The following is a 56,417-nucleotide window of genomic DNA, read 5'->3' on the forward strand; positions in this document are numbered from 1 at the left end:
CGTCAACCTGCTCGACATCTACGCCGAGCGACCGCTACCCGGATATTCGGTGTACTGCATGGCCAAGGCTGCCCAGGCCACGATGACGCGCGCGCTTGCACATGAACTCGGGCCCGAGGTTCGCGTCAACGGCATTGCACCGGGTGCGGTCATGTGGCCCGAACAGGGCAAGACCTACGCCAGCAAGGACGAGATCATCGCGCGCACGCCGCTCAAGCGCGCGGGCAGCGCCGAAGACGTCGCCACAGCCGTGCTGTGGCTGCTGCGCGACGCGCAATTCGTGACCGGGGAAATCATCCATGTCGATGGCGGGCGCTCGCTCGCGATCTGAGCGCAGAGAGCATCGCCCCCTGAAGGGCCTGCGAAGCAGAAGCAAAGCGGAATTGCCAGGCAGCGCACGAAAACCGCGCCAGATTTGGCCCTTCCGCTATGCGCTTTTCCTATTCCCCGCTCCCCATTCCCTAATCCGCCTCAGGCCTTGACCTTGAACGCGTCGGCAACGAGTTCCCTGTTGAAGCCTTCGCCTGCGTCGCCTTCGGTGGCATAGCGGTACAAGGCAGCCGCGTAGACCCCCTGCAGTGCGGCCTGGATCAGAATCAGCAGCAGGAAGACAATCACGACCGCAACGATAGTAGTGATCGTGATGGCGAGGATGCCGCTGGAAATGGCCAAGACGATCAGGCCGCCGCCGATCAGAGCGAAGCCGAAAATCGCAAGTCCGAACACAATGCCGATACCGCCCGTACCGATCAGGTTCTGGCCCCAGGTCTTCTTGAGCAGCTCGGCACTGCGCTTGACCGCATCGATCGGGCCGATGTCCTGGCTGACCAGCACCGGCACGACAAGGAACGAAGCCACGGTCCAGGCCAGACCGATCATGCCGACCACCATCTGTCCGATGAAGCCGACACGCTCCTGCAAGGCCCGCAGCAACACACCCACGGTGGCCGCGATCACCGCATAGCCGAGGATGGCCGGCAGCTTCGAGCGCGCGATGCGGAATCCGTCCGCAACGGTCGGGTCACCGCCATCGAGGCGGATCATCGCCGCGCCGATCAGGGCCGAGTTGAAGAAGATGATGACGAAATACTGGACCACGTAGAACACGAACATCAGCACGTAGAGCAAGGGATTCGCGCCCTCTTCATCCATGCCGGCGAACAGGCCGCCCAGCGCGGCCGGGACGAAGAAGCTGGCCGCAACGATGATGCAGCAGATCGCCGACAACAGCGGAAAGATCAGCAATTCCTTGTCGGATCGCAACACGGATGCACTGGACTTCACGAGTTCCCAGCTATGCGAAAACTTCTCGAACATTTCGACTCCCTGTTTGCGATGGGCAATGGCTGTTGCGATGGGCTTGAGTATAGCGGCGGTTGATGGGCGGGTTAAACGACGCCGCTCTCAGGAGCACCACCAGGCACCCGTGTTCTCGCGATCCCGAGACTAGCCGCTCATCGCGGCAAGCACTCCTCCGGGAACTGACGGAGCGAATTGCCAAGGCGCGGAAATCTTGTCCATGGGCGAACGGACCCGGTCATCCGGTGTTCCCTTGTTCGAGCAGCACGCACTCCATCGGAGCCCCATACTCGGGATGCGCTCGCCAGAGTTCAGCCATCGTGATTCCGGTCACCGGATGCACCGCATCGCCGGCGATCTCGGCCAACGGCGCCAGCACGAACGCGTGCTTCAGTTCGTCGCGTGGAACCTGCAGGTGCCCCGGACCATCGACCACCTGATCTCCGAACAGGACAATATCCGCATCCAGGGTCCGGCTCGAATAACGCGGCACATCCCGACGGCGCCCGTGGCGATCCTCGAGCGCGTGCAGCCAGCTATCCAGTGCTTCGGGACTCTCGTTGGTATCGAGCCCAACGGCCAGATTGAGAAAGGCAGGTCCGTCGAAGCCGACCGCTTCGGTTCTGCAGGCCCCTGAAACATCGATCGTGCCGAAACGTGCGCGCAACTCGGCGAGCGCGGCACGCAGATGCGTTTCCGGCTCGATATTCGATCCCAGACTGAGATAGACACGCGTCACCCGGCACTCTCCGGTTCCGCCTCCAGCTTGCGTGCCCGCTCGCCAAGGGCGTCACGCAGGTCGCCACCGGCGGGCTTCTGGAACAGGCGCAATCCGAACTCGGGCAGTATCGCAATCAGGTGATCGAAGATGTCCGAAAGAATGCCTTCGTACTCGCTCCAGGCCGTGGTTCGGGTAAAGCAGTACAACTCCAGCGGGATGCCTTCTCCCCTGGCGTCGAGCTGGCGCACGATCAGGGTCATGTCCTGGCGGATGCCGGGATGTGCCTTCAGATAGGCCACGGCATAGGCGCGAAACGTGCCGAGATTGGTCAGGCGTTGCAGGTTCAACGGATAGCGACCGGCTTCGCCGAGCTTGACGTTGAACGAGGAGACTTCACTGGCCTTGCCTTTCAGGTAATCGCGCAGCACCAGCGATTCGGTCATCCGGGTGATGTCCTCGTCATTGATGAAGTGCACGCTGCCAGCGTCGATCAGCAAGGAGCGCTTGATGCGGCGTCCGCCCGCTTCGGACATGCCGCGCCAGTTCCTGAATGGATCGGTGATCAGCTTCCAGGTCGGAATCGTGGTGATCGTCTTGTCGAAATTCTGCACCTTGACCGTGTGCAGGGCGATGTCGATGACGTCGCCGTCCGCACCTGCGGCCGGCACTTCGATCCAGTCACCCACGTGCAACATGTCGTTGGTGGTCAGCTGAACTCCGGCAACAAAACCGAGGATGGTGTCCTTGAAGACCAGCAGCAGGATGGCCGACAGCGCACCGAGTCCCGACAGCAGGATCAGCGGCGAGCGATCAATCAGGGTGGCCACGATCACGACCGCACCGACGATGTAGATGGCGATCTTGATGAACTGGACGTAGGACTTGATCGATCGCCTGCCTTCGGACCTGCGGCTGTAGATGTCTTCCAGCGCATTCAGGACCGCGCCCATTGCCAGCATCAGAAACAGGATCGTGCAGGACATGGCGACATTGCGCACCAGTAGGTCGACCTTGTCCGGCACGCCCGGCACGAAGCCAATACCGAACTGGGCGATCAGGGTCGGTGCAATACGGGTGATCTGGCGCAGGACTCCATGCTCGACCAGGACGTCGTCCCAGGTCCAGGCAGTGCGTGCGGCAAAGGCCCGAAAGGCTCGCACCAGCGCTCTTCGTGCCACGGTCGCCACCAGCCAGGCCAGCAGAACCAGCGCCAACAGCCCGCCCAGCGTATGCGCAAGCGGGTTTGCCAGCCATTCAGTCAGTTTTTCCATCCCGGCCTCTCGTCATGTACGTCACGAAATTTGATAAGGCGAAGCAGGTCTACCCTATCGCGATTGCGCCACACGATCAGCCTTGCCCTACAATGGCGAACCTGTTCGGCCGCCATTTCAACCATGACTTATTGTGTGGGTATCCACGTCGACCGCGGCCTCGTGCTCGCGGCCGACACGCGCACCAGCGCTTCGTTCGACGATGTTCGCACGCACGGCAAGATGCATGTCTTCGAGAAACCGGGCGAATGCGTATTCGTGTTGATGTCGGCGGGCAACCTGGCCACGACCCAGGCGGTAATGTCGGCGCTGCGGCGTGACATCGAGAATCCGGACTCCGAATTCAGCCTGTTCAAGGCCAAGCGTCTTTATGAAGTCGCCGACTACATCGGACGCGTGCTGGTAGCCAATCAGGCCCAGATCGGAGAAAACGCGCAGCAAAATGGGGTCAGTGTGGAGGCTACCCTGATTCTCGGTGGCCAGATTGCCGGTGGCGAGGCGGCCTTGCGCCTGATCTATCCGCTCGGCAACTGGATCAATGCCTCGCCCGAAACACCGTACCTGCAGATCGGCGAATCCAAGTACGGCAAGCCGATCCTCGATCGCATCATCGATCGTGGCACTTCGCTGGAGGACGCGGCGCGCTGCGCACTCGTGTCGCTCGATTCGACGATTCGCTCAAACGTTTCGGTGGGTCTGCCGATCGATCTGGCCATCATCAAGGATGGCGAGCTGCGCATCGACCAGAAGATCCGCATCGACGAGCGCACGCCCTTCTTTGCCCAGATTCGAACCAGCTGGGCGCAAAAGTTGACCGATGCGGTTCACAGCCTGCCGCCATTCCCCTGGGAAACCCCGAACGCTGATACCTGATTTCTCCAGTTCCGTAGCGCGCGTGCCATGACATCAAGCGCGGCGCTACCTAGCTCCGTTCACGCTCGATCTGCACGCCCACCGACTTCGAGCCGCGCACGGCGCCCGGCTTGGCCAGCCGCAGTCGCACATGTTCGACATCGAATTCCTCGAGAATGATTTCCGCGCAGCGTTCGGCCAAAGTCTCGACGAGCTGGAATTCGGACGCTTCGACGAAGGCGATCAGGCGCTTTGACACCGACTTGTAGTTAAGTGTGTCTTCGATGTTGTCCGTCGCCGCCGGGCGCCGGTTGTCGAAACGCATCTCGATATCGAGCGCGACGGTCTGGCGAATGCGCCGCTCCCAGTCATAGATGCCGATCACGGTATCGATGCGCAGGTCTTCGATGAAAACGATGTCCATGGGCTCTGTTCGAGTGGGAATGGTCAAGGATACGAGCGGATCGTCGATCAGCCCAGCGCCGAAAGGGATTCCAGGTCCCAGCGCGGAAAGACCTTGATCTGCGGATCATTGTGCTGGCCGGCATGCAGGCGGATGGCGCCAGCCAGGGCGATCATGGCGCCATTGTCGGTGCAGAATTCGAGACGCGGGAAATAGGATTTGAAGCCGTCTTCGCCGGCGACCCGGGCCAGTTGGTTGCGCAGGCGCTTGTTGGCGCCCACGCCGCCAGCAATGACCAGACGCTTCGCGCCGGTCGCGGTCATCGCGCGACGGCACTTGATGACCAGGGTCTCGACGATGGCTTCCTCGAAATCGCGCGCGATGGCAGCGCGGGTCGTATCCGCCTGGTCGCTGCGCTGCCAGGCCAGCAGAACCTGGGTCTTGAGGCCGGAGAAGCTGAAATCGAGGCCGGGCCGGTCGGTCATCGGTCGAGTGAAACGGAACTGACCCGGTTGGGCCGTTTCCGCCAGTTTCGCCAGGGTCGGTCCCCCCGGATAGGGCAATCCCATCAGTTTGGCGGTCTTGTCGAAGGCTTCGCCGGCAGCGTCATCCAGGGTGTCGCCGAGCAGGCGGTAGCGACCAATCGCCTCGACCTCGATCAGCATCGAGTGTCCGCCCGATACCAGCAAGGCCACGAAGGGCGGCTCGGGCGAGTCGACTTCAAGCATCGGTGCGAGCAGATGCCCCTCCATGTGGTGCACGCCAATTGCGGGAATATCCAGCGCCCAGGCCAATGAGCGGCCTGCCGCCGCCCCGACCAGCAGGGCCCCGACCAGGCCCGGCCCGGCCGTATAGGCAACGCCGCCCAGATCGCCGACGACCATGCCGGATTCGGCCAGGGTCTGCCGGATCAGAGGCATCAGCTTGCGGACATGGTCGCGGGATGCCAGCTCCGGCACCACCCCGCCATATTCGGCGTGCAGGTCAATCTGGCTGTACAAGGCGTGGGCCAGCAGGCCGCGTGAGCGGTCGTAGACGGCCACCCCGGTTTCGTCGCAGGAGGTCTCGATGCCAAGCACCGGACCAGGTTTTGCATTGCTCGTTGCCATGAAATAGAATGCGCGGCTCGCCCGAGAGCCCGGGTGTCGAGTTTAACAGCGGAGAGACTATGCCAAGCGTCAAAGTTCGCGAGAACGAACCATTTGAATTTGCCCTGCGCCGCTTCAAGCGCACCTGTGAAAAGGCCGGCGTGCTGGCTGAAGTGCGCAAGCGCGAGTTTTACGAGAAGCCGACCCAGGAACGCAAGCGCAAGCGCGCGGCTGCGGTCAAGCGTCACCTGCGCCGCGTTTCGCGCGACGTCACCAAGCGTCAACGCATGTATTGATCGATGGGTTGCGCATTCGCTCTGGCGAATCGCGAAACCGATTGATCGCTGTTCCGGTTCCGTGCCGGGCCAGCAACATCCGGGCTGATACTTTCGGCCGGCTCTGCCCACGCAGCGCCGGCCGTTTGTGTTTCCGGCGTCCGAAGCCGACCCCGACAGACCACGCCTGACGGGCCCGAAACCGGACACTCCGCATTCCGAGCCCCGGCAACATGACTGCCACAGAGAGACTCTGCCAGACCTACGAGGTGCACGATGTCAATGAAGGCCCGCATCACCGATGACATGAAAACCGCCATGCGCGCCGGCGAGAAAGATCGCCTCGGCGTGATCCGCCTGATCCTGGCCGCGCTCAAGCAACGCGAAGTCGACGAGCGCATCGAACTGGATGATGCCCAGGTCCTCGCCATCCTCGAGAAGATGCTCAAGCAGCGCCGTGATTCGATCGACCAGTACACCGCCGCCAACCGTGAGGATCTCGCCGCGGTCGAACGCGCTGAAGTCGAAGTCATCCAGACCTACATGCCGGCCCAGTTGTCGGCCGAAGAACTCGAAGCGATCGTGACCACGGCCATCACCGACTCCGGCGCCACCAGCGCGCGCGAGATGGGCAAGGTCATCGGCCTGGTCAAGCCACAAGTCAGCGGCCGCGCCGACATGGGCCAGGTGTCGGAGATGATCAAGGCCAGGCTCGCGTAGCGAGCCGGGCCACGGGATTCGGGAATCGGGAATGGGTCAGGGGCAGCGCCAGGGCAAGGCCTAGCGGCTTTCGGCTTCGCGCTTTTTCTATTCCCTATTCCCCATTCCCCATTCCCCGCCCTTTAGACTTGGCCCAATGGCCGGCCGCATTCCCGAACGCTTCATTGACGATCTCCTGACCCGCATCGATATCGTCGATGTGATCCAGGAGCGGATCACCTTGAAGAAAGCCGGGCGGGACTGGTCGGCGCGTTGCCCGTTCCACGACGAGCGCTCTCCTTCCTTCACGGTCAGTCCGGCCAAGCAGTTCTATCACTGCTTCGGTTGCGGCGCGCACGGCAGCGCGATCCGCTTCCTGATGGACTACGACCGCCTCGAATTCCCGGACGCAATCGAGGAACTGGCCGCGCGCGCCGGCCTCAAGGTCGAATACGAAGGCGGCCGGCCGGACAAGCCGCGCGAGGACGTTTCCGATCTGTATGTCTTGCTCGATGCAGCCGCCACCTTCTACCGTGAGCAGCTCGCCGGCAACGCGGCGGCGCGTGAATACTTCAGGAACCGCGGGCTCGACCAGGCCACACTGGATCGATTCAATCTCGGCTTCGCGCCGAACCAGTGGGACGCGCTGAAGAACGCACTCGGCACCTCGCCGAAACGGCTCGCCCTGCTCGACAAGGCCGGCATGCTGTCGAGCGGCGAACGCGGCGGCAAGTACGACCGCTTCCGTGATCGGGTCATGTTCCCGATCCTCGACCGGCGCGGGCGCACGATCGCCTTCGGCGGAAGGGTGATGGGCAAGGACGATGGCCCGAAATACCTCAATTCCCCCGAGACACCCCTGTTCCACAAGGGCCGGGAACTGTTTGGCCTGTGGCAGGTGCGCGATGCCAACCAGAAGATCGCGCGCCTGCTGGTGGTCGAGGGCTACATGGACGTGATCGCCCTGCACCAGTACGGTGTCACCCAGGCGGTGGCCACGCTCGGAACGGCAACCACCAGCGACCACGCGGAAATCCTGTTCCGCAATGCGGCGGACGTTTTTTTCTGCTTCGATGGCGATCGCGCCGGACGTCAGGCGGCGTGGCGAGCCGTGGAATCGGTATTGCCACGCATGCGCGACGGGCGCCAGGCCTGGTTCCTGTTCGTGCCCGATGGCGAAGATCCGGATTCCCTGATCCGCAAGGAGGGCCTCGACGGTTTTGAGGCGCGCCTCAAGCAGGCCACGCCCCTGAGCGAGTTCTTTTTTGCGGAAACCGGCAAGGACGTCAACCTGTCCAGCATCGATGGCAAGGCACGCCTGGCCGAACGCGCGCGGCCGCTGATCGGACAGATTCCCGATGGCGCCTTTCGTGACCTGATGTATGCGGAACTGGAACGGCTCAGCGGCGCGAGGACCGTGGCACCAGGCGGGCATGCCCAAGCGGGATCGCGGACCGGCGGTCGCGGCGGCGGCGCCCGACCTGCGCAACGATCGCTGGTCCGCACTGCCGTTGCCCTGCTCGTCCAGTATCCCGCACTGGCCGGCGAGATCGAACCGCCATGGACCTTTTCAGAATTGCGTCAGCCCGGCATACCGCTACTGCTGGAGCTGATCCGGCTCTGCCGCGATCGCCCCGCACTGACCACCGGCGCTCTGCTCGAACACTACGCAGGACGCGAGGAAGCCGGTCCATTGAACAAGCTCGCATCGATGGATCTTATCGTCGATGCCGACCAGGGACGCGCCGACTTCCTTGGTGCGATTGCCCAATTGGACGTCCAGACGTCCCAACAGCGACTGGACGATCTGATCGCACGCCAGCTCGAAGGCCGCCTTTCCGACGCGGAACGCGACGAATTGCGCAACCTTATGGCGAACAAGCCCGCGCACCGCAGGAAATAAGCCGCGCGTCGACTTGACAACGACGCATCGTTTCGGATCAACTTGCTGCATGTGCACAATTATTACGACTACGACGATGACGACGCCCTCCCGGGTGCGGTCAGTCGTGCGCAGTTAGTTTCCAACGCAACGACCCCGCAGCTCGACGAAGCTGCGGGATGCACACTCCCCAGCGCGACGAACCGCGGGGCCACCAACCGGAGGCTCGATGAGTCCGTTTGCCACATTGTCGGCGACCCTCGCTGCCACGCGTCACAACATTTCCGTCAGACCGCGTGGCGACGACGATCTCGCGACCGCGCACAAGTTTGGTGGTTCTTCGCTGGCTGATGCGGCCTGTTTTCGCCGAGTCGCCACCATCCTTCTCGAGCGCGATGACCCGGTGCAGGTCAGCGTGGTTTCGGCCATGCAGGGTGTCACCAATGCGCTGATTGCACTGGCCCAGGCCGCTGCAAGCAGGGATCCGGCCTGGCAATCGCAATGGAGCGCATTGCGCGAGCGACATGTCGAGACCGCGCGTGATCTGCTCGGCGATCAGTCGGGTGCGTTGCGGGTCTGGCTGGAGGCACGATTCGCCGACCTTTCCGATACCTCGAAGGCGCTGGCCGTACTCGGCATTCCGGCCCGCGAGGCGCTAGACGCGATCCAGGGCCTTGGCGAAATCTGGTCGGCGCACATGCTGCGCGCCCATGTCGAATCACTCGGGCAGGAATGCGCCCTGCTTGATGCGCGCGAGATCCTGGTCGTGAGTCAGGGCGAGCTGGGCGTCGCCGTCGACTGGCCAGCCAGCGCATCGCGACTGGCGGAGTGGCGCACGCGCCATCCGCAACGTCGCGTGATCATCACCGGGTTCGTGGCCCGCGATGCCGAAGGTCGTCCGACCACGCTCGGGCGCAATGGCAGCGACTATTCCGGAGCGATATTTGCCGCACTGTTCGAGGCGCGCGAGCTGCACATCTGGACGGATGTGGATGGCGTGCTCTCGGCCGATCCGCGCCTGGTGCCCGAGGCAGTCTCTCTCAACGCGCTGTCCTACGAGGAAGCTTGCGAGCTGGCCTACTTCGGCGCCAAGGTCATTCACCCGCAAACCATGTTGCCGGCCATGGCGCTGGGTTTGCCGATCCATATTCGCAATACCTTCAAGCCCTCACACCCCGGCACCTGCATAGCGACATCGGGCGATTCGGCCGAAGGCCCGGTGCGCGGGCTATCCCTGGCCGACGAGCTGGCGATCGTCAATGTCGAAGGCGCCGGAATGATCGGCGTTCCCGGCACCGCGGAACGCGTCTTCGCGGCGTTGCGCGATGCGAAGGTCTCGGTCGTGATGATCTCGCAGGGCTCATCCGAACATTCGATCTGCCTGGTCGTGCGCGGCGCCGACTCCGCCCGGGCCGAGGTCGCCCTTGATGCGGTGTTCGGGCGCGAACTGGCCTCGGGTCAGATCCAGGCCATCACGGTGACTCGCGATATCAGCGTGCTCGCCGCGGTCGGCGACGGCATGGCCGGAACCCCGGGTGTCGCCGCGCGCCTGTTTGCAACGCTGGGCCGCGCCCAGGTCAATATCCGCGCCATCGCCCAGGGCGCCTCGGAACGCAATATCTCGGTGGCCCTGGCCAGTGCCGATGCGTCGCGCGCCTTGCGTGCAGCCCATGCCGGCTTCTGGTTGTCGCCGCAAACGCTGTCCGTGGGCGTGATCGGTCCGGGCAATGTCGGCCGTGCCCTGCTTGATCAATTGCGCGAAGCGATTCCGCGCCTGCGCCGCGAGGCGAATCTCGACCTGCGCGTGCGGTCCATCGCATCCAGCCGCAAGCTGCTGATCAGCGAACGGGGCGACCTCGCCGCCGACTGGTCCGCGCAACTCGCGTCCAGCCGTCTTGAAGCCGACATGGCGGCATTCACCCGCCACGTGCACGCCGCCCATCTTCCGCATGCCGTGATCATCGATTGCAGCGCCAGCAACGAAGTGGCCGATCATTATCCTGGCTGGCTGGCAGCCGGCATCCATGTCATCACGCCGAACAAGCAGGCCGGGTCGGGTGACCTTGGCCGGTGGCAGACAATCGGCGAATCGCGCAGGAGCGGCGGTGGACGCTGGCGCTACGAGGCAACCGTGGGTGCGGGCCTGCCGGTGATCTCCACGCTGCGCGACCTGATCGACACCGGTGACGAGTTGATCGCGATAGAAGGCATTCTGTCCGGCACCCTGGCCTGGCTGTTCAATCGTTATGACGGCAGCCAGCCGTTTTCTGCCCTCGTCCGTGAAGCGCTCGCGCTCGGCTACACCGAGCCGGATCCGCGCGATGACCTCTCGGGTCTCGATGTCGCTCGCAAACTGGTCATCCTCGCGCGTGAAGCCGGCCAGTCGCTCGAGCTGGATGATGTCGATGTACGCGGACTGGTTCCGCCGGCCTTGCTCGAACTCGACAGGGATGAAGCGATCAGCGCGCTCGAGTCGCTTGATGCGGAAATGGCCGGGCAACTCCAAACCGCGCGCTCCAATGGCTGCGTGTTGCGTTACGTCGCGCGCCTCGACCATGGCGGTCGGGCCAGCGTCGGGCTTGTCGAACTCCCTGCCACGCACGCATTCGCCAATCTGCGCCTGACCGACAACAGCGTGCAATTCACGACGCGGCGCTACGCGGACAATCCCCTGATCGTGCAAGGACCCGGTGCCGGTCGCGAAGTGACCGCAGCCGGTGTCTTCGCCGATCTGCTCAGACTCGGATCCGCACTCGGAGCGCGCCTGTGAGCAGCGCAAGTGCGTTTGCGCCGGCCAGCATCGGCAATGTCGCCGTGGGGTTCGACATCCTCGGCCAAAGCATCGAGGGGATCGGCGACCGCGCCACGGTACGGCGCATCGACGAGCCCCTGGTACGCATCGACGCGATTCGCGGATGCGTGCGCGATCTGCCCACGGAGGCCTCACTGAATACCGCCGGTCGCGCCCTGATGGCACTGCGCGAAGCGCTTCAGCTGCGCTCTGGATTCAGCATCGAACTCGACAAGGGCATTGCCCTCGGGTCGGGCATGGGCGGATCCGCTGCCTCCTGCGTTGCCGCACTGATTGCAGCCAACACCCTGCTCGATCGGCCGCTCGCGGTCGAGGCGCTCTACCCGTTCGCACTCGAAGGTGAAGCCGTATCGAGTGGCAGCCGACATGGGGACAACGTCGGACCGATGCTGCTCGGCGGACTCGTGCTTGCAGCGCGTGGTCGCCTGCTGCGCATCCAGGTACCGGGGGCATGGCATTGCGTCGTGGTCCACCCGGATGCCGTACTCGAAACCCGACGTGCCCGCGAAGTGCTGCAGGCGCCCTACCCTCTTGCCGAGTTTGTCGAACAAAGTGCGTGCCTTGCGCTGGTCCTGAGCGGCTGCCATCGCGGCGAAGCCGGGCTGGTTCGCGCGGGCCTCGCCGACGTCCTTGTCGAACCTCGACGCGCCCCACTCATCAAGGGCTTTCATGCAGTCAAGCAGGCGGCGCTCGACCACGATGCCATGGGTGCCTCGATTTCCGGCGCAGGCCCGAGCGTGTTCGCCTGGTTCGAGGATCGCCTTGGCGCCGAAGCTGCAGCGCCGGCCATGCGCGCGGCATTCGAACGTGCCGGTCTTGCCAGCCAATCCCATATCACGCCAGTGAATGGTCCGGCCGCATCGGTGATCGCATGAAATTCACGAGTACCCGGGACAGCGATGTCTCCATTGACCTGAGCAGTGCATTGATCGCCGGCCTGGCGCCAGATGGCGGCCTCTACGTTCCGAGAACCTTGCCGGAATTGTCGGTGGCGGACTTCGACGGACTCGAAACGGTCGCGGAAACCGGCGCGCGCCTGCTGCGTCCCTTTTTCGCGGATGATCCGCTGGCCAACGAGTTGGATGCGATCTGCGCTGAGGCCTTCGATTTTCCGGCGCCACTCAGATCATTGAAGCCGGAACACACGCATGTGCTGGAACTCTTCCATGGTCCGACGGCAGCCTTCAAGGATTTCGGCGCGCGCTTCCTGGCGGCCTGCATGAAGCGCCTGCGCAAACCCGACCGCTTGCCGCTGACGATCCTCGTCGCGACGTCCGGCGACACCGGCGCCGCGGTTGCAGCGGCCTTCCATGGGCTGGCCAATCTGCGCGTGGTCGTGCTCTATCCCGACGGCAGGGTATCCCCGCGCCAGGCACATCAGCTTGGATGCTTCCCGGGCAATGTCACCGCCCTGCGCGTGGCCGGCAGCTTCGACGATTGTCAGCGTCTGGTGAAACAGGCCCTGTCGGACCGCGAACTCCAGCAGGTCGTCCCGCTCAGCTCGGCCAACAGCATCAGCCTCGGTCGATTGCTGCCGCAGATGGCCTACTACGCGCACGCCGCGATCAGACACTGGCGCAGGACCGGCGAGCCGCTGAATTTCGTCGTGCCGACGGGAAACCTCGGCAACGGCCTGGCCGCGATCATGGCGCGCGCCTGCGGACTGCCGATTGGCGAGATCGCCCTGGCCACCAATGCCAACCGCGTACTGCCCGATTTCTTTGCGGGTGCCGTCTATTCAGGACGGGCCAGCATCGCCACCCTGGCCAATGCCATGGATGTCGGCGCACCGAGCAATTTCGAGCGACTTGCCTGGCTATACCCCGACAACGCGACGTTGCGTTCTGCATTCACGGCAGTGAGCGTTGACGACGAAGCGATTCGCGCGACGATTGGGGCCGGCCCGTCCACCCATGGCGAAGTGTTCTGCCCGCACACGGCGTGTGCCGCGCATGCGCTCGAGAGACTGCGCGCCGAGCGGCCAGAACAGGACTGGGCGATTGTCGCCACGGCCCATCCAGCCAAGTTCGAGCAGATTGTCGAAGCCTTGATCGGTCACCCGATCGCACCCCCGGAGGCATTGGCGAAGCTGCTCTCGCGGCCAAGCCACGCCGAGCCGATGGCAGCGGAATACACCTCGCTTGGGACGGTCCTGAAGCGCCGGATCCGGGCGGAATGAGCGTCGAAAGGCCTCGAATCGGCGCGTTCTGACGGGCTGGATGCGGCCGATGGATGTGCGCGGGGTGCTGCCCGACCCACAGGCGCGATGTCCGCTCGACCGCCCGGGCAACTGCCATCTAATTGAAATACAAGAATATTTCCGGCCTGTTTCGCCGTGTTTCGCACAGATGACAGCCCATTGCAAGCGGATCACCCCAAAATTCTCATCTTTCCTGTCGCTTTGTTTAACATTCCTCTGTACAGTGTGCGAACTGTGTTTGCCAGGGTCACTGTAAATCGTGGCCCGATGTGGTCGAAAATCACGATTCCATCGTTCCGATTGCGCGCTCCTTAGCAACCTCAGTCTCGACCCACGGGGAGTCCCAGGTCGTGAATTCCATTTTCTTTTGAGTTGTTAGGAGTTAGATATGTCCAATCGTCAGAACGGTACCGTCAAGTGGTTCAATGATGCCAAAGGCTTTGGCTTCATCACCCCGGAAAGCGGCCCCGACCTGTTCGTGCATTTCCGTTCGATCCAGGGCAGCGGCTTCAAGTCCCTGCAGGAAGGCCAGCGCGTGACGTTCGTCGCCGTGCAGGGCCAGAAGGGCATGCAGGCCGACGAAGTTCAGGTTGCCTGATCTTCGCGCCATTGCGAAACAAGAAACCCCGGGTGGAAACACCCGGGGTTTTTTCTTGCCTGCGAATCCTGACTGCACCTGGGCGGCATCAATCCCGGGTTGATTGCGCGGGCATCCCGATCGATTGTCTCGATCGGAGGAATGCGGTTGCCGGGAGCTTCACGCGCCTGCGGCAACCCTGGCATTCGCAGCCGTGTGAGCCCCATCAGTTCGGCGGGTCGAATCCATCGACGAAAAGGCTGTCGATGCCCGACATGCACATGCCCGGCACCTGGGTATGGGTGACACGGATATCGTCCAGCCACCAGCCCGGCCCGGTGACGCCGCCATCGGTGGAGAAGCTCCAGCGCAACTTGACCGCCTGGCCTGCATAGCTGGACAGATCAAACTGGGCTTCTGTCCAGTTCAGATCCGTGCCGGAAAAAACGCCCGTCCCGAGCGGAAAACCGCAGGCGTTTCCGGTTTGCGAAATCGTTGAAGGATAGCCACCTTGCGGAGTGAGGTTCTGCCAGCTCTGGCCATCATTCGTCGAGATCTGGACCAGGCCACCGTCGTAGTCGGCTTCGACGCCGTACCGGGTCCAGAATTCAAGCATCGAAACGGCACCGCCAGTCAGCTCAAGCACATCGGTGCCGATGTTCAGACATTCCGAATTGTTGTAGCCGGAGTAGTAGCTTCGTGACCCGCTGTGCGCTTCGTCATCGACGACTTCCCAGGCTACATGGGTCGGGGCGGAGATGCCCTGCGTGACAGCCAGATCGCCAATGGCCGACAGGATCGGCGAACCCAGTTCGGCGCCGCTGAAGAAATCGCCGTCGCTGAGCGGGCCGGCGGCACGCGCTGTCAGTCGCACGCTGTTGCTGTCGACACTGCCGTTGCCGACATCGGCGGCGCGAACGACATAGGTATAGGGCGTAGCCTCGGCAACCATCGAATCGGACCAGGTCAGTCCCGCGATGGACGACGCAACCCGCTCGGCAGGCGAAGGTACAAAGGTCGAATCCTCCGAGCGGAAGACTTCGTACTCGATGCCCGATCCGCAGTACGACTGCGCCGACTGCCAGGCCAGGTCGATCACGCAACTCGCCGAGCCAGCAGACACGGCACTGGCGATTCCCGCGAATGCCGGCGGTGCGGTACAGATGCCCGTCGTCGATGCTTCAACGCAGCTTGTCGGTGCGGCAGCGCATTCGCCGGACTCGGCCACGGCGCGTACGCGATATCCGTAGGTCACATTGCCCGAAGCGGTGATGTCGCTGAATCCCGGAACCAGCAGTCCGGTGGCGATGGTTTCGCTGGCACCGCCGCCACACCCGCCGAGGATACGATCGACCGCATAGCTTGCGCCGACAGTCGCACTGGCGCTCCAGTCCAGGTCAATGCGATTGTCGCCATTGCCCTGGGCTGTCACTGCACCGGCCGCATCCGGCGCCACGCACAGGTTGGGCTCAACGATGAACAAGCCGCGGTTCATGTCGCTGATGCCGACCAGGCCGCTTGCGTAGTACGGGTAGTTGCTCCAGGTCCCACCATAGTTGGCATCGTCCGAAGCGGGATAGGTATCGAAAAAGGCAGCCTCGGTGAGCACATCGTTGTCGATCTCGGACAAATCGAGAATGCGCAGGCCGCTGCGATAATTCGACTCGTAGGCGTAACCCTCGTGAATGTAGAGGTTGTGGTCGATGGCAGCGACCGGGCCCGTATAGGCAAAGGCAAGCACCGGCGCGTCAAGATCCTGCACATCCCAGACATAGGTACGCGTGTTGTGGCCGAAATCCTGCTCGTCGAGTTCATCGTTGACCAGCAGGTAGCGACGGTCGTCGGTCAGCCAGCCCTGGTGGGTATAGCTCGAACCCGCGTAGCCCGTGCGTGAAAGCATGACCGGACTGGACTTGTTCTCCACGTCGACGATGGTCACCGTGTCTTCGTTGGCGGCAAAGCAGATCTCGCGACCGACATGGTCTGCATCTGGCCCGTCGTAGGTGATGCATTGTGCATCGTGGGTATAGCCGTCCGCACCGAAGCATCCAGCGAATGTCGGCACCAGCGGGTTCTGGATGTTGATCATGTGCAGGCCGGCGGAGCAGGTCTGGCTACCCTGACGGGATCCCACCGCATAGGCGAAGCCCGATGCCTCGTTGATGACGATGTCGTGGGCCCGCCCGAAATTCCCGTACCAGGCGTCGTTGGTGAACTGGACCGGTGGCGACACGACGTCGCGCAGGCGGCGCAGGTCGAACACCTGCATGCCGTGATCGACAGCCTCGGAAACAATGAACACGTAGTAGCCGTAGGTCTTCAGGTCACGCCAGGTTGAATTGCTTGTCTGCGTGGGCAGATTACCAATCCTGACCAGATGATCAGGATCGGTCATGTCGACAAAGGCGGTTCCGTTGTCGAGGCCGACCAGAGCGTATTCCTTTCCGGTATCCGGGTCGGTCCAGCCCCACATGTCGTTGCCGTTGCCGCCTGCCGTAGTGCCCAGCGCAACCAGATCCAGATGTCCGATCAGGTCGACCTTGTTGCAGGGGTAGCCCTCGGCAAGACCGTCGACGCAGGGAGTCGCGTGGCGGGGCGCTGCAGTCGCCGAGCTCGCAAACAGCATCAGCATGAAAGCCGCAGGAAATTTCGATGTGACTCGCATGCTGAAGATTCCCCTGTGTACCAGGCCGGGGAAACTAGCATATCGGCCCTGACAGCGTTGAGTCTCGGCGCCCAACCTGATCCGCGTCGCTCGACGGATGCGCAGTTTCAGTCGGTTCGACCCGGTGTCTGCTGGCAATTCCACAATCCGGGCCGGCATAATCGCGCAGACAACACGGACCTCCTCTCATGAGCGTTTTCGCCCTGTTTTCCACTCCATTCGTGCGCACCGAGCTGCCCAACGCGAGCGCAATGAATACGGAACTGCGCGCACTTTTCCTGCAGCGCGAGCGCGAGGGCGCACGCTGGCGCAACCCGGACCCGAGCATGAACATCAACAAGGGCCTGTTCGAGAGCAACTTCGACTTGTTCTCATGGCCTGAGCCCTGCGTGCAGAAGCTGCATGAATTCTGCATGCGCAAGTTGTTTGCCCTGATCGGCGAGCTCAATGGATACACCAACGAGGAACTGTACAAACTCGAATCGCAGACACATGCCTGGTTCCATGTCACGCGTCGCAACGGACGCTTCACGGCGCACAATCATCCGATGGCGTCCTGGTCCGGGGTCTATTGCGTGGACCCGGGACAGCACGATGCCGACGTGCCCGATTCCGGCGCGCTGCACTTCCAGAATCCGCACCAGCAATCCGCCATGTTCCGCGATCCGGCCAATCGGCAACTGAAAGACGCCTTTACCACTTCGGGACGCAACATCCACTTGAAGGCAGGTGAGCTGGTGCTGTTCCCCTCATGGATGTTCCATGAGGTGTTTCCGTACCAGGGCGAGGGCGAGCGCATCACCGTGGCCTTCAACTGCTGGTTCCGACCACTCGGAAGCGGCTCGGCCGATCAGGGACCCTACCTCAGGTAGCTGCACAGCTGGAACCCGACGGGGTTTCGGCAACTGGCCGTCTGGCTTCGGCCGGTCGAACGAGTCGGCAGATGCACGGAAGCCATGCATGGCCAATGCGGATCCGCGCCTCGAATCCAGGCTGACGCAAGCCACAGATCCCTCAGGAAATGTCGATCGCCGATCCGGTGACCCTGATGCCTCCACTTGCCGGTATGTCGACAATCAGTCGCGACGGCCGCCCCATGGCTTCGCCTTGCCGGATCTCGATTCGACGCGAACCCTGGAGCAGTCCAGCGTCGCGCAGGTAGCCTCCAAGGGCAGCGGCAGCGGCACCCGTGGCCGGATCCTCGACAACCCCACCGACCGGAAACGGATTGCGCGAGTGGAACAGGTCGGCGCGTTCGCGCCAGACCAGCTGCAGGGTGGTCAGGTTCTCACGCAACATCATTGCCTTCATGGCCGCGAAGTCATAGTCCAGACTGGCCAGCCGCTGGTCGCTGCCAGCCGCGATGACCAGATGCCAGGCGCCTGCATAGGCCTTGACTGCAGGAATGCGCGTATCCAGTTCCTCCTGCCGCCAGCCAAGCAAACTCAGGGCCTCTTCGAGGAGCGCAGCTGGAGCCACTTCGTGGCGCGGCTCGACTGACACCAGGGCTGCCTCGAATCGTCCCGACTCCTGGGCTGCCTCTGCGTCGACCTCGCCCACCATGGTGGAAAACCGATACCGACCTTCACCCTCCCTGCGCCCGATCACCACCGCGGCAGCGATCGTTGCGTGGCCGCAGAAACTCACTTCCGCCTGGGGGCTGTAGTAGCGGACGATGCGCTGATGTCCGGATTCCGGGGCCACAAAGGCCGTCTCCGAGTAGCCGACCTCGGTGGCGATGCGCTGCATGGTGGCCGCGTCGGGCAGTTCCGGGCCAATCCAGACGCCGGCCGGATTGCCGCCCTGATCCCCATCCGGGAATGCGGCGAGTCGGAAGAGCAATCCCTCGGACATGAAAATCTCCCGTCTCGCCAAGAATGCTGCCGACAACAGGGTCAGCTCGAGCCGCTCTGACGCGACCCCCTGCAGCAGATTCGATCCTGTCCGGGTTTCATTGCCTCAGGCAGGGGCTTTCTGGCCGGAGCGGGCCGGCATTGAATCTCCTGCGCGGGAGACTGCCAGGAAATCCCCGTGCTACTTGAAGATTTCCTTGTTCTTCGCGTAGTTGATCGCTGCCTGGCGGGTAACCAGACCGCGCTTGACCAGATCCTGCAGGCACTGATCGAGCGTCTGCATGCCGTGCTGGGCGCCGGTCTGGATCGAGGAATACATCTGCGCGACCTTGTCCTCGCGAATCAGGTTTCGAATGGCCGGAATCCCAACCATGATTTCGTGCGCGGCGATGCGGCCACCTCCGACCTTCTTCATCAGCGACTGCGAGATCACCGCGCGCAGCGATTCCGACAGCATCGAGCGAACCATCGGCTTCTCGCCGGCCGGGAAGACGTCGATGATGCGGTCGATGGTCTTTGCAGCGGAACTCGTATGCAGGGTTGCGAAAACCAGATGGCCTGTTTCGGCAGCGGTCAGGGCCAGCCGGATCGTTTCCAGATCGCGCAACTCGCCGACCAGGATGTAGTCGGGATCTTCGCGCAGCGCCGAACGCAGGGCTTCGGTGAAGCCATGCGTATCGCGGTGTACTTCGCGCTGATTGATCAGGCATTTCTGCGAGGTATGCACGAACTCGATCGGATCCTCGACGCTGAGGATGTGCGCGTATTCATGCTTGTTGACATGATCGATCATCGCCGCCAGCGTCGTCGACTTGCCGGAGCCGGTCGGGCCGGTCACCAGGATCAGTCCCTGCGGCTGTTCGATCAGCTCTCGGAAGATCTTCGGGCAACCGAGATCTTCCAGCGACAGCACTTCCGAGGGAATCGTCCGAAACACCGCGCCGGCGCCGCGGTTCTGGTTGAAGGCGTTGACGCGGAAACGGGCCAGGCCGGGGATCTCGAAGGAGAAATCGACTTCGAGGAATTCCTCGTAATCGCGACGCTGCTTGTCCGACATGATGTCGTAGATCAGCGAGTGGATCTGCTTGTGATCCAGTGAGGGAATATTGATCCGGCGCACATCCCCGTCGACCCGGATCATCGGCGGCAAACCGGCCGACAGATGCAGGTCGGATGCCTTGTTCTTGACCGAAAACGCGAGCAGCTCGGCAATATCCATGTGTTTTCCCCAAATGGCGCCTGCGGCGCATGGCTGCGGTACGCTGGAGTATAGCGTGGCAAAATCAGGCATATGCAAGCACAGGACCCGGAATCGATGATTGCTGCGTGGCGTTCGGTGATCGAACGCGCGCAGGCGGCCGCGGCCGGCAGGTCGATCGAGGTGCTGGCCGTGAGCAAGACCCGACCGGCGCAGCAGATCCGCACGCTGGCGGAGGCTGGCCAGCGCGCATTCGGCGAAAACTACGTACAGGAAGCCCGCGGAAAGCAGACCGGGCTCTCGGATTGCAGCATCGAATGGCACCTTGTCGGTCCGTTGCAATCGAACAAGTGCGCCGATGTCGCCGGTCACTTCGACTGGCTGCAGACCCTGGACCGGAGCAAGCTGGTCGCCCTGCTGGCGCGCTACCGACCCGAGTCGATGCCACCTCTGAATGTGCTGATTCAGGTCAATATCGACGATGAATCGAGCAAGGCGGGGTGCAATCCCGAAGAGATCGCGACCCTGGCCCATGCAGTCGGCAAAGAGCCACGCCTTCGCCTGAGAGGTCTGATGGCCATTCCGGCACCGGCGACGGACATGGCGCTGCGGCGGAAGGCTTTTTCGAGGATGCGCGCCTGCTTCGAGACCCTGGCACGGCAGCATGCCGGCATCGACACCCTTTCGATGGGCATGTCGGACGATTTCGAGCTGGCCATCGCCGAGGGTGCAACCATGGTGCGGGTGGGCAGTCTGTTGTTTGGGCCGAGAGGCCGGGAATAGAGAAAGGGGAACAGGGAATGGGTAAGAGCACGAGCGGGCACCACGCCTTTGCTGCTCTCTGGCCTGACTCACTTGATATGCTGGCTGACCGAGGAACCTGATGACAAGAGAAATGCCCGCGAATCCCGAATCCCGAATCCCGAATCCCGGCTCAATCACCTTCATCGGCGGCGGCAACATGGCGCGCAGCCTGATTGGCGCGATGATCAAGGGCGGAACGCCGGCCTCGACGATCGCCGTGGCAGAGCCCAATCAGGCGGTTCGCGAACAACTGGCGGCGGACTTCGGAGTCTCCGTATTTGCCGATGGCGTCGAGGCCGTTGGCAACGCGGAGTTGATCATGCTGTCGGTCAAGCCGCAGGTCATGCGCAAGGTTTGCGAGAGCCTGGCCCCCGTAATCGCGGGACGCAGACCGTTGATCGTGTCGATCGCGGCAGGATTGCGCAGCGAGCAGATTGATCGCTGGCTGGGCGGCGGCTTTCCGATCGTGCGATGCATGCCGAATACTCCGGCCCTGATCGGCGCGGGAGCGACCGGCATGAATGCCAATCCGGCCGTCTCCGAGACGGGTCGCGCCCAGGCTGCCTCGATTCTCGCCGCGGCAGGCAAGATGGTATGGGTCGACGATGAGGATCTGATAGACACCGTGACCGGCATATCCGGTTCGGGTCCTGCCTACTTCTTCCTCATGATCGAGGCACTCGAGGACGCCGGCGTGGCCCAGGGCATGCCGCGCGAGACAGCTCGCACACTCGCCATCCAGACCTGCCTCGGTGCTGCACGCATGGCCAGCGAGGATCCCGAACCGCCGGCACGCCTGCGCGAACGGGTGACATCACCAAATGGAACAACCCAGGCGGCCCTCGATGCGCTCAACAATGGCGGGCTGCGCGAGCTCGTCGCATCGGCCGTTGCCGCAGCGACCCAGCGTGGGCGCGACATGTCACGCGAACTGGACTGAGCACGAGCCATGAACTATCTCGCCAACGCGGGTCAGATCCTGATCGATTTCGTTTTCGGGATTCTTGTCGGCCTGATCGTGCTGCGTGTCCTGCTGCAACTCGTCCGGGCCAACTTCCATAACCCGATCTGCCAGTTCCTGTACAAGGCCAGCAATCCGATCCTGATGCCCTTGCGCCGCATCATCCCGGCCTGGCGCCGGCTTGATCTCGCCGGCGTCGTGCTGGCCTGGCTGTTGTTGCTGCTCAAGCGTGTGCTCTTGTTCGCGATGGTCATCGGCGTGCCTTCGTTCGCGTCGCTTGCGATAATCGCAATCGCCGACCTGATCGGCTTCGTGCTGATGATGATGCTGATTCTCATCATCGTGCGCGTGATCCTGAGTTTCGTTGGCGGAGACAGCTACCATCCGGTCATACCGCTGGTGTTCCAGCTGACCGAGCCCGTGCTCAAGCCGATCCGCAGGCGCCTGCCGGCTTTGGGCGGGCTGGATTTTTCGCCACTGATCGCCCTGCTCGCCATCTCGCTGGCTCAAGCCCTTCTGGTGGCGCCCCTGCTGGATTTCGGCTTGGGAATTGGCTGACAGACCCGCATAGGTATCCGTTCAAACTCCCGGCCGTATCATGACCCGAACCTCAAGACGAGAATTCCCCATGCCCAAACTGTTTCGTGCCGTCATTGGCCTGATCCTGATCGCGCTGTCTTCGCTGGCCCTGGCTGACAACCAGGAAAGCAGCCTGAAATTCGGCGATCATGTCGTCCACTTCAGTGCCCTGCCCACCGATTTTCTCAGTGAGGAGATCGCCAAGCAGTATGCAATCGAGCGCTCGCCGAATCGCGGCATGCTCAATATCTCCGTGCAGAAAGACCTCGGCGACGGTGCCACGCAAGCCGTGGCCGCGAGCATCACGGGCGAAGCGACCAATCTGGCCGGACAGGATGTTCCCATCGAGATCCGCGAGATTCCGGGCAGCTATGTTTCCTATGTCGGCCTGTTCGACATCAACGCGCCGGACACCTATACGTTTACCTTCTCGGTGACTCCGGAAGGCGCCACGGTGCCGCTGACCCTGCGTTTCAACAAGAATTTCACCGCCCGATAGCCAAGGCACAACTTCGCCGCCGGCCCTGCGCCTGAAAAGCGCCTTGATTCAGTGGCGCGGTCTGTCGAGCGTGACTGCAGCGACGCGCTGATGAATGGCGTCCAGACCGTCAAACAGCGCAGCCGGACCCGGCTGCAGGATGATCGGTGACTTGATCTCGTGAAGCTGGCCGTTGCGCACGGCGGGAATGGCCGACCAGCCCGGTCGCGCCGCGACCGAATCGGGTCGGAATTTCTTGCCGCACCACGAGCCGAGTATCAGGTCGGGCTTTCGGCGCACGATTTCCTCGCCATCGGCAATGATGCGATCGCGTGCCAGTGACTTCTCCGCCAGCTCGGGGAAAATGTCATCGCCTCCGGCAATGCGCACGAGCTCGGCGACCCAGCGGATACCGCTGATCGGCGGTACGTCCCATTCCTCGAAATAGACCCTGGGCCGGAACGGCAGGTTCGCGGCGGCTGAACGTATCGAGGCAATATGTGCTTCGGCTTCAACCGCATAGCGCTCAGCCTTTTGCGCTGCGCCCACCATGCCGCCTAGCCGGCGGATGTAGCCGAGAATGCCGTCGACCGATCGATGGTTGCTGATCCAGACTTCGACACCCGCTGCGATGAGGTCGCGCGCGATGTCGGCCTGGATGTCGGAAAAGCCGATCACCAGATCGGGTTCGAGATCGAGGATCGCGCCGATCTTCGCGCTCGTGAATGCGGAAACCCTGGGCTTTTCCTTGCGCGCTCGCGCAGGGCGTACGGTGAACCCCGAAATGCCGACGATCCGATGCTCCTCACCGAGTGCATAGAGCACTTCGGTGGGCTCTTCAGTCAGGCAGACGATGCGTTGCGGATAGAGGTCACGCGGCGCCATCATGGATACAGCAGGAACTTCCGCCACACGCCGTCCTTCATTTCATAGCGCTGGCGGTCATGCAGACGGAAGCCGGCGCCGTACCAGAACTCGATGAGATCCGGGCGCAGGCGATAGCCGCCCCAGTGAGGCGGCCGCGGAACATCGACTCCTTCGTACCTTTCTTCGATTTCGGCGACGCGTGCATCGAACACCTCGCGATCCGGCAATTCCTTCGATTGCAGCGAAGCCCAGGCACCGATCTGGCTCATGCGCGGGCGCGTGGCGAAATAGGCGTCGGAGTCGGCAGGATCAAGTTTCTCGACCACTCCTTCGACACGAACCTGGACCTGATCGCGCAGTGTTTTCCAGTGGAAATTGAGCGCGGCCTGATCGTGCACGGCCAGCTGTCCGGCCTTGGCGCTTTCGTAGTTCGTGAAGAAGCACAATCCGTCCGTATCCAGTTTCTTGAGCAGCACAACCCGCGAGGAAACGCGGCCATCGCTGCCGACGGTGGACAGGGTCATGGCGGTCGGTTCAGTGTCGCCGGCAGCCTTGGCTTCCTCGAGAAGCTTGCGCAAGATCGAAATGGCCTGCTGATACAGTACCGGCGTTCCGGCAAGCCTGTCTGGAGGGGTGTTCATGGTCGGAAATGCTAGCACGCGCACAGGCTATTCCCCGCGCCTTGTCCGTCAGTTGCTGGATTGGATGCATGCCATTCCTCCCGCAAGGGACAGGAGCATATTGGTCGGGCTGTCCGCGCTGCAGGGAAGTGGCAAGAGCACCCTTGCCGAACAACTGGTGCGCGCATCCAGCGAATGCGGCGTCACCGCGAGCATGCTGGCACTCGACGATTTCTATCTCGGGCGCCGTGATCGCTTCAGGCTCGCACGCACGATTCATCCCTTGTTGAAGACGCGTGGGGTTCCGGGCACGCACGATATCCCACTGCTCGAAGCGACGCTTGATGCGCTGTGCCAGCCTGACAACGGGTCGCCGCCGCACCTGCCACGATTCGACAAGGGCCGGGATACCCGACTTCCACGTTCGCGCTGGCGCCGGGTCAGGCAAGCGCCTCGACTTGTCATTCTCGAGGGCTGGTGCGTTGGCCTGGAAGCCGAAAGCGCGCAAGCCCTGATCCACCCCGTGAACGACCTGGAGCGCGACGAAGACGCCGACGGCCGCTGGCGGCGCTGGGTCAACCAGCAACTACTCGACGACTACGCGCGGCTGTGGAAACGACTTGATCGACTGCTTGTCCTGCAGGCACCGGGATTGGACGTGATCCAGAACTGGCGCGACGAGCAGGAGCGGACCTTGCGCACACGAGTCGCGAGCCGCGCCATGTCAGCTTCCGAAATCGTCCGCTTTCTTGCCCATACCGAACGCCTCAGTCGGCACGCCCTGGTCAGCCTGCCGCGAAAGGCGGACGTGCTCGTCGCTCTGGGCAGGCAACGCGAAATCCGATCGATCAGCGGGCTTGAGCAGCCCGCTGCATGACCCTCGAGAACTCCTCGATATTGATCGGCTTGGTCAGGTACTGATTGGCACCGGCATTCAGCGCCACCTTGCGCGCCTCTTCGGTAGGTGTTGCCGACAGGGTAACGATGTGCCCGTCGTAGCCCTGCGAACGCAGACGGAATACGGCCGTGTTGCCTGACAGCCCCGGCAACTCGACATCGACGAGCAGAATGTCCGGTCGATCAGCGAGCGCGCGCTCGACTGCAGCGGTCGCATCGCCGACGATGCTGACCCGAAAGCCGAGCTCGCCCAGCAGCACCTCAAGCAGATGGGCTATGTCAGGATCATCATCGACAACCAGCACACTGCGCCGGCCCATGTCGGTTGCAGCAGCCGCAACCGGGTTCGCAGCTTCGCCGGCCTGTTCCGAGGCAAGCTCGAGATTGGGCAGGACGATTCGAAATCGCGTGCCTTGTCCGGGGCTTGACTGGAAATCGAGGACACCGTGCATCTGGGCGACCAGGCGTCTGACGATGCTGAGCCCCAGCCCGGCACCGCTGCCCGGTGCCTGGCCGGTCCGGTTGAACGCGATGAATACCTTGCCGTGAAATTCTTCGGCGATGCCGATCCCGGTATCGCGCACATCAATGGCAAGTGCGCCGTCCTTCCAGTCGAAGCGGACCTTGACGCTGCCTTTTTCGGTATAGCGCACGGCGTTTGACAGCAGATTGACAAGAATCTGGCGCAGACGCAGTTCGTCGAGAATCGGGCTCACTTCGGCAGCCACATCCACATCGATCGCGAAATCGAGGCCACGCTCGACGGCAAGCGGTCTGAACATGGTGTCGAGATCGTCAACCAGGGCCTTCAGGTCAATGGCCTGCGGCGCGAGCAGGCTTGAACGATTGTCGGCCCGTGCGTACTCGAGCAGATTTTCGGCCAGGGTGAACAGGTAGTTCGCGTTGCGACGCAAGGCACGCAGCGAAAGCGCCATTTCCGGCGTGGCAGCCTGAGACTCCAGAAGGTGGAGATAGCCGAAGATCGAGGTCAGCGGCGTGCGGAAATCATGGCTCAGCGTGGCGATCAGGGCGTTCTTCAGTGCATTCGCTTCCTGCAGACGCGTGCGCTGCGATTCGAGTTCGGTACGAATCTGACGCAACTGGGCGATCGCCTTGCCCTTCTGATAACCGATCAGCGCGGCCTCGTTGCCGGTCTGCTGCTGGGCTTGCTGGCGATCATGCTCGGCCTGTGCGTCCAGCAGCAACACCTGAAAGCCGGCGTCGTTGACGAGCAGATGCACATGGGCGCTGCGCCCGTTCGGCATCTGCACGAACGGCAGATCAATGGATTCATCCAGCGCCATGCCGGTGAACAGTTCCTGCAATTCGTCCGCACCCTTTCCAGCATCCTCCAGATCGAAGCCAAAACGGGCCGGATCACCATGCACGTTGATCCAGTGCCAGTCCTGGTCGAACTCGATCAACAGGGGTTGGGCGCGCTCGAACAGAAACCGTGCAATCTCCGCAGCGACTTCGGGCTTGAAGTCCGCGAAATCCGGCGTAATGCTCATGGGCCCAGCCTCCGTGCCATCTCGATGAATGCCTGTTCGACCCCATCGCCCAGGCGCGCACTTGTCTCGAGCACGGGCAAGGTCTGGCGCAATTCGGCGAGGGTTGCCGGAGCAACTTCCCAGCGCTCGACCAGGTCCAGCTTGTTGACCATGAGGATGGCCTGCGCCTCTGGCAACAGGCTGCGTGACTGCATGAGCAAATCGATCGCCGCGCGCAGTGTCGATTCACGCGTGCCGTCGGCAACCAGCAACAGACCGCTGGCGCCACGCAGATAGCTCATGTTGAGTGCGTCGAGTCCGCTCTTTCCAGCAATGTCCCAGATCACCAGCTTCATCGGTTTGGCGGCGCCGTAGTCGACTTCCTTGCTGTCGACCTTCACGCCCACCGTGGTCAGGTAGTTCTCCGAGAACGTCTGGCGCACGAAACGCGAGACCAGGCTGGTCTTGCCGACTCCGAAATCGCCGAGCATGCAGATCTTGCGGGCTTGTGCACTCATGGTTTTTCGGTCTCGATATCCAGTCGCGCACGGGCCCCACGAAATTCCGCGAGGTTCTCGCTGGAGCGGGCATTCACCGAATCGAGCAGCCACGCTTCTGACACACCCTGGTCCCGGAGTCTATCGCGCAACCATTGTGCGCGCTGATCTCGCAGCCTTGCATTGATCGCATCGCTGCCAGGAGCGTCGTTGTAGCCGGTGATCTGCAATTTCGGTGCAACGCCTGCGACTTCGGCCAATTCCTCGGCCTTCAGAAGCAAGGCAACCATTGCCTCGAGCTGGGCCATGCCGTCGGCGCCGGGTTCGACTTCACGCACGAAGCTGACTTCCAGCGTCGCCAGCTTCGAAGACAATTCGGACAGCGCTTCGCGTGCGGCCTGGGCGGCATCGGTGATCGGCGCAACCTGCCAGTTGACCGAGCGAACGCCGGCTATCCACGGCGCTCGCACGCGGTTGGCGCTGATCCAGTCTTCGCCGGCCTTGCCACTCAGGTCGACCACGCCGTCCCGGACCGTGACCCGCACGCCCGCCGGCGGACCGATCAGGCGCGCAACGCGCTTTTGCAGGATCGGATCAGCCGTGGACAGGTAGCCATCGACAACCAGTTTCGGCTTCACGTCGCCCAGATCGACGTTTGCGATCAATTCCGCCACGGGCTCGGCATCGGCATCCAGCAACCCGTGCACGACCAGTGAGTTCCAGGGCTCGGACTCCATGCCAGTGAGCAGGAAACCCGGGTGCGACAGCAAGTCGGCGCGGACCTGCCCGACTCGCGCCTCCCAGCGTTCGCTGCGCGCAAAATGCCAGGCCAGTCCAAGCAGAAGCAACAGGAGCATGACCAGCAGCGGCCAGCGCGAAGGCTTTTGGCCGACCGTATCTTCACGATCCGCCAGAGCGGCGCTGGCGGCTACCAGTTCCTGCGGATCAAGCTGCGTTTTCCAGACCGATTCCTGCAGCCCGGTTTCGGCCGAGGAAGACGCTTCGTTCCGGTCGAAGCTGGCATGAATCTGCTCCAGTCGATCAGCGAGCACCTCACGCAGTGAATCCGGCGGCACGCCCGAAATGAAACAGGCCAGCGACGCGCGCGGGCCGTCCAGAATCCACAACAGATGTTCACCCACCCGGGCAGCTTCGAGAGAATCACCACCTCCCGATGAAACCGAGTCGCGCACAAACTGGCCAATCGCGGTGAGCATGCCGGCGATGGCGTCGGCATCGAGATCGGGCAGGCCCGGAGAGGACGCCCGATGCAGCACCAGACCGGAATCACGCTCGATCAGGAAGACGTGATCAACGTGGTAGCGCAGACTGTGCTTGAGTACGATTTGAGCGAAAGGCACCCCACTGCGCCAGGCCTCCAGCCGCCAGCGAATGCCGCGCGGGCTGAACCCGTACTCCAGCACCTTGTTGAGGTCGCTCATCAAGCCACGCAGGGCCTCGGCGATGGCCTTGCGGATAATCGGGCCGATGACCGGAAACAGCGCATCGACTATCGTGCTGCGGTTCTCATGTACGGCACTGCCAAGGGCGGCGGCAACGGGATTCGCCAGCGCCTTTGTCATCGGCTTCTGCGGCGCGGCGCGGACCAGACCCGGCAGCGCTTCGGCAAGCTGGCGATTCCTGCGCTCGAGATCGGTCAGCCGCTGTTCCGCGCTGAGCAGACTCTCGCGCTCTTCGGCAAGCAGAAGTTCCTTGAGCCGGTTGAGGTCGCTCATGGCGGCGGCCCGGCTTCGGCTCAGTTCGAGGGCAAGTCGAAATCGCCTTTCAGGCGCAGCGCGAGTTCGGTCAACAGGGCCGACAGGTCTTCCCGACCGAGTTTCTCCGCGCGCAATTCCGTACTTGTCCTGGAAAGCGATGCGGCCGCTTCACTGGCTCGCTCGTCGACTGCGGCTCCGAGCTCGGCGAGTGCCTCGCGCAAGCGTTCGTCGACGGCACCGAGTTCACCGCTGAGACCATCCATGGCCTTGTTGATCTCGGTACGTGCCGTGCGTGCGGACTGCTGCAAGCGCGACTCGAGATCATCTACGGCCTCGTTTCGATCGGCGATTTCCTGGCGCAGCTGTCGCGACAGTTTTTCGAACTGCTCGTCGACACGCTTGTCGATCTGCGCCATGCGCTTGTCCTGGCTCTCGCGCAAACGTCCCATTTCGGCTTCAAGGCGCTGACCCATTTCCTGGAAGCGACGCTCGTAGTCGCGCATCTGTCCACCGAACAGAATGTCGCGGATCTGGTCGACATTGCGCTCTGAATCCGCTTCATTCGCGGGCTTCTTGGACTCGGGCATGGTCCTGCTCCTCGCTTTCGCCGGTTTTTGCTTGGGTTTGGCGACCAGTTTATGCGAAGCGGAGCGTGATCCGGCTTTTTTCCGCCCTGACTTGCCTGTAGCTGCCATGCGCAATCTCCCCTATGCAATGCCAGACCATGCTGACCGTGCCCTGGCGATTCAAGTCTGTTCCAGACGATACCCGTGCTGGTAGACAGCGGCCAGCCTCCAGCCAAACTCGCCACTCAGATCCAGTTTCTTGCGAAGGCGGCTGACATGCGTGTCGACCGTTCGTGTCGACACTGAGGCGTTGATGTTCCAGACGTTTTCGAGCAGGGCATCGCGGCTGACGATGCGTCCGTGGCGGCGAAACAGGAACGTCGCCAGATCGAATTCGCGCGGGGTCAGTTCGACTTCCTTGCCTGAATAGGAAATTCGGCGCCGCGCGGCGTCTATACGGTACGGCGGCAATTCGAACGGGGCCGCATCGCTGCCTTCGAGACCGAGCCTGCGCAGCACGGCTGCGACCCGTGCAAGCAGTTCCTGCCGCTTTGCCGGTTTCACGACGTAGTCGTCTCCGCCGGCATTGAGGCCGCGGACCAGATCGGCCTCGGTGCCCTTTGCAGTGAGAAAAATGACCGGCAGTTTCGCGTTGGCCGAGGCGCGGATCCACTCGACGACTTCGGGGCCGCTCGCATCGGGCAGCATCCAGTCGAGCAGGAGAAGATCGATCGCTTCGGCGCCCTGCCGCCGACGGAACTCCGCGGCGGAAACGAACAGACGGGTCTTGTAACCCGCCTGCTCCAACCAGTGCAGGATCAGTTCGGACTGATCCGGATCGTCCTCCAGGAATCCAATCACGAGATCTCGCTCACTCATGGGGTCCAACCCTCAAGCACCGGAGGCGCCGGTTCCAGTGACGGTGATTCGCGCCTACTCGACGACGAAGGTGATGCGCAGATTGACGCGCCATTCCTTGATGTTTCCATCCTTGTCGGTAATGACCTTGGTCTCGCTGACCCAGGCACCCTGGATATTCTTGACCGTCTCGGCGACCTTCTTGAGCCCGGCCTGGACGGCGTCTTCGACACCCTTGTGCGATGAACTGCTGAACTCGATTACCTTGGCAACGGACATCTTCATTCTCCCATTTACGAAATGGATCGTGACTATACCAAAGCCAAACTTGACCCGATCATTTCATGCAACCGCAAGCCTTCTGGAAAGCAGACCGGATCGGGCTCAGGTTTGCGCAGCGCGTTCCCCGGCACGCGGTTCCTGCGGCATGTAACGCAGCCAGACCAGAAATACGATCAGTGCGTCCAGCACGATCAGGGCCTGCCAAAGATACAAGTGAAACCATTCGAACCAGACCTGGTTCCAGAGGCCGAGGAAGAACAGGCTGACGATGCGCACGAGATTGAGCACCTGGATGGCCAGAAAGCCGAATACCAGGCCGATCAGCTTGTGCTTCCACGGCGCCGGAAAGGCCAGTATCGCGGAAATCAGGATGATCACGGCCTCGATGCCGTTGCAGCCGCGTTCGATCGATACGATAAACGTGCCGGTCGCGTTCTGGATCAGCTTCCCGTGCGAGATTGTCGTGCCGTCGAACAGGTGAATGATCATGGCGCTGGCCTTGGCGAGCACCGAGGTGAATGGCACGATGAGGTGATCGTCGACGGGTGTGGTCAGGCCGGCTGCAAAGAGCACCAGCAGCAACACAAGAAAAAGCAGGATGAAACGCAGCATGAGGCTCGAAGGATCGGTGGAAAGGCCGCAGTTTAGACCACCCGCGCCCACTGCGCTGCCGCGATCGATACTGCGTCGCGGTTATGCGGCTCGGCAGACCTCGCGGCTCAACGTCGAATCGGCTGCACAGGCCTCGATGGCCGTGAGTGGGACCTCAGCAACAGGCTGCCCCTGGCGCTTTGCCCGGCTGCACTGCGAATCGGCGTACGCGATCCGGTTTCAAGCCGCTCCCAGGCCCGTGCAACCCGCCCTGGCCAGCGAGCCGTCGAGACTCTGCCCTCGCGCAACCGAATACTCGTCTGACCTGGCAGACTGCTAGCATTCCTCGCATGAACCCCGCGCCCAACCTTTTCCTGATCGGCCCGATGGGAGCCGGCAAGACCTCGATAGGCCGGCGCCTTGCGGCCAGACTGGAGCTGCCATTCATTGATCTTGACCTCGCCTTTGAAGAACGCGCCGGGGTCAGCATCGCGTTGACCTTCGAGATCGAGGGGGAGGCCGGATTCCGCAAGCGTGAAAGCGCCTTGCTGGCCGAACTGGTTCGCCATCGCGGCATCGTACTGTCCACAGGCGGAGGTGCCGTGCTCGACGAGAACAATCGCAAGTTGCTGCGCGACAATGGTTTTGTGGTCTGGCTGGATGCGGATGTCGAGACCCAGCTGGAGCGCCTGCACGCGGATCGCAAGCGACCATTGCTGGCTGCCAGCGACCGCGATGAACGCCTGCGCATGCTTGCCCGACAACGCAACCCGCTGTACGCCGAGATTGCCGATCTGCGCATCACCGCTTCCGGGTCGGCCAGCAGCGCTGCGATGGCGCGCACCGTCGGCACCCAGATTGCCCGCCATTGGCACTACAGCGAGAACGGAGCAGACGCATGAAGCAGGTTGATGTCGCGCTCGGCGAGCGCAGCTATCCCATCCATGTCGGGGCAGGGACACTGCAGGATGCGTCGATCTGGCGCCCGGCCATTCGCGGTCGCCACGTTCTGGTGCTCAGCAATACCGTGGTCGCCCCGCTCTATCTGGAACGGGTCCTGACTGGCTTGCGGGGGCTGACCCATGCCAGTCTGATCCTGGAGGATGGCGAGCAGCACAAGACATTCGACAATGTATCGCGCGTGCTCGGCGTGCTGGCCGACCTGGGCGCCAGTCGCGATGCGACCCTGATCGCTCTGGGCGGTGGTGTCATCGGCGATCTTGGCGGATTTGCTGCCGCCTGCTGGATGCGCGGCATCGACTTCGTGCAAATGCCGACCACTCTGCTGGCTATGGTCGATTCGTCGGTGGGCGGCAAGACCGGAGTCAATCTGCCGACCGGGAAAAATCTGGTCGGTGCCTTCCACCAGCCACGTGCCGTGATTATCGATACGACCACGCTGGCTAGCCTGCCGAACAGGGAATACCTGGCCGGCCTCGCCGAAGTGATCAAATACGGCGCCATCGGCGATGCGAATTTTCTCGACTGGCTGCAGCAGCACGCAGATGCCCTGCTGGCCCGCGACGAAGTGGCGCTGGATGAGGCCATCGCATTCAGCTGTCGCTACAAGGCCGGCGTGGTCGCCCGTGACGAACGCGAACAGGGCGAGCGCGCCTTGCTCAACTTCGGCCATACCTTCGGCCATGCCATCGAGACCGAAGCCGGCTACGGACAGGTGCTGCATGGCGAAGCCGTTGCAACAGGCATGCTGCTGGCTGCCCGCCTTTCCGCGAACCTGGGACTGGCCCCCGCGACCGATGCCGAACAGCTGGCGGCCTTGCTCAACCAGTTCGGCCTGCCGACGCGGCTGCCAGCGGGCCTGGATGCACGACGTCTGTTCGAGCGAATGACGCTGGACAAGAAATCGCTGAGCGGAAAGCTGCGCCTGATCCTCTGGCGCGGAGCCGGTCAGGCGGAACTCGCCAGTGGTGTCGAGGATTCAGCCATTCTGGCGCTGTTGCAGGAGGCCGTTGCAGCAGCCAGCTGAACGATGCAGCTGCAAATATCGGCGTGGCTGTGCAACCAATGCAGCCAATCCTGTCCATTGCAGCTAAAATCACGGAATGCGCATCTACATGCAAACCCTGACGGAAGCGACGGAAACGCCCCGCTTCTATCAGCTTTCGCTGCAGCAGGACTTGCTCGGCGGCTGGACCCTGTATCGCGAATGGGGGCAGCAGGGTGCGCGGTCGAGCCTGAAGCGCGAGGTCTATCTTGATCGCGACAGTGCGCTGACAGCATTCGAGAGAGCCCGGGATTCCCAGATCAAGCGCGGTTTTCGGGTTGTTTTCAGCCAGGGCCTGGACAATACGCATGCTCACTGAGTTGACGAACGTTCGCAGAGTCTTCCTTGCCGCGTGCCTGCTCGCGAGTTCGCCCCTCGTCGCCTTTGAGCCGGGCAGCGAGCGAACCTGCGAACCCTCGGCCGACGGCGAGCGCTTTGTCTGCCGTGATGCGTCGGGCAAGGTCGACGAGACGGCAGAGCAGACGTCCGCAGAGGTGACTCAACCAGCGCCCGCTGCAGCAGCCGAGCCCGAGGCCGCGCCCGAGCCCGAAGCGCTGCCTCCCTCGGACGCCATTCCCAGCTCGACCAGCAAGCTGCCAAGCTATCTGCTGCATAACCCGGGCGCCGCGCCACGTCGGGCCGCTGCTGCTCCGGCCGCTCCACCCGCCAGGTCGAAGCCAGTGCAGAGCGCGCCACCCATGCCTGCGCCCGCCGCGGCGCCTGCAGCCTCGTCCACGGCGTCCACATCAGCGCCCGCCGCAACGCGTTCGGACAGCGCGCAGCCAGAGCCGGCGCAAGTCCCGGCAAAGGCAAGCGTGGCGGACACGCCGGCTCCTGCCGAAGCGGCGCAGCCGAGCGCGACGACATCGACTGCCTCCCGGCCCGCGACCAGCCCTGCGCCGACCGAGCCAGCGCCGACGCCTGCAAGAACGCAGTCCGAGCCGGCCGCCGCGACTTCATCGCGTCCGACGGCCACGGCGAAACCCGTCGCGGCCAGACCGAATCCGGCGCGACCGCCTGTGGCGACGGCAAGTTCGCGCTCGGGGGTCTCGTCGGCAGCGCCGCAAAGTCAACGTCCGCTGTTGAATGCTGCCGATTTCATGAAGCTCCCGGGCAGCCACTACACCCTCGTGCTTGACAGCGCGCGAAGCCCGACCGAATTCAACGCACTGGTTGCCACGCTGGAAGACCTTCCCGGCAATCTCTACCTGGTCGGGTTGAACATGCCCGACGGCCGCTGGTACAGCCTGTGCTGGTCCAACTTCGACAGCCTTGATGCGGCACGCGGCGCGCGCGCCGACCTGCCGGCCGACGCACCGATTGCTTCCGGCTGGCCGCGCCGGATCAGCCTGCTGCAAAGCGAAATACAATAATCATTCTCTGGAGTTGTCCGTGACCGATCACCGCTTCCTGCGCGCGCTGAGGCGCGAGCCCGTCGACACGACGCCCGTCTGGATCATGCGCCAGGCGGGCCGCTACCTGCCCGAATACCGGGCTACGCGGGAGCGTGCAGGCAGCTTCCTGGCCCTGGCCAAGACACCCGAACTCGCTTGTGAAGTCACCCTTCAACCACTGGACCGGTTCGCGCTGGACGCGGCCATCCTGTTCTCCGACATCCTGACCATTCCCGATGCGATGGGACTCGGCCTGCATTTCATCGAAGGTGAAGGGCCGAAATTCCAACATCCGCTACGCTCGGCGGCCGCTATCAGGAAGCTCGGCGTGCCCGATCCGGAGGTCGATCTGGGTTATGTCACCGATGCGGTCCGCCTGATTCGTCGCGAACTGGCCGACCGCGTGCCGTTGATCGGATTTTCCGGGAGTCCGTGGACGCTGGCCTGCTACATGATCGAGGGCGCTGGATCGTCCAGTTTCTCGCGCGCCAAGGCACTGATGCTGGACGATCCGGCCACCATGCACCACCTGCTCGACATCAATGCACGCGCAGTCGCGGCCTACCTGACCGCGCAGGCCGCTGCGGGCGCACAAGCCCTGATGGTGTTCGACAGCTGGGGCGGCATGCTTTCGGCGCAGTCGTTCCCGGAGTTCTCGCAACGCTATCTGGCCAGCATCGCCAGCGAACTCAAGTCGAACGCGGCCACGCGTGAGATTCCGCTGATCCTGTTCTCCAAGGGCGCCAACGTGCACCTTGAAGGCCTGGCCGACAGTGGCTGCGAGGCATTGGCCGTTGACTGGACCATCAGCCTCGCCGAAGCACGCCGACGCGTGGGCGACCGTGTTGCCCTGCAGGGAAATCTCGACCCGGCTACGCTCGCCGCCCATCCTCAGGCGATCCGCGAACAGGTGCGCATCACCCTGGACAGTTTTGGCGAAGGCCCCGGCCACGTGTTCAACCTTGGCCACGGCATCACCCCGGATATCGACCCCGAGCACGTCGCTGTTCTGGTCGACGCCGTGCATGAATTCGGCCGGCGTTGATTCTCCTGCCTGAATCCTTGCGTACTTTCCGCGTGGCATTTCTGCCTCGTGCTGCACCGTGGCTCCTGATCGCCGGCTTGCTGTTGACTGGCAACTTCGGCGTCCCCGCCAGCCTTGCACAGGAAGATCCGGCGCCCACTGGCAGCGCGGACATTTCAACCCTCGACACGATCGTGGTCAGTGGCGAGCAACCCGGACCGGGGCTGTGGAAGGTCAGCAAGGGCGATCACGTGCTGTGGATACTCGGCACGCTGAATCCATTGCCGAAAAAGATGAGTTGGGTCTCGCGTGATGTCGAGGCCATCATCGCCGAGTCTCAGGAAGTCATCCTGATGCCGAACGTATCGCTCAGCGTCAAGGGCGGTTTTGTGCGCGGCATTTTCCTGCTGCCGTCGCTGATGAAGGCACGCAACAATCCCGACAAGGAGAAGCTGGTCGATGTCGTGCCCGCCGACTTGTATGCCCGTTGGGAGGTGCTCAAGGCGCGCTATATGGGCAACGACAGGAGTGTTGAAAAGCGTCGGCCCATCTTTGCCGCGTATGAGCTCTACGAGAGTGCGATCAAGCGCTCGGATCTTTCCCTGAAAGATATCGTCACCCCGGTGGTCAAGAAGGCTGCCCGTCGCAACAAGGTCGAAATGGTCGAGCCGGAGCTCGATCTGCGCATCGAATCTCCCGGATCGGCGTTGCGCGAATTCAGAAAGTCCTCGCTGGAGGACATCGACTGTTTTGCCAGGACCATGAGTCGCCTAGAGACCGACATCGAGGCCATGAAGCTGCGCGGCAATGCCTGGGCCATGGGCGATATCGAGGCCATCCAGAGCCTGCCCTACACGGATCAGCTGCAGGCCTGCAGCGATGCCATCCTCGGTGCCAGCGTGGTCGAGGAACGCGGTCTCGACGACTTGCGAGCTCGCATATTCTCCGTGTGGATGGGCGCGGCGGAAGAGGCGCTGCAACGCAATACTTCCAGCTTCGCACTCCTGCCCATGCGGCTTCTGTTGAGCGACGATGGCCTGCTCAGCCAGCTTCGCGAACGCGGCTACACCATCGAAGCGCCCGAATGAACGGTCCGGAACGCGACAAGCCGCAGCAAGCCTGAAAAATTTTGCGGGGATGACCGATCGAGCCTGAAAGACCGCTACACTGGGGCCTCGATCGGGGGATTGCGAATGCAGAACCAGCGAGGTGCGTCGCCGATGACGCGCAGGCAATTGCTGCGCATGATTGGCCTGAGCGCAGGCGGCGCGGCGATGTACCAGGCCATGAGCAGTCTCGGCCTGGCCGCTGAAACACCCTTCTCCGGCATTCCCGCGCTCGGTCCTGCGCCGAAAGGCGCCTCAGTCCTCGTGCTCGGCGCCGGCCTCGCCGGCATGGTCGCCGCATTCGAATTGCGCAAGGCCGGCTACGCCGTGCAGGTCCTCGAGTACAACACGCGCGCCGGTGGTCGAAACTGGACCCTGCGTGGCGGTGATCGCTACACCGAACTCGGTGGCGAAACCCAGCATTGCGAATTCTCCAGCGACCTGTACTTCAATCCGGGCCCCTGGCGCATCCCGCATCAGCATCGTGGCGTCCTCGGCTACTGCAAGCAGTTCGGCATCCCGCTCGAGGGATTCGTCCAGGTCAACAACAATGCATGGCTGCACAGCAGCCGGGCCTTTGATGGCAAACCACAACGCTACCGCGCAGTGGACTCCGACTATCGCGGCCATGTCGCCGAATTGCTGGCGAAATGCACTCTTGAGGGTGCGCTCGATGCGCCGGTCAGCAACGAAGATCAGCAGAAGCTGCTGGCCTCCCTGCAATGGTGGGGCGCCCTCGATGACAATTACGCCTACAGGAAGAACAGCACCAGCAGCGAACGCCGGGGCTACGACAAGGAACCCGGCGGCGGCCTTTCCGGCAAACCGGAATATTCCTCACCCGTAGGCTTGAGCGAGTTGCTTGGCTCGCAACTCTGGCAAAGCCTGCCGATTGCCGAGATCTACGACCTGCAATCGACCCTGTTGCAGCCGGTCGGCGGCATGGGCCGGATAGGCGAGGCGTTCGCGAGCCGGCTCGAGGGCTTGATCCGCTACTCCGCCAAGGTTGTGAACATCCATCAGGATGAACGTGGCGTTGAAGTCAGCTTTGAGGACACGACCAAACCGGGCAGCCCGCAAAGCGCTCGTGCCGACTGGTGCATCTGCACGATTCCGCTCTCGATCCTCGACCAGATCCCGATCAATGTAGGCCAACCGATGAGTGCGGCAATCAGCGCCGTTCCGTATGCGGCCTCGGCCAAGATCGGCCTGCAGTTCAAGCGCCGCTTCTGGGAGGAAGACGACGGCATCTATGGCGGCATCAGCTACACGGACCTGCCAATCGGCGTGATCAGCTATCCAAGTTTCGGCTATCACGGCAAGGGACCCGCTGTTCTGCTGGGTGGCTACACCTGGGGCACCGACGCGATGAAGTTCTCGTCGATGAGCCCGCAGCAACGCATCAGCGCAGCCGTCGCCCAGGGCGCGCAAATCCACCCGCAGTATCGGGCCGAATTCCAGAACGGCATGGCCGTGGCCTGGCATCGCGTTCCGTTCACGATGGGATGTTTCGGTTTGTGGACGCAGGCCATGCGCGAGCAACACTACGAAAACCTCTGCGCGTTTGACGGCCGCATCGTGCTGGCCGGCGAACATGCTTCCTACCTGCCGGCGTGGCAGGAAGGCGCGGTTACCTCGGCGCTCGATGCGATCGACCGACTGCACCGACGAGCCCTCGAAAAGGGAGACGCCGCATGAGTGCCTCATTCAAGTCGATCCTCCTGCGCAGCGTGATGGCCGGCTCGATGTGCCTGGCTTGCCTCTCGGCTGTCGCGGAAGAGGAGGAAGCTGACAGGGCCGGATTGATCACCGGCAATACTTCCGACCTGGTCAGCGGCGAGCAGATCTATACGCAGATCTGCCAAGGCTGCCACATGCCCGAAGGACGCGGCGCCCAAGGGGCCGGCCGCTATCCGGCCTTCGCCGGCAATCCGGCCCTGGCATCGGCAAACTACGTCGTCGTGACCGTGCTCAACGGACGTCGCAACATGCCGGCCTTCAAGCCGGTCGAGAATTTCGAGTTCTTTTTTGGCCCGACCTCGCTGAACGACGAGCAGGTCGCCAATGTCGTCAACTACATCCGCACCCATTTCGGCAACCAGTTTGACGACCCGATCAGCGCAGCCGACGTCGCTGCCCTTCACTCAGAACCCTGAAAGGAGAAAAGCATGGCTCGCATCGCCATCCCCCTGCTCTCGCTGCTGTTTGCCCCTGCCCTGCTCAGTGCGCAATCCGTGGTTCGCCACAAGCTGCCCAACAACAGCACATTCCCTATTGCCGCAGCGGTCGAGGTTCCTGCCGGCAAGACCATGGTCTACCTGAGCGGCAAGGTACCCTCGGTTGCGGATGAAAAGGCTGAGAAGAACAGTGTGGCCGCCTACGGCGACACCGAAACGCAGACGCTGTCCGTACTCAAGGGCATCGAAGAGCAACTGAAAGGGATGAATCTCGGCATGGGCGATGTCGTACGCATGCAGGCCTTCCTCGTCGGCGATCCCGGTAAGGACGGAAAAATGGACTTTGCCGGATTCATGAAGGGCTACAGCAAGTACTTCGGCACGGATGTCCAGCCCAACCTTCCGGCCCGATCGACGATGCAGGTCGCCGCCCTGGCCAATCCCGGATTCCTCGTTGAAATCGAAGTGACGGCCGTTCGTCCCTGACAACGTGTCTACAAACCCGCGGCTCGTCGCGATCACCGGGAACCAGAACTCCAACAAGACTTGCCATCACTCCCCCGGGAGATAGCCGGATTGGTGGTCGCGTGGATGAAGGAGGTTCGGCTCCGAGGATGGAGACTGAAGAGTCGTGCCCGGGCCAGCGGTCGAGAGATTGTCTGGCAGGATCCGTGGGCAATTCTGCTTGCGTAGCAATTCGTCCGCGGGGTCGGCGTTTTCCAATGTGCTTTCACATGTCTGCGGCGCCTGGCGTTCCCCTCCGACCGAGACACCGCGCCATCATCTGCTCCAGCATGTCCGCACCAACGGGCTTGCGCAGGAATGCGTCCATTCCCGCTTCTCGTGCCTGAGCCTCCTCATCGCCAGTCGCGCGGGCCGTGATTGCGATCAATGGCAAGTGATTGCCCGTTGCCTGCTCGCTTTCGCGCTGCCGCAACAGTCGGCTCAACTGGAGGCCGTCGATGCCGGGCAAGTCGAGGTCGACCAGGGCCAGGTCGATATTCGTAGTTTCCAGAATCGCCAGAGCGGCCAGTCCGTGAGGCGCGTGACTGACCCGATGCCCGATCTTCTCCAGCATGCCAATGACGACCGCAGCGACGGTGGCGTCGTCTTCGACAACCAGTACATGAACCGGTGCGGCTACGCCCTGGCCATTGTTGTCAGAACGCCCGCCTGTTCGGCCTGACCGGCTCGATGCGTGCGGCCGCTGCCGGGTCGGCTCGGTCGTTGGCAGTGGCAGGCGGATCGTGAATCGACTGCCTTCACCGGGTGCGCTGTCGACGGCGATGCTCCCGCCCATCAGATCGACCAGCTCGCGGCAGATCGACAGGCCGAGTCCGCTGCTTCCGGGATTCGACGCCTGTTCGCCGGATTGCTCGAAACGCCCGAACAGGCGACGGCGCATGTCGGCGTTCATGCCGGGGCCGGTATCGGAAACGCTGAATACGATCCAGCCTCCCGCGGCACTCCTGATGCCGAGTTCGATCCGGCCGCGTTCGGTGAACTTGATCGCGTTGTTGACGAGGTTGAGCAGCACCTGCTTGATGCGCAGGGCGTCGCCCGTGACCGCTTGCGGCAGCGGTTCGACCTGCCTCAGTTCGAGCAGCAGATTCTTCTTTTGCGCCAGCGGCTGTTCGAGCGCGCGGACTTCGCGCAGCAATTCCACCGGATCGAGTGGCTGGTTTACCAGCTCCAGCTTGCCCGCCTCGATACGGGCCAGATCAAGACTGTCGTTGACCAGGCGCAACAGCAGATCACCGGAACGGCTGATCGCTTCGGCATAGCCACGCTGGCGGTCATCCAGGTCGGTGCCGCGCAGCAGTTCGGCCATGCCCAGCACGCCGGTCATCGGCGTACGGATCTCATGGCTCATCGTCGCCAGAAAGGCCGATTTCGCATTTGCCAGTTGTTCGGCATTGCGCCTTTGCTCTTCGGCCAGCGCCATGACGTGAAGCTGATCAAGGCGATGCCGCCAGGCGCGCATGCCGGCAAAGACGACAAGGCCGAACAGCGCGAGGTAGGCGAACCAGGCGCCCGGGCGCAGCCAGGGCGCGGCGGCAACATGGATCGGAAGTTTCAGCGTGGTATCGCTCCAGACGCCATCGGCATTGGCCGCACGAAGCTGGAGTTCGTAGTCGCCGGCCGGCAGCTGTGAAAACGTCCGCTCACCACGTGCGCCGGTATCTACCCAGTCTTCGTCAAAACCATCCAGGCGAAACTGATATCGGTTGCCGGCCGGATTCAGAAACGACAACGCCCTTGCGACGACATTCAGCTCGCGATCCGAGTGTGCAAGTTCAACCGGTTCCTGCGGGGCCAGGGTCTGAACTTCGCCTTCCCGCCGCACCGATAGCCCGGTCAGCTTGAGCAGTGGCGCGGGCGAATCGAGCGAAATGGCCAGCGGATCGAAGCCGATCAGACCGGCGCGCGAGTTGATATAGACGCTGCCATCCGGTGCCCGCGCAAAATGGCCCATCAATTCGGCGCTGGGCAAACCATCCCGCTCACTGAACTGGCGAATGCTCCCGCGATCGGCGTCGATGCGCCAGAGTCCGCGCTGGCTGGCCACCCAGAGGCTGCCATCGGTCGCTTCGTGCAGATCGGAAACCTGCATGGCCGGCCACTCTTCGCTGCTGGCAAAGCTCAGGTCCCGCGCGAGAACGCCGTCGTCCAAGTGGTAGCGCTCCAATACCCCAAGCCGATGCAGCCAGACCAAATCCTCGGCGCCAAAAGCGATCGCGTGAATCGCTTCGTCTGGCGAGCCGGGCACCTTTTCGAAGCGGTCCAGTGCGGCGTTGTAGCGCTCGACACCGACGCTGGTTGCAATCCACGGTGCACCCTGCGAATCGAGTACGAGATTGCTGATGTCAGCGTCTCCAAGTGCTCCGGCACCGACCGAATAGCTGCGGATGGAAGCCGAAACCGGATCGATCCGGGCCACGCCTCCGCCGCGCAAGCTGGCCCAGAGCGTGCCTTCAGCGTCAAGCAGCAACTGATTGGCATAGCCTCGAGGCAATGCATCGGGCGAATCGGTGGCTACCGGCAGTTCGATCATGCCGCTGCCGTCCAGGGCATAGCGGCGAATGCCGCGCTGATGGCCAACCCAGAGGAAATCGCCCACCTGCAGGACCGATCGTATCGGGCTGCCCTTGACCTGCAAGCGCCCGCCGTGGCGAACGACCTTGCCGCTGCCTGCGTCAACATGATCGACGCCGTCGCGACCGCCGCCTACCCACAGTCCGCCGTCTCCATCGACACTGACCGACTCCGAAACAGAATGCCTCAGGCTGGTTTCCTGGCCTGGTCGGTGCCGCCAGACGGAGAAATTGCGCCAACGCGCCGGTAGACGCGCGACGCCACCTTCATACAAGGCAAACCAGAGTCCGCCTTCACGGTCGCGCAGGATATCCATCACCCGCGACGAGGACAGATCGCCGGGCAGGGCATCACCATCGCCATAGCGTGTCTGCATGCCATTCTCGTCGCGCACCAGACCCGCTGTCGTGCCGATCCAGCGGCTGCCGTCGGGTTCGCTGACGACCGCCAGAGTGGCCATCAGTGCCTCGGTCTCGACCAGCATTTCGGCGAATGCCAGATCGTTGCCCACCCGGGCCACGCCGTGATCGCTGCCGACCAGAACACTGCCGTCGTCCTGCACCTTCAAACTCTGGATCGGCACGCTCGCAGCGCGGCGCTCCAGCGGAGGAAGACTGACGTGGACAATGCGGCCGTCGCGTTCGCGCACGTCAAGCCCGTTGTCCGTGCCGATCCAGAGTCGACCGGCCTTGTCTCCAGCCAGCGAGATGACGGTGGTCGAACGCAGACTGCCCGGGTCGTCCGCGTCATGCTCGATGCGCTCGAAGCTTCCGTCGTCGCGCAGCCGGTTCAGGCCGCCCAGATAGGTGCCAACCCAAATCGTGCCGTCCGCATCCTGGGCAATCGTGAATACGTTGTCGGTACTGATACTGACCGGATCTTTGCTGTCGTGCCGGTAGCGCCGGAAACGATGGTCATCCAGCATCTGGTTGAGACCGCCGGCCTCGCCACCCGCCCAGATCCCCCCGTCACGGTCGACCAGCAAGGCCGAAACATCGTTGCTGGCCAGTGAATCCGGGTCGTCCGGATCATGCCGCCAGACGCGATAGTCCACACCGTCATAGCGCGCCATACCGTCACGGGTGCCGATCCAGATGAAGCCGTCGGCTGCCTGACGAATCACGTAAACATCGCTGGAGGGCAGGCCATCCGCCACACGCAGGGTTTCGAACCAGGGATCCGCAGCGGGCGGAGCGGCGAGCAACAGCGCCGGCATCAGCCAGCAGAGAATTCCCGTTCCGAAACGTCGCATGACGCCCTCCCTTGCGAATTCAGCTTCCAGTGGAACCGATGTTGCCATGTGGAACGGGCTCGAGACCACCGGGTACCAGCCTCGCAACCGGATAGAATCGGGCCATGTCCCGTTCCCGCCTCCCGTTGCGACTGATCCTGTTCGGCCTGCTTGCTGTCGCGGCCGTGGTCTTGATCGGCCTTGCCATCAGCACGCTCAACAGCCTGCTCGAGTTGTACGATCGCCTGATCCACCTGCCGTTGCTGGTGCGCGTGCCCCTGACCATCCTCGTGGCCGGCATCGCACTCGGACTCGGCGCGCTGGCTTGGAAGCTGTTGCGACCGGGCCCGAAACGCTCAGCCCGAACCAGGGCCGGACAAGTACCGGCACGCGAAAGCGTCGAGATGCGCTTGGCCGATTTGCGTGCACGCGACGAAGCTGCGGCCAGTCTTGAGCACGAGCTCATGGAACTGGACAAGCGGCGCCAGAGTGGCGAAATCCACGTTGCCCTGTTCGGCGAAATCAGCACCGGAAAGACCAGCCTGGTGCGCCAACTCACGAACGAGCCCGTGGCCGAAGTCGACGTGATCGGCGGCACCACGCGCTGGGTCCAGCATTTTCGCGGCAGGCTTCCGGATCAGCGCGAACTTGTGCTGGCCGACATGCCGGGGACTGGCGAGGTCTCCGGCCAGCAACGCGAGCAACTGGCACGCGATGAGGCGCTGCGCGCGCATGCGGTGATATATCTTGCCGACTCGGATCTGACCCGCGCCCAGGATGCGGAATTGCGCTGGCTGGCCGGCTTCGGCAAACCGATTGTTCTTGTCCTCAACAAGGCCGACCAGTTCGAAGCGAAGGAACTCGACGCGCTGTTGACTGCCTTCAGGAGCCGCTATGCCGAAATCTGTCGGGCCATTGTCAGCATCAGCGCGGGTGGCAGCGAACGCTTCGAGCGAACGCTCGGCGATGGCCGTGTGGAACGCGTCGAGCGGGAACGCAGCGCCGACATCGGCGCGCTGCTTGAGGCGCTGATCGACATAGCGGCTCAAGGGCAGGCCGCACTTGAACCAGCCCGGGAAGCGGCCGTGCTCCTCAGCGTCGATCAGCGCGCCAGTGCGCTGGCGCGCGAAGTCGCGATGCGCGAGTCCGACGCCACGATCACGCGCTATACCCGGCGTGCCGTGGTCGGTGCCATGGCTGCGGTGGCGCCTGGCACCGACATCATCATCCAGGGTGCCCTGGGCACGGCCATGGTGCGCGAGTTGGCCCGCATCCACGATGTCCCGGCGCGCGAGCTCGACGTCGAGAATCTGCTCGCCCGACTCGGATTGACCGTTCGCAATACCACCGCCATCGTGCTCGCCATTGCCGGCAATGCGCTGAAGGCCTTTCCGGGCCTCGGCACGCTCGGCGGCGGCGTCCTGCATGCGGTGGCCTATGGCCTCGCCTTTGATTCGCTGGGGCGCGCCGTCGCGAACACCCTGGCCGAACACGCACGCCTGGACCAGGATGAAGCCGAACAAAACATCCGCGAATTGCTGACCGAACCCGCCCGTGACCGGGTTGAACGCGTCGCCCGCATCGTGATCGACTCGATGCGACAGCCAAATGCAGCAAGGCCGGGGGACGATTGATCAGGTCAGGTACATAAACCTTCAACGCGCGACGGGTAGCGCATGCCATGGCAATTTGCCAAGCTGCAGGCATGACCACTTCAATCCGTTCAGGCTTTACGCTCGCCCTGTCTGGCCTGCTGGCCTTCAGTCAGGCGGTCCAAGGCGGGCAGCCGGAGACCTGGACATTCGATCCGGTCCACACCCAGGTCATCTTCTTTGCCGATCATCTCGGTTTCTCCAAGGCCATCGGCCGGCTGAAACTGCAGCAAGGCTGGTTCCAGTTCGATCCGGACGACTGGAGCAACGCACAGGCGGATGTCGTCATCGACATCGGCAGTCTGGACATGGGCGAGCCGGCATGGACCCGGAAGGTACTCTCACCTGCCTTTCTTGATGCCGAACAGTGGCCAACCGCCCGCTTCATCAGCACCTCGCTGGAACAAACCGGCAAGGATGCCGGCGTGCTGCATGGTGACCTGTGGCTGCGTGGCGTCAAGCAGCCAGTGGATCTCGAAGTGACATTCAACCGCATTGGCGGCGATCCCTACGCATTCAAGACCAAGGCCGGTTTCAGCGCGCGCACGACGCTGGATCGGTTTGCCTTCGGCATGGACCGCTATCGCGACGTGGTCGCCGGGCCAGTCGAATTGCGCATCGAGGTCGAAGGCGTGCGCAGCCGATCAAAGAAGGGAGTCAGCGACGATGCCACTGAAGGGAAATGACCAGCGCTTTGGCAGCGTGGCCCAGAGCCTGCACTGGCTGATGGCGATTGCCATCATCGGCAACGGCATACTCGGCTGGATCATGCACGAGATGCCACTCGGCATGGACAAGCTCAACACCTACGCCGTGCACAAGTCGATCGGCCTGACCGTGCTCGCCCTGCTGCTGCTGCGCATCAGCTGGAAGCTGTTTGATCGACGCCCGCCCGATGAGCCCATGCCGCGCTGGCAACGCCTCGCTGCACATGCGACGCATGGTGTCCTGTACGTGTTGATGCTGGTGATTCCGCTCAGCGGCTGGTTCTACAACTCGGTGCGGGGTTATCCGCTGCAATGGTTCAAGTGGTTCAACCTGCCGGCGCTGACCGAGAAAAACGAAGACCTTGTATCAATCGCGCATCTCGTGCACGAATCCCTGTTCTGGGTGCTGCTGGGCGTGCTCGCCGCGCACGTCGGCGGCGCCTTGTTGCACCATTTCCGCGAACGCGACAACACCCTGCTGCGCATGCTGCCACTGGCCCGATTGCGCCCACGCACCGATGGAGACGAGTCATGAAAACCAAGGCATTCCTTCTTCTCGCATTGACCTGCTGCGGCCTTGCCCATGCTACCGAATACACAGTCAAGGAGGGCAGTCGACTCGGCTTCGTCGGCACCTTCCAGGGTGAGGAATTCCAGGGTCGATTCGATCGTTTCGACGCAAGCATCCGCTACGACCCTGCAAATCTCGAAAACTCGAAGTTTGATGTCAGCGTGGATCTGTCCAGTGCCGATACCGGCGATTCAGAACGCGACGTGCTGCTGCCCGACCAGGAGTTCTTCGATGTCGCCCAGCATCCCAGGGCCCGATTCGTTACCAGCACGTTCCGCCAGTCCGGTGACAAGGTCGTTGCCGAAGGCACGTTGAGCCTGAAGGGGATCAGCAACCCGGTCGAACTCGACGTCGACTTCAGTGCCAATGCCTCCGGCGGAATACTCGACGTCGAGGCCATTCTGAATCGGCTCGAGTTCGAGGTCGGCACGGGAGACTATGCGGACACGTCGACGATCGGCGATGAAGTCAGGGTGCGCGCGCATCTGCTGCTGGAAGCCAGGTAGCGCCATACGCATGCGATGGCGCCCGCATCGCGCAGAGCCTACTATCGCGGAGTGAAGACGACAGACTCTTTCTGGCAGCGCCTTGTCGGCCGCTTCCGCAAGCCCGTTGAGGAGACTCCAGCTTCCACCAGCGGTGGCGGCGAGCATCACGCGCAAGCCGAAGCCAGCCTGCGCGCGCTGCTTGAAGACCCCGGCATTCCCGACCCGATCCGCCAATCGCTGGCTGAGGATTTTGCGCGCCTGGAATCCATGCTCGGCAAGCTCGAGCGCGACGAATTGCATCTCGCCGTGTTTGGCCGCGTCAGCGTGGGCAAGTCGGCATTGGCCAACGCCCTGCTTGGCGAGCCGGCCTTCGAGGTTGGCGTCCTGCACGGCACCACACGCGAGGCCTCACCACGTCCGTGGCGCGAGGTCGCCGGCAGCGGCGTGCACCTGATCGACACGCCCGGCATTGATGAACTGGATGGCGAGGCGCGGGAACAACTGGCCGTGGAAGTGGCCGGCATCAGTGATCTCGTCGTGTTTGTCGTGGATGGCGACATGACCACGCGCGAACGCGATGCACTCGTTCTGCTGGCCAGCACCGAACGACCGCTGCTGCTCGCACTCAACAAGGCTGATCGCTACGACGAAGCCGAAATCGAGCGTCTGCTGGCACGCCTGCGCGAACATGCCCGCGGACTCGTGCGCGAGGAGGATGTCGTCGCCGTCAGCGCCCAGCCGCCGCCCTTGCGACGCGTTTCCCTCGACAGCGAAGGCCGCGACCAGGTCGAGATGATCCGTCAGCCTGCCGACATCGACGCCTTGCGCAACCGGCTGACCGACGTGTTGACGCGCGAGGGACGCACCCTTTCGGCGCTCAACGCGAGTCTGTTCGCCGGACGGCTGACCGATGCGGTGGCCAGCCGCATCGTCGCGGCACGGCGCGAACTCGCGGCCAGGGTCATTCGCCAGTATTGCCTGGCCAAGAGCATTGCCGTCGCATTGAATCCGATCCCGGTCGCCGACCTGCTGGCCGCTGGCGCCCTCGACGCCGCCCTGGTGACGCATCTGGCTCGGGTCTACGATCTGCCCCTGACCCGGCGCGAAGCAGGCGGCCTGATCAAGACGATCTGTGCACAGCTCGCGGCTCTGATGGGCGCGATCTGGGGCATCCATCTCGCTGCTTCCGCACTCAAGGGCATCAGCGCCGGCATGTCGACCGTGCTGACCGCCACAGCGCAAGGCGCGCTGGCCTGGTACGCCACCGAAATCGTCGGCCGCGCCGCGGATCGTTATCTGGCTGCCGGAAAGTCCTGGGGTGACCAGGGTGCCAAGCGGGTGGTCGCCGACATCGTTGCCAAGCTCGATCGCGACTCGATCCTGCGCGAGGCGCGCGAGGAAATCCTGAAGCGGCTGCGCGTACCGGACAAGGCCGGGGCCTGACTGAAAAACTGAAGATTTCCGGCATGGCAGCTGGAGTATATTCAGACGCACCCATGAGCCCTTCAGCCGCCAACCTCGAACGCCATGCCGAACTCGACCGCCGGCTCGTTGCGGCGGTCAAGAGCATCCGCATTCTCGGCTCGGTGAGTTGGCCGGCCTCGGCACAGATGGCATTCCTGGACAGGTGGCGAAAGGGCAATCCGATACTTCCTGTCATCGAGTATTCGCGCCCCGGCTATGCCAGCGCGCGCGAGGAAATCGGAGCCATCCGCGATGCCGCCGATGCGCAGCATCCGGTCGGCGACTACATCCGGCGCAATGCCGAATCCTGGCGCGTGGCGACCGAACTCCTGGAAACAGCCGGCAGTACGGAATTCACGACCCATTCGGTCACACTCTTCGGTCGACCCGGCTCGAAGATCCCCGGCAGCCAGCTCAGCAATCTCGACGCGGCGCGCCACTTCATCAGCCTGACCGACGAGCTCGACAAGGAGATACTGACCAGCGAAACGGACTACTGCATTCCGGCGGCCGTCCTGCGCGATGACCTGCAGACTCAGCTCGATGCATTCTTCGGCGCCGGCACCGTCCGCGTCGAAGTCGACGACAAGCTGATCTCGAAGGCGGCCGCCGGTGCGACACGCATTCGCCTGCGCTCGGCAACCTGCTTCAGCGAGTACGACCGCAACCAGTTGCTCGAGCACGAGGCGTTCGTGCACACCCTGACCGCATTGAATGGACGACGCCAGCCCAACCTCGCCTCATTGGGCCTCAGTTCCCCGCGTATCACGGCAACCCAGGAGGGACTTGCCGTATTCGCCGAGCTGATGACGGGCTCGCTCGATATCGAGCGACTCAAGCGCATCAGCCTGCGCATCCTGGCGATCGACAAGGCCCTGCATGGCGCCGATTTCATCGAGGTCTTCCGCTTTTTCCTGGAAGCCGGTCAAACTGAAACCGACAGTTTTTCATCCGCGCAACGCGTGTTTCGAGGCTCGCCGCTTACCGGTGGCTCGGCCTTCACCAAGGATACGGTCTACCTGCATGGGCTGTTGTCGGTACACACCTTCTTCCGCTGGGCGTTGAAGAACCGCAAGCTCAAGCTGTGCCGCAACCTGTTCGCCGGCAAGATGAGCCTGCATGACGTCGTCGCCCTGGAGGGCGAATTCGACAGCGGCTACATCGCAGCGCCGAACTGGCTGCCGCGCTGGGTAAGGCACGCGAACGGACCCGCGGCGACGCTGGCCTTCTCGCTGTTTGCCAACAAGATCCGCCTCGATAGGGTCGAGGCGGAAGATCTGGTGCTGGCCTTGTAGGCGTTTCGAAACCGGGCAGCTGCGATGAATCTTCCCGGCGTCGGATCGGCCCGGCGTACGGCCCGGCTTTGCGACGGCCAGCCGGATCCTGCTCACCGACTGGTCCGCGAAACCTGCGTGATATAGTCAAAAACCCAGCGATACCGACACTTCAGAGGCATCAGCCCGCGCCATGTCCAGCGATTCCGACCTCCTCAAGCAAGCAGCGCTCGAATATCACCGGCGTGCGCCGGCCGGCAAGATCAAGGTCGTGCCGACCAAGTCCGTGGTCACCCAGCGCGAGCTCTCCCTGGCCTACTCGCCGGGCGTCGCCTACGCCTGCGAGGAAATCGTCCGCGATCCGAACATGGCGGCCGAAATGACCTCGCGCGGCAACCTCGTCGCGGTCATCACCAATGGCACGGCCGTGCTCGGCCTTGGCAACATCGGACCGCTGGCGTCCAAGCCGGTCATGGAAGGCAAGGGCATGCTGTTCCAGAAGTTTGCCGGCATCGATGTGTTCGACATCGAGATCGACGAATCCGATCCGGAAAAGCTCATCGAAATCATCGCCAGCCTCGAACCTAGTTTTGGCGGGATCAATCTCGAGGACATCAAGGCCCCGGAATGCTTCATCGTCGAGCGCACCTTGCGCGAACGCATGAACATTCCCGTATTCCATGACGACCAGCATGGCACGGCCATCATTCTCGGCGCCGCCTTCATCAATGCGCTGGCGGTGATCGGCAAGAAGGCCGACGAGGTCAAGATCGTTCACACCGGTGCAGGCGCGGCCGGTATCTCGTGCATGGACATGCTGGTCCACCTCGGCGTGCCCAAGGAGAATATCTGGGTCGCCGACCGCACCGGTGTCGTCCACACCGGGCGCGACGATCTCGACGAGAACAAGCAGCGCTACGCACGCGACACCGATGCGCGCACCCTCGACGACGTCATCGAAGGCGCCGACATTTTTGTCGGCCTGTCTGGCCCCGGGGTACTGACCCAGGCCATGGTCGCGCGCATGGTCGAGCGTCCGATCCTGTTCGTGCTGGCCAATCCGACCCCGGAAATCCTGCCCGAACTGATTCTGGAAGTGCGCCCCGACGCGATCATTGCGACCGGCCGTTCGGACTATCCGAACCAGGTCAACAACGCGCTTTGCTTCCCCTATCTGTTCCGCGGGGCGCTCGACGTTGGCGCCACCGTCATCAACGAGGAAATGAAAATCGCCTGCGTCAAGGCGATTGCCGAGCTGGCGCGCAAGGAAATGTCCGACATCGCGGTGCGCGCCTATGGCGGGCAGACCCGAAGTTTCGGCCCCGACTACCTGATTCCGCAGCCATTCGATCCGCGCCTGCTGATTGAACTGTCGTCGGCTGTTGCCGTCGCAGCGATGGAATCCGGTGTCGCCACGCGACCGATCAACGACATTGCCGCCTACCGGGAACGACTGAACACCTTCGTTTTCCGAACCGGCCTGGTCATGAAACCCGTGTTCGATCGCGCCCGCGCCGACCTCAAGCGCGTGGTCTATTCCGAGGGCGAGGAAGAAACCGTGCTGCGTGCGATCCAGCATATTGCCGATGAAGGGCTGGCCTGGCCGATCCTGATAGGTCGTCCGGCAGTCATCGACGCTCGCATCGAACGCATGCGTCTGCGCATCAGGGCTGGCGAACATTTCGAAGTCTGCAACATCGAAAGCGATCCGCGCTTCAAGGAATACTGGACCCTCTACCACAGCCTGCTCGAACGCCGCGGCGTCTCGCCAGACAGCGCCAAGGCGGTCGTGCGTTCGCGGCCGACCGTGATCGCGGCGCTGATGCTGCATCGAGGCGAAGCCGACGCGATGCTGACCGGCATCGTTGGCCGCTACCACAAGAAACTGCGCTACATCCAGGACATCATTCCACTCGATCCCACCGTGCATGCACCCTCGGCGATGACCGGCGTCATCAACGACAATGGCGTGTTCTTCTTTCTCGATACCCACGTCAAACTCGATCCGACCGCCGAACAGATTGCCGAGGCGACGATCGAAGGCGCTTTTCGCCTGCGCCTGTTCGGCGTCGAACCCAAGATCGCCCTGCTCTCGCATTCGAATTTCGGCAGCCACGAGGATCCTTCCGCTGCAAAGATGCGCCAGGCGCTCGAGATTGTTCGCGAACGCGCCCCCTCGCTCGAGATCGAAGGCGAGATGCATGCCGACACCGCCTTCAACGAGGACATCCGCAACCGCCTTTTCCCGAACTCGCGCCTCAAGGGTCGTGCCAATCTGTTCGTCTGCCCGAACCTCGATGCAGCCAATATCGGCTACAACATCACCCGCGTGATGACCGAAGGCGTCGCCCTCGGCCCGATCCTGATGGGCGTCTCGAAACCGGCCCACATCCTGACTCCGGCCGCGACCGTGCGTCGCGTCGTCAACATGACCGCGATCGCAGCGGTCGAGGCCCAGATTCGCGCCGCGCAGAACGCAGGGACAGGCTGAACAAGCCGCTCAAACCACCAAAGTCTGCAACGCTCCCCACAATCCCCCGGCAATCCGTTCAATCAACACCCCATCCGCATCGGAAAACGATGGCTTGTAGTACGCGGGTTTGTCGAGTCGGTGCTGCCACTCACGGGTCAGCGATTGTCGATCGCTCGCATCCAGTTCGAGATGCATCGCGAGTCGATCGATTTCACCTGCCGGGTCATCGCATAGCCGGTCGTGGCTGACCCAGAGGCAAGCCTTTGCCAGTGCCGGATCGCTGCGCATGCGTTGCAGTGCATGCCCGTACTGAACGACCCACTGCCGGGCGTAGCCTTCGGCCATGTCGCCGCGCTTGAAGCAGTCTGCGATGGCTTCAGTTTCTTTTGCATCACCGAGGTTCAATGCGCGCTTGTGCGGACCGAACTCGAAGTGTCCGATGCGAGCAAGATGTGCGCTGACCTGGGGATCTTCGCGATCAAGCTGGCAGAACAAGGCATCCTGCTTGCATAGGGAAGCGACCTGATCGAGCGGATTGCGTACCGGGATAACAAAGCGCGCCTTCGGGTACTGGCGGTGCAGCAGGCCGAGACGCGGCAAATGATAGTTGGCCTTGGCCAGGTAGCGGGCAGCGTTACGCACGGCGAGCAGCTTGCGCTGGTGCTCGTCAAGAAATCTCGCGAATGCGGTTGCGTCGACATCCGCGTCGAGCGCCTGATCAACCGCCGGGTTGTGCCGGTCGGGGAAGTGATGCATCCAGAAGACTTCCTCGAAGGCTTCCGGGCTGTCGCGATTGACCTCGATTCGGTCGCGATGCGCCCGCTCTTGTGGCGGCACCTTGGGTAAAGGCAGACGCGCGCTCAAGTGATTCCACCAATAGGGTGTCCACAACCACGGGTAGTCGCTGTAGCGGTGCGAAGTGAATCCCGGCAATCCGTTCAGCATTTCCAGCAGCACGGTGCTGCCCGAGCGCGCCATGCCGCAGATCCAGACCGGTGGCCCCGGTTGCACTGCCTCCAGCTCCCCACGTACGGTCGACGATTCCCAGCGCGCCAGGCGCGGACCCAGCCCCGGGAAGCGTGCAAACAAGGCGGCGAGCCGTGCTTGGCTGAATGGCACATGGTGCTTGTGGGTGGGCATGGCTGCTATGGCTGGAAGCGGGTGTGGGGCGCCGGGACGTCGATCGGCTCGAATCAGAGGTGGCAGTGGACTACACTTGCAGGCTAACCGGAGAAAATTGCATGCGTCTACTGTTCGCACTCATCCTGATCGCCTTCAGCGGCTCAGCGTTCGCCTATATCGGTCCGGGTGCCGGGGTCAGCTTCCTGGGTTCGATCTGGGCCGTCCTGATCGGAATCGTGCTTGCAGTCGCAGCCGTGCTGATCTGGCCGATCCGTTACGTGATCCGCAGAATGCGCAATAGCGCCAACAAGGCGAAAGGCGCGACCACGCCGCCAGCCGAGTGAGATACGTGCGCATTCCCGGCCGGGCACTTGCTTGCCTGGCATTGCTGGCGATCGGTGCCTGCAATACCTCGACCGCTCCCGAAAGCCCCGCAAAGGCTCGCACGATCGTGGTCGGCTTCGACGGGTTTGATCCAGTGCTGGCCGAGCGCTGGATGGACGAAGGCCGCCTGCCGAATTTTTCCGCGCTGCGCGCCGAGGGCCACTACCAGCCTCTGGCCACCAGCAATCCGCCGCAATCCCCGGTCGCATGGGCCAGTTTTGCCACCGGCGAAGAGCCTGGCGAGCACGGCATCTTCGATTTCCTGCGCCGGGCGCCGGGCAGCTATTCGATCGACTTCAGCATCGCCGAGCAGTCGCCGCCGTCACATGTGCTGCCATTCTTTGGCTGGCGCATTCCGCTGGACGAGGGTGAGTTGCGCAATCGCCGCAAAGGCACGCCATTCTGGATGGAGGCGGAGCAGGCAGGCCAGCGAGCAACCGTTCTGCGCGTGCCCGTCACCTATCCGGCTGATCCGATCTCGCACATGATCTCGGGCATGGGCGTACCCGATCTGCTCGGTACGCAGGGAACCTACACCCTGCTCGCGACGCGCCGCATCGAGGGTGCCGAGAACGGCGGCCGCATCGTGCTCGCCCCGGTGGGCGAGGATGGCGTCGTCAGGACCCGGCTCGAAGGCCCGGCGCACCCGCTGAAGCCCGATGCGCCAGCGCTCAGCGTACCGCTCCTGCTCGAAGCCGGCGACGGTGGCGCGACCCTGACCCTGGATGGCTCAAGCCACGCACTGAAACTCGGCGAGTGGTCACCCTGGATACGCGTGCGATTCAACCTTGGAATTCTGGGCAGCATTCCGGGCATGTTCCGAGCCCACCTGATGGAAGGCTTTCCTCGGCCGCTGCTCTACATTTCGCCATTGCAGGCGGACCCGACCGATAGCGCCCTGCCGATTTCAGCACCAGCCGAATACTCGGCTCAACTCGCCGCCCGAATCGGCCTGTATCACACCCTGGGCATGCCCGAAGAAACCTGGGCACTCGACCAGGGACATCTCGATGAGTCGGCCTGGCTTGATGTCGTGCGCACGACATTGGCCGAGGGTGAGGCCATGCTGTACGACGCACTTGACCGCCATGACAGCGAACTGGTCATCGAAGTCTTCGTGCAGACGGACAGGGTCAGCCACATGTTCTGGCGTGGCCTCGACCCCGGCCACCCTGGCTTTGCACAATCCAGCGAAACGGCACGCAATGCCGTTCCCTGGATCTATGCCGAAGCCGACCGCGTGCTCGGCGAAGTGCGACAGCGCATGGACTCGACTGATCGCCTGATCGTGCTCTCCGACCATGGCTTTTCATCCTATCGGCGCAGCGTGCACCTCAACCGCTGGCTGGTCGATCACGGCTACATGGTGCTCAAGCCGGATGTCGATGCGGCCCTGCCGCTGTTTGCCGCGGTGGACTGGTCGAAGACGCGCGCCTATGCATTGGGCCTCAACGGCATCTACCTGAATCGCAAGGGTCGCGAACCCGAGGGCATCGTCGAAGATGCCGCGGTCGCTGCGCTCAAGCAGGCGCTGAGTACCGCGCTGGCAGAACTGCGGGATCCCGCCGATCAGGCTCGCATCGTGCGCACCATCTACGATGCCTCAACGCTCTACCACGGCGAGAATACCGGCGATGCACCGGACCTCGTGGTCGGTTATGAACCCGGCTATCGCGCTTCCTGGCAAACTTCGCTCGGATCGACCCCTCCCCTGCTGGTCGAAGACAACCTGCAGAAATGGAGCGGCGATCACTGCATTGACCCGAGCGCGGTACCCGGAGTGTTGTTTACCTCTTTTGCACCCGCAAAGCCGGTAACCGGAATCGCCGACCTCGCCCGGCTGATCCGCGAATCCGGGACACCTGCTGCGACTGGAACGGCGCCATGAATGCCGGTTTCCTCGACTTGCCCGGGCACCTGCTCGGTCCGCTCGACGGATTACTGACGATGCTGCACGTCCCCGGCTTGTTGCGCGTGGTGTTCTGGGGCGCAGTCGCGGGCTATGCCGGCATGTGGATCTATCGTCGCTGGTCGCCGCAGCAACGCATCAGCGAACTCCGCGTCGAACTGGCCGGCGTGCAGCGCACGCTGGCTTCCTACGATGGCGAATTTTCCGGCCTGCTGCCGCTGATCCGGAAGCAGTTTGCGCTGGCCATGCGCCAGATGCGGCTGACTGCGGGCGCCGCATTGCTGGCTGCTCTGCCGATACTCTTTATGCTGCCGTGGCTGTCGAACCAGTACGACCGGGTGTTTCCAGCCGCAGGCGAAGCCGTCCAGATCTGCGCTGCGCCGGAAGCGACTGCAGGCGAACTGCACTGGAGCACGATGAACCAGAACGCTGATGCGAGCGGGTGCTGGAGCATTGCCTGGCCGGAGCGCGAGCAGGCTCGGCAATTGATGGAAGGGGAACTTGTCCTGCTCAAACTGCCACCCTCGGTGCCTGCTTCGATCGTGCACAAGCACCACTGGCTGAACTGGCTGGTCGGCAATCCGGCCGGTTATCTACCGGACGCCGCCAGGACAACGAACATCACCCTCGATCTTCCGTCGGTCGACCTGATTCCCTGGGGTCCGGGCTGGTTGCGCGGCTGGGAAGCAGCGTTTTTCCTTTCCGCGCTGGTGTCGTCGCTATGGTTGCGCTGGCGCTGGAAATTGAACTGAAGGCGGTGCGCAAGGCGCCAGATCGAATTCCACGCGATGGATCGAGCGTTCCGTAGGGGCGGATCTCAGACCCAAGAACTTCGGTACCGCCGTTCGTAGTCGCGATCCACCGCCCTGCCAATCGTGTGCCGAGGCGCATCGAGCCTGAAGGCTCCGCCTGCGGGGCTTTCAACAGCAGAATGGCTGGTCGGAGCATCGCCGCTGACTCGCCTCCTACGAAGGTCCTTTGAGGCATGGCCACACGCGACGGCATTGAAACGGCTGGGCGCAGGTCGTGCAGCCCGACTGCATCGCGAGCTGCGGCTTGCTTCTGCAGGAGGCGCGTCAGCGTTGATCTAGCTCTCGTTGCCGAGCACATCAAGAAATCGGACAACACTGTCTGCATCAAATGGCCAGCCGAGTTCCCGATTTCTTTGCGAGTCATATAGCACGGGCACTCGCACACCGTAGCGCTGCTCCAGTGCGGCATTGCCTTCGATACCCACACATTCGAAGTCGGGAGCCCGCGCCTGCGCCAGCACGGCGATGGCGCGGTCGCAGAGTTCGCATTCTTCTGAGACATACAGACGCAACACCGTCGTCTGC

54 protein-coding genes (2 of these 54 running past the window's edge) are annotated in these 56,417 nt (G+C 62.9%); 34 read left to right on the plus strand and 20 right to left on the minus strand.

Annotated elements, in window-relative coordinates; all coding sequences use genetic code 11:
• A protein-coding gene (locus R3F00_RS04165; protein ID WP_371280457.1) for a pteridine reductase crosses the window boundary here: on the plus strand, positions 1–331 show its 3' portion. 419 nt of this gene lie to the left of the window's left edge; the window shows 331 of its 750 coding nt (coding positions 420–750); its start codon lies beyond the left edge, outside the window; it ends in the stop codon at positions 329–331.
• A gap of 140 nt (positions 332–471) precedes the next feature.
• Here R3F00_RS04165 and R3F00_RS04170 read toward each other — a convergent pair whose 3' ends face one another.
• From R3F00_RS04170 to R3F00_RS04180, 3 genes are all read right to left on the minus strand, one after another.
• A complete protein-coding gene (locus tag R3F00_RS04170; protein WP_371280458.1) occupies positions 472–1,317 on the minus strand; it encodes a DUF6159 family protein in 846 nt (281 codons plus the stop codon).
• A gap of 220 nt (positions 1,318–1,537) precedes the next feature.
• Entirely contained in the window at positions 1,538–2,038 is a 501-nt protein-coding gene (folK, locus tag R3F00_RS04175; RefSeq protein ID WP_371280459.1) for a 2-amino-4-hydroxy-6-hydroxymethyldihydropteridine diphosphokinase, read from the minus strand.
• Positions 2,035–3,291 (minus strand): mechanosensitive ion channel family protein, encoded by a 1,257-nt coding sequence (locus R3F00_RS04180; RefSeq protein WP_371280460.1) that lies wholly within the window; start codon positions 3,289–3,291, stop codon positions 2,035–2,037. The genes folK and R3F00_RS04180 overlap by 4 nt, the downstream gene beginning before the upstream one ends.
• 123 nt (positions 3,292–3,414) lie before the next feature.
• Here R3F00_RS04180 and R3F00_RS04185 point away from each other — a divergent pair, with 123 nt between their 5' ends.
• A complete protein-coding gene (locus R3F00_RS04185; RefSeq protein WP_371280461.1) occupies positions 3,415–4,164 on the plus strand; it encodes a 20S proteasome subunit A/B in 750 nt (249 codons plus the stop codon).
• Positions 4,165–4,213: 49 nt separating this feature from the next.
• On the opposite strand, the gene folB is transcribed toward R3F00_RS04185, so the two are convergent.
• Positions 4,214–4,567, minus strand: coding sequence for a dihydroneopterin aldolase (gene folB / locus R3F00_RS04190; protein ID WP_371280462.1), 354 nt, complete (start codon positions 4,565–4,567; stop codon positions 4,214–4,216).
• Between the two features lie 47 nt (positions 4,568–4,614).
• A complete protein-coding gene (gene tsaD, locus R3F00_RS04195; RefSeq protein WP_371280463.1) occupies positions 4,615–5,655 on the minus strand; it encodes a tRNA (adenosine(37)-N6)-threonylcarbamoyltransferase complex transferase subunit TsaD in 1,041 nt (346 codons plus the stop codon).
• A 59-nt stretch (positions 5,656–5,714) separates the two neighbouring features.
• On the opposite strand from tsaD, the gene rpsU reads away from it, so the two are divergent.
• From rpsU to R3F00_RS04230, 7 genes are all read left to right on the plus strand, one after another.
• A complete protein-coding gene (rpsU, locus tag R3F00_RS04200; protein WP_092405488.1) occupies positions 5,715–5,930 on the plus strand; it encodes a 30S ribosomal protein S21 in 216 nt (71 codons plus the stop codon).
• A gap of 255 nt (positions 5,931–6,185) precedes the next feature.
• Positions 6,186–6,629, plus strand: coding sequence for a GatB/YqeY domain-containing protein (locus R3F00_RS04205; protein WP_371280464.1), 444 nt, complete (start codon positions 6,186–6,188; stop codon positions 6,627–6,629).
• A 136-nt stretch (positions 6,630–6,765) separates the two neighbouring features.
• The gene (gene dnaG / locus R3F00_RS04210; protein WP_371280465.1) at positions 6,766–8,511 is read left to right on the plus strand and encodes a DNA primase; all 1,746 of its coding nucleotides are present in this window, start codon (positions 6,766–6,768) and stop codon (positions 8,509–8,511) included.
• Between the two features lie 208 nt (positions 8,512–8,719).
• Entirely contained in the window at positions 8,720–11,260 is a 2,541-nt protein-coding gene (gene thrA, locus R3F00_RS04215) for a bifunctional aspartate kinase/homoserine dehydrogenase I (protein ID WP_371280466.1), read from the plus strand.
• Positions 11,257–12,177 (plus strand): homoserine kinase, encoded by a 921-nt coding sequence (locus R3F00_RS04220; protein ID WP_371280467.1) that lies wholly within the window; start codon positions 11,257–11,259, stop codon positions 12,175–12,177. Before thrA ends, R3F00_RS04220 begins: the two co-directional genes overlap by 4 nt.
• Positions 12,174–13,481 carry a threonine synthase gene (thrC, locus tag R3F00_RS04225; protein ID WP_371280468.1) on the plus strand — a complete coding sequence of 436 codons (1,308 nt, stop codon included), beginning with the start codon at positions 12,174–12,176 and terminating at the stop codon, positions 13,479–13,481. The genes R3F00_RS04220 and thrC overlap by 4 nt, the downstream gene beginning before the upstream one ends.
• Before the next feature lie 409 nt (positions 13,482–13,890).
• On the plus strand, positions 13,891–14,100 hold the full coding sequence (locus R3F00_RS04230) for a cold-shock protein (protein WP_092405500.1): 210 nt from the start codon (positions 13,891–13,893) through the stop codon (positions 14,098–14,100).
• Between the two features lie 205 nt (positions 14,101–14,305).
• Here R3F00_RS04230 and R3F00_RS04235 read toward each other — a convergent pair whose 3' ends face one another.
• Positions 14,306–16,744, minus strand: a complete 2,439-nt coding sequence (locus R3F00_RS04235) for a choice-of-anchor B family protein (protein WP_371280469.1) — start codon at positions 16,742–16,744, stop codon at positions 14,306–14,308.
• 188 nt (positions 16,745–16,932) lie between these two features.
• On the opposite strand from R3F00_RS04235, the gene R3F00_RS04240 reads away from it, so the two are divergent.
• Positions 16,933–17,616, plus strand: a complete 684-nt coding sequence (locus R3F00_RS04240; protein WP_371280470.1) for a TIGR02466 family protein — start codon at positions 16,933–16,935, stop codon at positions 17,614–17,616.
• Positions 17,617–17,758: 142 nt separating this feature from the next.
• On the opposite strand, the gene R3F00_RS04245 is transcribed toward R3F00_RS04240, so the two are convergent.
• Positions 17,759–18,598: a PhzF family phenazine biosynthesis protein gene (locus R3F00_RS04245; protein WP_371280471.1), complete on the minus strand. Its 840-nt coding sequence runs from the start codon at positions 18,596–18,598 to the stop codon at positions 17,759–17,761.
• Positions 18,599–18,778: 180 nt separating this feature from the next.
• Complete coding sequence (locus R3F00_RS04250) at positions 18,779–19,816, minus strand: type IV pilus twitching motility protein PilT (RefSeq protein ID WP_371280472.1); 1,038 nt, start codon at positions 19,814–19,816, stop codon at positions 18,779–18,781.
• 96 nt (positions 19,817–19,912) lie between these two features.
• Here R3F00_RS04250 and R3F00_RS04255 point away from each other — a divergent pair, with 96 nt between their 5' ends.
• The 4 genes from R3F00_RS04255 (at position 19,913) to R3F00_RS04270 (ending at position 22,638) form a co-directional block, all read left to right on the plus strand.
• The gene (locus R3F00_RS04255; RefSeq protein WP_371280473.1) at positions 19,913–20,578 is read left to right on the plus strand and encodes a YggS family pyridoxal phosphate-dependent enzyme; all 666 of its coding nucleotides are present in this window, start codon (positions 19,913–19,915) and stop codon (positions 20,576–20,578) included.
• A gap of 100 nt (positions 20,579–20,678) precedes the next feature.
• Positions 20,679–21,539, plus strand: a complete 861-nt coding sequence (gene proC, locus R3F00_RS04260; RefSeq protein WP_371280474.1) for a pyrroline-5-carboxylate reductase — start codon at positions 20,679–20,681, stop codon at positions 21,537–21,539.
• 9 nt (positions 21,540–21,548) lie between these two features.
• A complete protein-coding gene (locus tag R3F00_RS04265) occupies positions 21,549–22,118 on the plus strand; it encodes a YggT family protein (protein ID WP_371280475.1) in 570 nt (189 codons plus the stop codon).
• 70 nt (positions 22,119–22,188) lie between these two features.
• The gene (locus R3F00_RS04270; RefSeq protein ID WP_371280476.1) at positions 22,189–22,638 is read left to right on the plus strand and encodes a DUF4426 domain-containing protein; all 450 of its coding nucleotides are present in this window, start codon (positions 22,189–22,191) and stop codon (positions 22,636–22,638) included.
• A 48-nt stretch (positions 22,639–22,686) separates the two neighbouring features.
• On the opposite strand, the gene R3F00_RS04275 is transcribed toward R3F00_RS04270, so the two are convergent.
• Positions 22,687–23,502, minus strand: a complete 816-nt coding sequence (locus R3F00_RS04275) for a cobalamin-binding protein (RefSeq protein ID WP_371280543.1) — start codon at positions 23,500–23,502, stop codon at positions 22,687–22,689.
• On the minus strand, positions 23,502–24,125 hold the full coding sequence (gene pdxH, locus R3F00_RS04280) for a pyridoxamine 5'-phosphate oxidase (protein WP_371280477.1): 624 nt from the start codon (positions 24,123–24,125) through the stop codon (positions 23,502–23,504). The genes R3F00_RS04275 and pdxH overlap by 1 nt, the downstream gene beginning before the upstream one ends.
• On the opposite strand from pdxH, the gene R3F00_RS04285 reads away from it, so the two are divergent.
• On the plus strand, positions 24,124–24,981 hold the full coding sequence (locus tag R3F00_RS04285; protein ID WP_371280478.1) for a kinase: 858 nt from the start codon (positions 24,124–24,126) through the stop codon (positions 24,979–24,981). The genes pdxH and R3F00_RS04285 overlap by 2 nt on opposite strands.
• Here R3F00_RS04285 and R3F00_RS04290 read toward each other — a convergent pair.
• From R3F00_RS04290 to xrtH, 7 genes are all read right to left on the minus strand, one after another.
• The gene (locus tag R3F00_RS04290; RefSeq protein ID WP_371280479.1) at positions 24,953–26,512 is read right to left on the minus strand and encodes a hybrid sensor histidine kinase/response regulator; all 1,560 of its coding nucleotides are present in this window, start codon (positions 26,510–26,512) and stop codon (positions 24,953–24,955) included. The genes R3F00_RS04285 and R3F00_RS04290 overlap by 29 nt on opposite strands.
• On the minus strand, positions 26,509–27,009 hold the full coding sequence (locus tag R3F00_RS04295) for a Rab family GTPase (protein ID WP_371280480.1): 501 nt from the start codon (positions 27,007–27,009) through the stop codon (positions 26,509–26,511). The genes R3F00_RS04290 and R3F00_RS04295 overlap by 4 nt, the downstream gene beginning before the upstream one ends.
• Positions 27,006–28,724, minus strand: coding sequence for a hypothetical protein (locus R3F00_RS04300; RefSeq protein ID WP_371280481.1), 1,719 nt, complete (start codon positions 28,722–28,724; stop codon positions 27,006–27,008). Before R3F00_RS04300 ends, R3F00_RS04295 begins: the two co-directional genes overlap by 4 nt.
• A 20-nt stretch (positions 28,725–28,744) precedes the next feature.
• Positions 28,745–29,293, minus strand: a complete 549-nt coding sequence (locus R3F00_RS04305; RefSeq protein WP_371280482.1) for a hypothetical protein — start codon at positions 29,291–29,293, stop codon at positions 28,745–28,747.
• A 159-nt stretch (positions 29,294–29,452) separates the two neighbouring features.
• Positions 29,453–30,151 (minus strand): response regulator transcription factor, encoded by a 699-nt coding sequence (locus tag R3F00_RS04310; protein WP_371280483.1) that lies wholly within the window; start codon positions 30,149–30,151, stop codon positions 29,453–29,455.
• Between the two features lie 54 nt (positions 30,152–30,205).
• The gene (locus R3F00_RS04315) at positions 30,206–30,409 is read right to left on the minus strand and encodes a dodecin family protein (RefSeq protein ID WP_371280484.1); all 204 of its coding nucleotides are present in this window, start codon (positions 30,407–30,409) and stop codon (positions 30,206–30,208) included.
• A 105-nt stretch (positions 30,410–30,514) separates the two neighbouring features.
• Entirely contained in the window at positions 30,515–31,024 is a 510-nt protein-coding gene (gene xrtH / locus R3F00_RS04320; protein ID WP_371280486.1) for an exosortase H, read from the minus strand.
• Positions 31,025–31,353: 329 nt separating this feature from the next.
• On the opposite strand from xrtH, the gene R3F00_RS04325 reads away from it, so the two are divergent.
• From R3F00_RS04325 to R3F00_RS04365, 9 genes are all read left to right on the plus strand, one after another.
• Complete coding sequence (locus R3F00_RS04325) at positions 31,354–31,905, plus strand: shikimate kinase (protein WP_371280487.1); 552 nt, start codon at positions 31,354–31,356, stop codon at positions 31,903–31,905.
• Entirely contained in the window at positions 31,902–32,990 is a 1,089-nt protein-coding gene (gene aroB / locus R3F00_RS04330; protein WP_371280488.1) for a 3-dehydroquinate synthase, read from the plus strand. Before R3F00_RS04325 ends, aroB begins: the two co-directional genes overlap by 4 nt.
• Before the next feature lie 76 nt (positions 32,991–33,066).
• The gene (locus tag R3F00_RS04335) at positions 33,067–33,327 is read left to right on the plus strand and encodes a WGR domain-containing protein (protein WP_371280489.1); all 261 of its coding nucleotides are present in this window, start codon (positions 33,067–33,069) and stop codon (positions 33,325–33,327) included.
• Positions 33,317–34,381 (plus strand): SPOR domain-containing protein, encoded by a 1,065-nt coding sequence (locus R3F00_RS04340; RefSeq protein ID WP_371280490.1) that lies wholly within the window; start codon positions 33,317–33,319, stop codon positions 34,379–34,381. The genes R3F00_RS04335 and R3F00_RS04340 overlap by 11 nt, the downstream gene beginning before the upstream one ends.
• Before the next feature lie 19 nt (positions 34,382–34,400).
• Positions 34,401–35,447, plus strand: coding sequence for a uroporphyrinogen decarboxylase (gene hemE, locus R3F00_RS04345; RefSeq protein ID WP_371280491.1), 1,047 nt, complete (start codon positions 34,401–34,403; stop codon positions 35,445–35,447).
• 32 nt (positions 35,448–35,479) lie between these two features.
• The gene (locus R3F00_RS04350; RefSeq protein ID WP_371280492.1) at positions 35,480–36,514 is read left to right on the plus strand and encodes a TraB/GumN family protein; all 1,035 of its coding nucleotides are present in this window, start codon (positions 35,480–35,482) and stop codon (positions 36,512–36,514) included.
• A 132-nt stretch (positions 36,515–36,646) separates the two neighbouring features.
• Positions 36,647–38,230 (plus strand): flavin monoamine oxidase family protein, encoded by a 1,584-nt coding sequence (locus R3F00_RS04355; protein ID WP_371280544.1) that lies wholly within the window; start codon positions 36,647–36,649, stop codon positions 38,228–38,230.
• Positions 38,227–38,688, plus strand: a complete 462-nt coding sequence (locus R3F00_RS04360) for a cytochrome c (protein WP_371280493.1) — start codon at positions 38,227–38,229, stop codon at positions 38,686–38,688. The genes R3F00_RS04355 and R3F00_RS04360 overlap by 4 nt, the downstream gene beginning before the upstream one ends.
• Before the next feature lie 12 nt (positions 38,689–38,700).
• A complete protein-coding gene (locus R3F00_RS04365; RefSeq protein WP_371280495.1) occupies positions 38,701–39,195 on the plus strand; it encodes a RidA family protein in 495 nt (164 codons plus the stop codon).
• Positions 39,196–39,439: 244 nt separating this feature from the next.
• Here R3F00_RS04365 and R3F00_RS04370 read toward each other — a convergent pair whose 3' ends face one another.
• Positions 39,440–43,057, minus strand: coding sequence for a two-component regulator propeller domain-containing protein (locus R3F00_RS04370; protein ID WP_371280496.1), 3,618 nt, complete (start codon positions 43,055–43,057; stop codon positions 39,440–39,442).
• Positions 43,058–43,161: 104 nt separating this feature from the next.
• Here R3F00_RS04370 and R3F00_RS04375 point away from each other — a divergent pair, with 104 nt between their 5' ends.
• From R3F00_RS04375 to R3F00_RS04405, 7 genes are all read left to right on the plus strand, one after another.
• Positions 43,162–44,670, plus strand: a complete 1,509-nt coding sequence (locus tag R3F00_RS04375; protein ID WP_371280497.1) for a GTPase — start codon at positions 43,162–43,164, stop codon at positions 44,668–44,670.
• Between the two features lie 71 nt (positions 44,671–44,741).
• The gene (locus R3F00_RS04380; protein WP_371280499.1) at positions 44,742–45,374 is read left to right on the plus strand and encodes a YceI family protein; all 633 of its coding nucleotides are present in this window, start codon (positions 44,742–44,744) and stop codon (positions 45,372–45,374) included.
• Positions 45,355–45,930 (plus strand): cytochrome b, encoded by a 576-nt coding sequence (locus R3F00_RS04385; protein WP_371280500.1) that lies wholly within the window; start codon positions 45,355–45,357, stop codon positions 45,928–45,930. The genes R3F00_RS04380 and R3F00_RS04385 overlap by 20 nt, the downstream gene beginning before the upstream one ends.
• Positions 45,927–46,472: a YceI family protein gene (locus R3F00_RS04390; RefSeq protein WP_371280501.1), complete on the plus strand. Its 546-nt coding sequence runs from the start codon at positions 45,927–45,929 to the stop codon at positions 46,470–46,472. The genes R3F00_RS04385 and R3F00_RS04390 overlap by 4 nt, the downstream gene beginning before the upstream one ends.
• Before the next feature lie 15 nt (positions 46,473–46,487).
• Positions 46,488–47,897 carry a DUF697 domain-containing protein gene (locus R3F00_RS04395; protein ID WP_371280502.1) on the plus strand — a complete coding sequence of 470 codons (1,410 nt, stop codon included), beginning with the start codon at positions 46,488–46,490 and terminating at the stop codon, positions 47,895–47,897.
• A 53-nt stretch (positions 47,898–47,950) separates the two neighbouring features.
• Complete coding sequence (locus R3F00_RS04400; protein WP_371280503.1) at positions 47,951–49,213, plus strand: flavohemoglobin expression-modulating QEGLA motif protein; 1,263 nt, start codon at positions 47,951–47,953, stop codon at positions 49,211–49,213.
• A gap of 172 nt (positions 49,214–49,385) precedes the next feature.
• A complete protein-coding gene (locus R3F00_RS04405; protein ID WP_371280504.1) occupies positions 49,386–51,683 on the plus strand; it encodes an NADP-dependent malic enzyme in 2,298 nt (765 codons plus the stop codon).
• Between the two features lie 9 nt (positions 51,684–51,692).
• Here the strand turns inward: R3F00_RS04405 and R3F00_RS04410 are convergent, their stop codons facing one another.
• On the minus strand, positions 51,693–52,805 hold the full coding sequence (locus R3F00_RS04410) for a sulfotransferase (RefSeq protein WP_371280505.1): 1,113 nt from the start codon (positions 52,803–52,805) through the stop codon (positions 51,693–51,695).
• Positions 52,806–52,906: 101 nt separating this feature from the next.
• Here R3F00_RS04410 and R3F00_RS04415 point away from each other — a divergent pair, with 101 nt between their 5' ends.
• Genes R3F00_RS04415 through R3F00_RS04425 form a run of 3 tightly spaced genes read left to right on the plus strand, consistent with a single transcriptional unit; the run spans position 52,907 to position 55,832 of the window.
• Positions 52,907–53,131 (plus strand): hypothetical protein, encoded by a 225-nt coding sequence (locus R3F00_RS04415; RefSeq protein WP_371280506.1) that lies wholly within the window; start codon positions 52,907–52,909, stop codon positions 53,129–53,131.
• A gap of 5 nt (positions 53,132–53,136) precedes the next feature.
• A complete protein-coding gene (locus R3F00_RS04420) occupies positions 53,137–55,059 on the plus strand; it encodes an alkaline phosphatase family protein (protein WP_371280507.1) in 1,923 nt (640 codons plus the stop codon).
• Positions 55,056–55,832, plus strand: coding sequence for a hypothetical protein (locus R3F00_RS04425; RefSeq protein WP_371280508.1), 777 nt, complete (start codon positions 55,056–55,058; stop codon positions 55,830–55,832). Before R3F00_RS04420 ends, R3F00_RS04425 begins: the two co-directional genes overlap by 4 nt.
• A 335-nt stretch (positions 55,833–56,167) precedes the next feature.
• Here R3F00_RS04425 and R3F00_RS04430 read toward each other — a convergent pair whose 3' ends face one another.
• Positions 56,168–56,417, minus strand: partial view of a glutaredoxin family protein gene (locus R3F00_RS04430; RefSeq protein WP_371280509.1) — the 3' portion only. The gene runs 8 nt beyond the window's last position; the window shows 250 of its 258 coding nt (coding positions 9–258); its start codon lies off the right edge, out of view — the gene reads right to left on this strand; it ends in the stop codon at positions 56,168–56,170.

Source organism: Dokdonella sp. (assembly GCF_041395345.1).
Lineage (GTDB): Bacteria > Pseudomonadota > Gammaproteobacteria > Xanthomonadales > Rhodanobacteraceae > Dokdonella.

Bases quoted from the DNA above. Each gene is read 5' to 3' on its own strand.
- R3F00_RS04170 (WP_371280458.1), bottom strand. From the start codon at position 1,317: ATGTTCGAGAAGTTTTCGCATAGCTGGGAACTCGTGAAGTCCAGTGCA.
- R3F00_RS04180 (WP_371280460.1), bottom strand. From the start codon at position 3,291: ATGGAAAAACTGACTGAATGGCTGGCAAACCCGCTTGCGCATACGCTG.
- R3F00_RS04185 (WP_371280461.1), top strand. From the start codon at position 3,415: ATGACTTATTGTGTGGGTATCCACGTCGACCGCGGCCTCGTGCTCGCG.
- folB (WP_371280462.1), bottom strand. From the start codon at position 4,567: ATGGACATCGTTTTCATCGAAGACCTGCGCATCGATACCGTGATCGGC.
- tsaD (WP_371280463.1), bottom strand. From the start codon at position 5,655: ATGGCAACGAGCAATGCAAAACCTGGTCCGGTGCTTGGCATCGAGACC.
- rpsU (WP_092405488.1), top strand. From the start codon at position 5,715: ATGCCAAGCGTCAAAGTTCGCGAGAACGAACCATTTGAATTTGCCCTG.
- R3F00_RS04205 (WP_371280464.1), top strand. From the start codon at position 6,186: ATGTCAATGAAGGCCCGCATCACCGATGACATGAAAACCGCCATGCGC.
- dnaG (WP_371280465.1), top strand. From the start codon at position 6,766: ATGGCCGGCCGCATTCCCGAACGCTTCATTGACGATCTCCTGACCCGC.
- thrA (WP_371280466.1), top strand. From the start codon at position 8,720: ATGAGTCCGTTTGCCACATTGTCGGCGACCCTCGCTGCCACGCGTCAC.
- thrC (WP_371280468.1), top strand. From the start codon at position 12,174: ATGAAATTCACGAGTACCCGGGACAGCGATGTCTCCATTGACCTGAGC.
- R3F00_RS04230 (WP_092405500.1), top strand. From the start codon at position 13,891: ATGTCCAATCGTCAGAACGGTACCGTCAAGTGGTTCAATGATGCCAAA.
- R3F00_RS04235 (WP_371280469.1), bottom strand. From the start codon at position 16,744: ATGCGAGTCACATCGAAATTTCCTGCGGCTTTCATGCTGATGCTGTTT.
- R3F00_RS04240 (WP_371280470.1), top strand. From the start codon at position 16,933: ATGAGCGTTTTCGCCCTGTTTTCCACTCCATTCGTGCGCACCGAGCTG.
- R3F00_RS04245 (WP_371280471.1), bottom strand. From the start codon at position 18,598: ATGTCCGAGGGATTGCTCTTCCGACTCGCCGCATTCCCGGATGGGGAT.
- R3F00_RS04250 (WP_371280472.1), bottom strand. From the start codon at position 19,816: ATGGATATTGCCGAGCTGCTCGCGTTTTCGGTCAAGAACAAGGCATCC.
- R3F00_RS04255 (WP_371280473.1), top strand. From the start codon at position 19,913: ATGATTGCTGCGTGGCGTTCGGTGATCGAACGCGCGCAGGCGGCCGCG.
- proC (WP_371280474.1), top strand. From the start codon at position 20,679: ATGACAAGAGAAATGCCCGCGAATCCCGAATCCCGAATCCCGAATCCC.
- R3F00_RS04265 (WP_371280475.1), top strand. From the start codon at position 21,549: ATGAACTATCTCGCCAACGCGGGTCAGATCCTGATCGATTTCGTTTTC.
- R3F00_RS04270 (WP_371280476.1), top strand. From the start codon at position 22,189: ATGCCCAAACTGTTTCGTGCCGTCATTGGCCTGATCCTGATCGCGCTG.
- R3F00_RS04275 (WP_371280543.1), bottom strand. From the start codon at position 23,502: ATGGCGCCGCGTGACCTCTATCCGCAACGCATCGTCTGCCTGACTGAA.
- R3F00_RS04285 (WP_371280478.1), top strand. From the start codon at position 24,124: ATGGTCGGAAATGCTAGCACGCGCACAGGCTATTCCCCGCGCCTTGTC.
- pdxH (WP_371280477.1), bottom strand. From the start codon at position 24,125: ATGAACACCCCTCCAGACAGGCTTGCCGGAACGCCGGTACTGTATCAG.
- R3F00_RS04290 (WP_371280479.1), bottom strand. From the start codon at position 26,512: ATGAGCATTACGCCGGATTTCGCGGACTTCAAGCCCGAAGTCGCTGCG.
- R3F00_RS04295 (WP_371280480.1), bottom strand. From the start codon at position 27,009: ATGAGTGCACAAGCCCGCAAGATCTGCATGCTCGGCGATTTCGGAGTC.
- R3F00_RS04300 (WP_371280481.1), bottom strand. From the start codon at position 28,724: ATGAGCGACCTCAACCGGCTCAAGGAACTTCTGCTTGCCGAAGAGCGC.
- R3F00_RS04305 (WP_371280482.1), bottom strand. From the start codon at position 29,293: ATGCCCGAGTCCAAGAAGCCCGCGAATGAAGCGGATTCAGAGCGCAAT.
- R3F00_RS04310 (WP_371280483.1), bottom strand. From the start codon at position 30,151: ATGAGTGAGCGAGATCTCGTGATTGGATTCCTGGAGGACGATCCGGAT.
- R3F00_RS04315 (WP_371280484.1), bottom strand. From the start codon at position 30,409: ATGTCCGTTGCCAAGGTAATCGAGTTCAGCAGTTCATCGCACAAGGGT.
- xrtH (WP_371280486.1), bottom strand. From the start codon at position 31,024: ATGCTGCGTTTCATCCTGCTTTTTCTTGTGTTGCTGCTGGTGCTCTTT.
- R3F00_RS04325 (WP_371280487.1), top strand. From the start codon at position 31,354: ATGAACCCCGCGCCCAACCTTTTCCTGATCGGCCCGATGGGAGCCGGC.
- aroB (WP_371280488.1), top strand. From the start codon at position 31,902: ATGAAGCAGGTTGATGTCGCGCTCGGCGAGCGCAGCTATCCCATCCAT.
- R3F00_RS04335 (WP_371280489.1), top strand. From the start codon at position 33,067: ATGCGCATCTACATGCAAACCCTGACGGAAGCGACGGAAACGCCCCGC.
- R3F00_RS04340 (WP_371280490.1), top strand. From the start codon at position 33,317: ATGCTCACTGAGTTGACGAACGTTCGCAGAGTCTTCCTTGCCGCGTGC.
- R3F00_RS04355 (WP_371280544.1), top strand. From the start codon at position 36,647: ATGACGCGCAGGCAATTGCTGCGCATGATTGGCCTGAGCGCAGGCGGC.
- R3F00_RS04360 (WP_371280493.1), top strand. From the start codon at position 38,227: ATGAGTGCCTCATTCAAGTCGATCCTCCTGCGCAGCGTGATGGCCGGC.
- R3F00_RS04365 (WP_371280495.1), top strand. From the start codon at position 38,701: ATGGCTCGCATCGCCATCCCCCTGCTCTCGCTGCTGTTTGCCCCTGCC.
- R3F00_RS04370 (WP_371280496.1), bottom strand. From the start codon at position 43,057: ATGCGACGTTTCGGAACGGGAATTCTCTGCTGGCTGATGCCGGCGCTG.
- R3F00_RS04375 (WP_371280497.1), top strand. From the start codon at position 43,162: ATGTCCCGTTCCCGCCTCCCGTTGCGACTGATCCTGTTCGGCCTGCTT.
- R3F00_RS04380 (WP_371280499.1), top strand. From the start codon at position 44,742: ATGACCACTTCAATCCGTTCAGGCTTTACGCTCGCCCTGTCTGGCCTG.
- R3F00_RS04385 (WP_371280500.1), top strand. From the start codon at position 45,355: ATGCCACTGAAGGGAAATGACCAGCGCTTTGGCAGCGTGGCCCAGAGC.
- R3F00_RS04390 (WP_371280501.1), top strand. From the start codon at position 45,927: ATGAAAACCAAGGCATTCCTTCTTCTCGCATTGACCTGCTGCGGCCTT.
- R3F00_RS04395 (WP_371280502.1), top strand. From the start codon at position 46,488: ATGGCGCCCGCATCGCGCAGAGCCTACTATCGCGGAGTGAAGACGACA.
- R3F00_RS04400 (WP_371280503.1), top strand. From the start codon at position 47,951: ATGAGCCCTTCAGCCGCCAACCTCGAACGCCATGCCGAACTCGACCGC.
- R3F00_RS04405 (WP_371280504.1), top strand. From the start codon at position 49,386: ATGTCCAGCGATTCCGACCTCCTCAAGCAAGCAGCGCTCGAATATCAC.
- R3F00_RS04410 (WP_371280505.1), bottom strand. From the start codon at position 52,805: ATGCCCACCCACAAGCACCATGTGCCATTCAGCCAAGCACGGCTCGCC.
- R3F00_RS04415 (WP_371280506.1), top strand. From the start codon at position 52,907: ATGCGTCTACTGTTCGCACTCATCCTGATCGCCTTCAGCGGCTCAGCG.
- R3F00_RS04425 (WP_371280508.1), top strand. From the start codon at position 55,056: ATGAATGCCGGTTTCCTCGACTTGCCCGGGCACCTGCTCGGTCCGCTC.